Origin of the sequence: Streptomyces longisporoflavus, from assembly GCF_014649775.1 — a bacterium.
Taxonomy (GTDB): Bacteria; Actinomycetota; Actinomycetes; order Streptomycetales; family Streptomycetaceae; genus Streptomyces; species Streptomyces longisporoflavus.
This window is the reverse complement of sequence record NZ_BMTR01000001.1, coordinates 728,099-782,116: the sequence shown is the minus strand read 5'-3', so window position 1 is coordinate 782,116 and position 54,018 is coordinate 728,099. Positions and strand designations below refer to the sequence as shown.

The following is a 54,018-nucleotide window of genomic DNA, read 5'->3' as shown; positions in this document are numbered from 1 at the left end:
TCCTCTCCCCCGGGCTGACGACACAGATCCAGCCCAGCGCCCCGTACACCGGGTGCGGCAACACGCGGTCGGCGGCTGCGTAGTCGCCGACGTGACTGACGCTGCGCTGGTCCTGTCCGGTGAGTTCCCCGAACGTCGCGCGGTCGACGTGGACGTTCACGCGCCAGCGGCCCGCGGCGTCGAGATCGGAAGCGGTGTCGTCGGGGTAGTTCTTCGTGACGATCGTCCCGTAGGGCTGGACGTTCCGGGGCATCTGGCCGTCGGGGGCGTAGTAGAAGAACGCGTCTCCCCACACGAGCTCGGGGAGGTCGCTTTCCGGTCCGGGGAGGACCACGAGGGCTCCGTCGAGGCTGCGCACGGTCGCGATGATCTGTTCCATACTCATGGTTCAAGCATCACCTTCAAGTGCTTCTGTGGGGTTGGTCCGATGGACGAGACGAGGGGCGGTCCGCAGCGGCTACGGCTGAGAACCGTTGATGTCGCCAGGGAGTCGGGGTATTCGGTGCAGCAGGTGCGCGACCTGGAGCGGCTGGGAGTCCTTCCGCCGGCTGCTCGGTCGAGCAACGGCTACCGCTCGTACACCTCAGTTCATGTGCATGCCCTTCGCGCCTATCGCGGCCTCGCCGGTGCCATCGGGCCTGTCGCAGCCCGGCAGCTGCTCACGCGGCTGCGGACGGAGTCTCTCGAGGCGGCGGCCTCGGCGATCAGCACGGTGCACGTCGGGCTCGCGCGGGAGCGGGACGAGGCTCTGCGCGCCCGGGAAGCGTTGCGTGCGATCCGGCAGGAGACGAGCGGGCCCGGGTTCGAGCAGGAGGGCGACGCCATGACGATCACGCAGCTGGGCGCGGCGCTCGGTGTACGTCCCTCGACCCTGCGCTTCTGGGAGCAGGAGGGGCTCGTGGGCCCCGAGAGGGTGACGTCCCTGCGCGCACGCCGATACGGTCTTCCCGCGATCCGAGCGGCCCGCATCGTCGCGGCCCTGCGCAGCAGCGGCTACGGCATTCCCACGGTACGCGACATCATGACCTCTCTGCACCGGCTCGACGGTCTGGAAGAGGCTCAACACGTCCTGCGCCGGCGTCTCGACCAGATCGCCGCGCGGACGGTGGCACTGCTGCGAGCGGGCACGGACCTGGCAGCCGTCATCACATCCGCCCAGGACCCGCCGCACACCTGAACTCCCCGGGTCGCTGTGCCCGCCGAGCAGCGGGTTCCGTCGGCGACCGTGCGTCAGGTGTCCGGAGAGGCCGCTTCGGGCAGCTGAAGCGGGACAGGCTGTCGGCCTCAGGCGAACTCGCCCTGCTCCTGAGCTTCGTACCGTCCCTGCCCCGGGCCGCCGTGGCCGATCGCCGATTTCTCGCGCGGGCCGTGAAGTTCCTCGCCGGCGAGGCGGGCATCCGGCAGTTCCTGGACACCGGCACCGGACTTCCCACGGTCGACCACGCCCACGAGGCCGCCCAGCGGATCAATCCGACCTGCCGGATCGTGTACGTGGACGACGACCCCATCGTGCTCAGGCACGCCCACGCCCTGCTCACCAGTACCCCCGAGGGGGCCACGGACTACATCGACGCCGACCTGCACGCACCCGACACAATCTTGGAACGTGCCGCCCGGACACTGGACTTCAGCCGGCCTGTCGCCATGACGATGCTCAGCGTCGTCATGACGGAAGCCGTGCGCTACTGGAACAGCCAGGGCTCGGCGCCGATGACGCTGCGCACGCGAGCAGAGCTGCTATGACTCTTCGAAGGCGTGGACCTCCTCGGCCCCGGTGTCGTCTCTTGCTCCCACTGGCGACCAGAACGTCGACTCCACCGTCTGCCGGGCTCACCAGCACGCCGCCGGTGCGAGGAAAAAAGGAGCTTCAGAAGGAGCCGCCCGGCGGCATGGCCACCGAGTCGGCCGACCAACGGGTTCGGGCGTTCGCGCGGCGGTCTGACCACCAAGTTGCATCTGGCCGTCGAGCAGGGGCAAAAGGGCATGTCCATCGTGATTACCGCCGGACAGCGCGGGGACTCACCGCAGTTCGAAGCCGTCCTCGGCCGCATCCGGGTTCCCCGGCTGGGGCCGGGCAGGTCGCGCACCCGGCCCGGGCGGGTGCGCGCCGACAAGGCGTATGCGTACGCTCCTGGGAGGACCGTGCCTACCGCGCCGCCGCGGGTTCCGATGCACCATCCCGGACAAGGTCGAACAGGCCACCCGCAGCCGCAAGAAACGCGGCTCGCGCGGTGGCCGGCCACCGAAGTTCGGCCCGCAGGATTACCAGGCGCGGCACGCTGTCGAGTGCGGCACCAATCGCCTCAAGAGGCACCGGGCCGTGGCCACGAGGTACGACAAACTCTCGGTCCGTTACGAGGCGACCGTTCTCGTCGCGGCCATCAACGAGTGGCTGTGAACAGCATCCTCGCAATGGGACCGGTGGTCTTTCACCGGTTCTCCGCCTCGAATGCCCGGGCGACGGCCAGGCTGTCCTCGTAGACATGGTGCCGCGTGACAAGACCGTCTTCGACGGTGAGATGCAGAGCGAACCGCGCCTGATAGGCACGTCCGGTGGGCCGGGCGGTCTGACGGATCTCGCCCAGCACGATCGCGTCGCTTCCGTCGACAAGGATGCGCTCGACCTTCGTCGCTACATACTCCGGCACGTGGTACTCGGCGAGCTCGCGATAGTGGGCGGCCGCGTCGGCCCGGGTAGACCGGTGACGGATCCACGGCGTGGCAGTACGGCCGTGCTCGGCCTCCGGCCAGTCGAGCTTCCAATCGCACTGCTCGGCATACAGCTCGGCGATGCGGTCGGCGTCACCCTCGCCAATTCTGCGCAGCAACTCCTCAACCACGGTGCGCGAGTTCGGAAGTGCGGCTTTGGACATGGCTGACCTCTCCGTCCTGGTCCGCGTCCTCCGACGCGGAGACATCACCAAGCCTGCCAGCGTGGGCACGCCGAGACGATTACCTCTGAAGTAAGGCAAGGCCATCACCAAGATCTACTTTCGATGCACGCCCTAATTGTTCTGTTCGGGCACGTTGATGACGCGAGTGCGGTCTTGCATGGGTGAGGGCCTTCTGGTTTCGGTGGTGACTGCGACATCTACCGCCGAGTGCAGGAGGCCCTCATATGCCACCGTAACGCGCCGCTGACTCCCACCGGCAGGATGCGGCTGGCCTGGTGCATCGTGGAGGACGGCTGGCCGCTGCGGCGGGCCGCCGAACGGTTCCAAGTGCCCCCGGCGCGCCCGGGAGTGTGGGACGACGCGGCCGGGGCAAGAACACCCCGCCTGAGCCCTGAGCCCTGAGCCCTGAGCCCTGAGCAGGAAACACCACCGAGCGAACCGGAGGCCCGGACAAGCCATGGACGCCGATGCCGACGCCGACCGTTTGCCCCTCTTCTGCGACACCGAACTCGCCAGGCGCATCGAGCGAGTCGAGGCGCAGCTCATCTCCCGGGGCAGCGAGGCCGCCCGCCACCGCAACGCGGACGCCGAGGGCTTCGCGCTCCCGTTCGCCGGCGGCGTGGCGAGTTACGCCGAAGAGGGCTCGCCGCTCAACAAGATCGCGGGGATCGGCTTCGACGGCGTGCCGGACGCACCCGCTCTCGACGAGGTCGAACGGGCCTTCGCAGCCTGCCACTCCCCCGTACAGATCGAACTCGCCCACCTCGCCGACCCCGCGATCGCCGCCCTGCTGACCGAACGGGGCTACCGGCTCGCCTCGTTCGAGAACGTGCTCGGCCTCACCCTCAAGGGCGAGCGCGAGCGCGTCACGCCGGCCGGCATCGAGGTGCGGCCCAGCGGCGACGACGAGTTCGACTCCTGGCTCGACGTCGTGGCAGAAGGCTTCGCCCACCCCGACGTTCAAGGGGTGCCCTCACACGAAGAGTTTCCGCGCGACGTCATCGCCAGGGCCATGCGCGATCTCACCGCGGCGGCCGGCGTCACGCGCTGCGTCGCGCTGCGCGAGGGAGTCATCGTCGGCGGCGCCGGTTTCCGCATGGCGGAGGGAGTCGCGCAGCTCACCGGGGCGGCGACCGCGCCCGCACATCGCCGCCGCGGCGTCCAGACCGCGCTGCTGTCCTACCGGCTCGCCCACGCCGCGGCCTCCGGCTGCGACGTCGCCGTCATCACCACCCAGCCGGGATCCAAGTCCCAGCAGAACGCGCAGCGTCAGGGCTTCGACCTGCTCTACACCCGCGCCATCCTGGTGAAGCAGCCCTGAGCCCACCGCGGTCCAGCCCCGCCGGTACCCCCGGCGGCCCGGGAACCGCTACTCCACGTTCCGCGCCAGAATTCCGAGGGTCGCGCGGAGCCCTGCTTCGGGGATGACCGGGAAGATGCCCGCGTCCCGGTATCGCTCCTCGATCTCGCTCCAGTCGTAGTACGAGGTAACCAGGGTGCCGCCCTCGCTGGGCGCGAGCCGGTATCCGTAGAGGTGGCGGATGGGAGGCTGCACCTGGCCGGAGATGGTCCATTCGATCAGGGCGTCCTGCTCGAACTTCGTGATGATCACAGTGACGTCGTACTTGCCCATCGGGTAGTCGTTCAACGCCTCGCGATCCATGTGCACGAGGAACTCGTCACCGGCCCGACGCACGGGGTCGCCCTCGGCGGACTGCAGCATTCCTGAGCTGTCGATCGCCACATGCCCGGAGGGGTCGCACAGCAACGCGAAGATCTTCTCCGGGGACGCGGCCACCTGGCGCTGCACTTCGAATCTCTCTGTCGTCATACGGGCAGCCTTACACGATCACTCGACCCGCGACCAGCAACAGCGTTCACACCGAGCGGACCTGCGTCTCATCGTCCGCCGTCAGCGGCTCGACCGGGGGGGGTCGTCCGCCCCAGACCTCGGCGGATCGCGATTTCCACGGGTGAGTACGCGCCGTCGACCCGTTCCAGTTCGTACGGTGCGGCCGGCATCAGCGGCGGCTGGGCCATGAAGCGCGGCCTGCTGCCGTGGTGCGGCTGCGCAGCGTGCACCAGGAACGGATGGCACAGGAAGACATCGCCGGGAGAACCGGTGGCGAGGGCGAGTGGCCGGTGGTCGGAGGCTGCCACCAGGTCGGGTGCGAGGGTGAGTCCGCTGGCTCCGTCCTCCTCGTACGTTTCCAGCACCTTCGGCACGTCGAGGTGCGAGCCGACCCGGATACGGGTCGGGGCGTCCTCCTCGCCGACCTCGCTGAACAGGAACAGCATCAGCAACGCCCGGCCGCGGGAGCGCAGGTTGGTGAAGTACCAGCTCTCGCCCTCCGGCAGATAGCTTCCTTCGATGTGCCAGCCGGCGTCGTCCGGTTCCTCCGCGTGCGGAAAGCGCAGCGGGAAGGTACCCAGCGAGTAGCGCGGCTCCCAGCGTCCCGCGCCGACGAGCAGGTCGTAGGCGCGGTGCAGTTCCGGCGAGTTGGGGGCGGCGGCGAACGGGCCTTGCCCCATGCCGGGCACCCAGTGCACGGGCTGTGTCCATGTCGTCGCGTCGTTCGGGTCGCAGCCCGTCTCGCGCCACAGCAGCCGCGCGCAGTCCGCTGCGACGCGCGGCGCGACGGCACCCTCCAGCTTCACGAAGCCGTCGCTGAGGAAGCGGGATACCAAGGTCGTGTCATCCATGCCCCTAGCGTGCGGCGATACCGGCCCCCGCCACCCCACACTTTCCGCACCGACAATGTCGGGCACGCTGGCGGCTGCCGCCGGGCAGGGACGGGTCGGGTCGGGTCGGGTCGGGTCGGGTCGGGTCGGGTCGGGTCGGGTCGGGTCGGGTCGGGGAGACCGTGTCACCCACTGGGGTCAAGAGACGCCGGGTTACGGGTCTGTTCCAGCGGGCGGCGGCTGCGCATTCGTGCGCGACCGTGGCGGGAACCGCCGTGGCGACGCGTTGGGGGCGCGGCAGGGGTGCGGGAGGGGCGGGCGGTGCGCGGGGTGGTGGACGTCGCGCGCCTGGCAGGTGTGTAACAGGGATGTACTAGCGAGTAGTCGGGCGGAACGGTTCGCCGGGCCGGGCGGGTCCTGATGATCAGAAATGCTCGCTCCTACCGAGCAGCCGGCACCCCAACCGATGCTGAGGAAACACACGATGCGCGTTCACAAGCTCACCTTCGCCGCCCTGGCCGTTGCCGCGAGCCTCTCGCTCACGGCCTGCAACGACGAGGACGCCGCCGGGGGTGACCCGGCGCCCGCATCCAGCTCGTCCTCCGCGGACGGCGGTTCGGGCGCCGACGGCTCAGGCGGCTCGGAGCAGGGCGGCGACAAGGACTCCGCCGGGAAGAGCTCCGGCGGGCAGGGCGCGGATGCCGGGGCCGGTTCCGGGGAGGACGGCAAGCTGGCCAAGTGCCACACCGACGAACTGGAATTCTCGGCGCAGGACAGCACGATCGACGGCGACACCGAGGGCACCGTCGCGGTGACGCTGCAGAACGGGGGCGGCCGGGACTGTGCGATATCCGGGTTCGCGGGTGTCGACCTGAAGACCAGCGCGGGGGCGCTGTCCGCCAAGCGCACGGGTGAGCCGGCCGACCCCGGTGTCCTCAAGGACGGGGAGTCGGTGTCGTTCGCTGTCACCTACCCGATGAACGACTCGGGCGGTTCCGGTGTCAGTGTCACGGGATTGGTGGTGACCCCGCCGGGAGAGACGAAGTCCTCCTCCCTCGCATGGCCGGGCGCGAAGACGCTGCCGGTCACGGACGGTTCCGGCTCCCCGGTGAAGGTCGGTGCGATCGGCAGCGCCGGTCAGGGCGGAGCGAGCTGACCCGCCATCCGCCGCGGGGGGCCCGCCCGGATTGAGACCGACATCCGACCCCGCGGCAACCCGCACCCTTGCGCGGGTCGCTGCCCGTGTAGTGCGCTGAGCCGCATGGGGAAGAAGAGCATTGCCGCAATGACCGCCGCCCTTGTCGCGGGGTCCCTTCTGACGGGCCTGCCCAGTGCCGGTGCGCAAGCCGCCCCTGCCGAGCACGGCACCGACACTTCGACGCGGTCGGCGGGGTCATCTCTGCCGTCCGGGATCGACCTGGACACGGTCACGATTCCGGAGTTGCAGGCGCGGATGAGGGACGGTTCGCTGACGGCGTCGGCGCTGACCAGGACGTATCTGCGGCGGATCGAGAAGGTCGATCCCAAGATCCACTCGGTGCTGCGTACCAGCCCGACGGCCCTGCGTCAGGCGGCCGCGAGCGACGCCAGGCACCGGCACGGCAAAACCCTCGGGCCGCTGGACGGCATTCCCGTCCTGCTCAAGGACAACGTGGACACCCGCGACATGCCGACGACGGCCGGATCGCTCGCGCTTGCCGGAAGCCCGCCGGACACCGATGCCAAGCTGGTGACCCGGCTACGCAAGGCGGGCGCGGTGATCCTGGGCAAGACCAACCTGTCGGAATGGGCCAACTTCCGTGCCGCCAAGCCGACATCGGGGTGGTCGGCGGTGGGCGGACAGACCAACAACCCCTTCGTCCTTGACCGGAATCCGTGCGGTTCCTCCGCAGGCTCGGCCGCCGCGCTCGCCGCGTCGTTGTCGCAGGTGGCGATCGGCACCGAGACGGACGGCTCCATCGTCTGCCCGGCCGGGATGAACGGCGTCGTCGGCCACAAGCCCAGCCTCGGCCTGGTCAGCCAGTCGGGCGTGGTGCCGATCTCTGCCGAGCAGGACACGGCCGGGCCCATGGCGCGCAATGTGATCGACACCGCGCTCACCCTTTCGGTGCTGAGCGAGGACGAGAACTCACGTGATCGTGCCGCCCGGGCCCGCTCCGGCGGCCTGCACGGCCTGTCGGGCACCCAGAGCCGCCCGGACCCGTCCGGCCCGGCCGCCCTCGGGGATGCGGGGGCCGACCGCGCCACCGGCCTCCGCGGCAAGCGGATCGGCCTGTGGCGCCTGCCCTCGCTGGGCTCCGATGTGGACGCGGTGATGACCCGTACGGCGCAGAAGCTGCGCAAGGCCGGAGCCGTGGTCGTCGAGGTGACACCCCCCTACCAGGCGCGGCTCGCCGAACTCGAATTCCCGGCGCTGCTCAGCGAGTTCCACCGGGACATCGACGCCTACCTCGGCACGCGCGAGGGCCCCCGCGATCTCGCCGAGCTGATCGAGTTCAACCGCAGCCATGCAGAGGAACGGACCTGTTTCGCCGGCCAGGAGCTGTTCGAGCAGGCACTGGCCGCGCCGCCCACCACCGACCCCGGGTACCGGGCCATGCGCGCCGAGTTGAAGGACCTCTCGCAGCGGTCTCTCGACGAAACCCTCGCCGCTCATCGCCTGGACGCCATCGCCGCACCCACGAACCCGCCTGCCTGGACGACCGACTGCGCGCGCGGCGACAACGACGTCATCCCCTCCTCCACACCGGCGGCCGTCGCCGGATACCCCTCCCTCTCGGTGCCGGCCGGGTCCGTGAAGGAACTGCCGGTGGGCCTGCTCCTGATGGCCGGTGACCACAAGGACGCCGAACTTCTGTCGCTGGGAGCTGCCGTGGAGCACCGGCTGAAGGCATGGCGGGCACCGCGCTACCTGCCGACGGCCGGGTCCGACGCACCGTGATGCTGCCACTCCGCGTGCTGCCGCCGGCAGCCTGGTGTCGCTGAGGGGCGGGTCAGGGACGCCAGCGGCGGTGGGGAGTGTGCTGCTCGTACGGTTGCGGGTCGGGGTAGGTGATCAGCTCGAGTGTGCTGCCCCACGGGGTGCGGGTGTAGGTCATCCGGTTCCGGGGTCCGGCCTCGACGCCCGGCAACGGTCGGGGGCTGCTCAGCCTGGTCCCGCCGGCTTGCTCGACGCGGAGGACCGCGGCCTCGAGGTCCTCCACGTACACGGCCAGATGCTGCCAGCCCAGGTCGGAGGGCACGACCGGCTCCCTCTGCCGAGGGGCGCGGAACTCGAACAGTTCGAGACCGGGTCCGTGGTGCAGCCGCAGCATGCGGATGGCCGCTTCTTCGGTGCCCTCGGGAACGCCGAGTCCTTGTTCCATGGACGGCCCGGTGGTGGGCACGTCCTCACGGCGCAGGGTGTCGTAGAGGACTTCCGCGCCCAGGGCGTGCCGGAAGAACGCGGTCGCGGCGTCGATATCCGGGACGGTGATCCCCACGTGGTCGATTCCGCGTACGCCCGGGCTCTCCTGTGACGCTGTCCGCGGGGACCGCCCGCTGCCCGGAGCCCGGTGCTCCCCGACGCCGGCGCGTGGCACCTCAGGCACCGGCAGGACCGGCTTCGCCGTCCCGGGAACGGGACCACACCTCGGGGCCGCCGCCCCGCCAGTCGATGAACATCGACGTCTCGACCATGTACGTGTCGGCCTCGTCCATGCCGGCCCGGCGCAGGAACTCCACGACGTCGCTCACGCCGTATGCCAGGCCGAGGATCTGGCCGTCCACGCGGACGCGGCGGCCCCCGGTCGGGGAGGGCGGGGATACGACGACGGGGAGCGGCTCGGTCATATCGCCAGCGTCACGCCTTGGCGCGGGCGCCGCATCCGCAGGGCCGCCCGGCCGGGTGAAGCCCGGCCCGGGCCCCCGGACAGGAAGATTTACTGCGGAGTAACTGCCACGCTGTCCATTTTGCGATAAATGCGTGCTATGACTGTTACATTTCCTACCGGTGGCTTTGATGTGAGGTGCGTAACTTCGTAGATGTCGCCACGACGACGCGGAAACATCCCCCCACCAGCTGAAACCGACCCGAGAGGGCCCCTTTCACCATGCGTACCGCTCGTACTCTCCGCACCACCGCCATTGCCGCCGTCGCCACCGCGGGCATCAGCCTCGGCGCCGCGTCCGGCGCCTTGGCCGCCACCGCCCCGCAGACGGCCGCCCCCGCGTCCGTCACGGTCGAATCGGCCGCACACGCCAAGGCCAAGGGCGCCAAGACGGTGAAGCTGCGCGACGGCTCCACCGCCAAGGTCTACAAGCTCGGCAAGCACAAGGCCAAGGCCGTCGTCGCGGGCCCCAAGGGCGGCACGCTGATCGCCAACGGCAAGAACGCCTACGCCAACCACAACGGCCTGCACATCAAACTCACCCCGAGCGGCACCCTCACCTCCTGGACGGACAAGGCCAAGCCGAAGCCGAAGCCGCAGCCCGAGAAGCGCCGGCACGTGCGTAACGACACCCTGGCCGACGGCTCCATGGCCCGCGTCTACAAGCTCTCGCCCACCCACTGGCAGGCAGTCACCTCCGCCGGGTCCCTGGATGCCAACGGCCGCACCGCCCTCGGCAACCACAATGGCCTGCACATCAAACTCACCCCGAGCGGCGGCCTGACCTCCTGGATGGACAAGGCAGGCGACGAGGCACCGCAGCCCGCCCCCGACGATGACGTGCAGCCCGACCCGCAGCCCACCCCCGACGACGAGGTACGGCCCGACCCCCAGCCCACCCCGGACGAGCACGTGACCCCCGACGAGCACAAGCCGGCGCCGGACGAGCACAAGCCCGCGCCGGACACCGACCAGACGGCGCCCGGCGGCGTCGTGGCCCCGATCCCGGCTGCCGCCCCGGCCGGCTGAGCAACCACGGCTCCCGGCAGGGCGGGCACCATCCGGAGTGAGGGACTCGCTCACCCGACGCCACGCCCTGCCGGCCCCGGCCCAGCCCCATCCCAGCCCAACCCAGCCCTAGCAACCGGAAAGGTCTACTCCGGCCGTGTCCGCGCGAGTCCGAGCTCTCCTGATCGTCATCGCCGCCCTCGCCGCGAGCGCCCTGCCCACCGTCACAGCGTTCGCCGACCCGCCCCGCCTGCCGGCAACCGTGCCGCACAGCACACCCCGCGAAGAGATCCAGCCCGCCGCCAACATCACCGGGCAGCTCGCCCGCCGCACAGCCGAACGCTCGGCCGGGAAGCCGCTCGGCCTGATCCCCGACCAGGGCACCCACCCGGTCGCCCTCAAATCACCGCTGACCTGATCGACAGGCCGCTAGCAGTACCCGGCCGCCGTACGGGTCTTCCCCGTCCGGCACACAGGGCCTATCGGGCCTATCGGGGCTACCGATTTCCGGCGCCGTGCTGCCGTGCCAGATACGCTTCACGGCTGCGCTGTTGCTCGCGCCGGCCTTCGGCCCGCAGGCGCTCGTTGCGCAGGACGATGCCGTCCGCCTCCTTCATGCGCCCCCTCGCCTGCCGGAACCTGGCCTTCATCCAGCCCATGTGCCATCACCCTTCTCGCCTCTGCAGACCGCCGGTCGGCCTTCGAGGCCTCCCGGGTTTCCATATCGCGGCCCGCAATGCAGGGTCTTTGGTCCTTCGGGGACGGCTGCCTGTCAGGCGCCTCCCGGCGTGTGCTGCGGCAGGGGGTGAGGGCGGGGGCCGTGAGTGGTCAGTCAGCGGCGGTCGATGTCGGGACGGAGTAGCGGCGCTTGAGGCCGACCGTGTCGACGTAGCGTCCTACTGGGATCGGTCAGCCCGGGCATGTCCTCATGCTGCCCGCCCCTCCGCCCGGGACCACAGAAGCCGGTCGCTAACGGCGGAGTTCGGTCGCCGGTCCCATCACGATGACCGGCCGGCGGCGCGGATCGAGCTGGCGCAGCAGTTGGCTCAACTGCGGGCGCGGAAGAGCGATGCAGCCCTTGGTGGGGCCGCCGTGATCCACGTGCACCCACACTCCCCCGCCCTTCTCCAGGCCGAGCGGGCGCACCTTGTCCAGGGGAGAGAATCCCGAGCGCCGGTTGTAGTCGATCGCCACGACGTGGTCGAAGGAGCCTGCCAGTGGTTCGCCGTAGTAGCCGACCCCCGGCTCGTCGAATTCCTCGTCCTGGTCGTAGGGGAGCCGGGTGCCCGGGTTGGGCAGCAGTCCTCCCGCGTCGCCGATCCTGAACACACCGATCGGAGTGCGCAGATCCCCCACGCGGTGAGCACCGGTCCAGCCGCGCACGGCGTTGCGGGCCCGCCACGGTCCTGCCGTGCGGTGCCACCCGGCTGGCTGCTCCCTCGTGTAGAGCTCGGCGGTAGCGGTGTTGGCCCCTGACTCGCCGGTCACCACCAGGGCCTGTTGTGTCTCGGGCCCGATCTGGGCCTGCGTGGCCGGTCCGAGGCCGGGAATGCGCAGGGCGGCACCGCCGTCCCGGGGGTGGAGCGGGCGCCCGTCGGACGGTACTCGCGAGGTAGCGGCGGAGGGCCCGGGCGCCGGAGCGCTGTGAGTGTCCCCGCACCCGAGCAGGAGGAGGCAACCGGCGTAGGCAAACGTACGCCAGTAGCGGCTATGGGCTGAGGGGCGCATGATCTGTGTCCTTTGCGGGCCACCGTGCTCTCGTCGTCCCCTTTGCTCTTCCCCGCACGGTCCGCGCCGTGGCGCGATTTCGCGAATTTGCTGCGATTGGCTGCACCCCGGCGCTCTGATGGGCCGTCACCGGGGCCCGTCAGCCGTTGATGATGTCGGCGAACCGCCGGGTGTTGATGTTTCCTCCGGAGGCGATGATGCCGATGCGCCGTGGGCGGTCGTCGAGACGTCCGGCAAGGAGTGCGGCCAGAGCGGTTGCGCCGCTGGGTTCCAGGACGATTTTGAGGCGTTCGAAGGCGTAGCGCATGGCGTCTCGGATCTCGTCGTCGTCGACAAGGACAACGCCGTCCACCAGCCGACGGTTGATGGCGAAGGTGATGTCGCCGGGGGTGGAGATGGCCTGCCCGTCGGCGATGGTCCGCGGCACGGGGATGGTGACGCGCTCTCCCGTCTCCAGGGAGCGTTTGGTGTCGTCGCCGTCGGCGGGTTCGACACCGACCACGTTCATGCCGGGGTGCAGGGTCTTCGCGGCGATGGCGCTGCCCGCGATGAGGCCTCCTCCTCCGACGGGTGTCATCAGGGTGTCCAGTTCCCCGGTCTCCTCCAGGAGTTCGAGGGCCGCGGTGCCCTGGCCCGCGATGACGTGCGGGTGATCGTAGGGAGGGATGAGCGCGAGACCGCGTTCGGCGGCGAGTGCCTCGGCAAGCGCGGCGCGGTCCTGGGTGTAGCGGTCGTAGGTGACGATCTCAGCGCCGTACCCGGCGGTGGCCTCCCTCTTCGACTGGGGAGCGTCCTCGGGCATCAGGATGACGGCGCTGGTGCCCAGCTCACGGGCGGCCAGCGCGGTGGCCTGGGCGTGATTGCCCGAGGAGTAGGCGGCGATGCCCTTGGCCAGCTGTTCCGCGGGCAGCTGCGCGGCGGCGTTGTAAGCACCTCGGATTTTGAAGGCGCCGACTCGCTGGAAGTTCTCGCACTTGATGAACACCTCGGCGCCGACGCGGGCGTTGAGGGTGCGGGAGGTCAGGACGGGGGTGCGGTGGGCGATGCCCGATAGGCGTGCGGCGGCCGCACGGATGTCGTCGAAGGTCACGGGCAGGGTGGCAGTCATGCGGTGTCCTTACGTGGGTCGGGGCTGAAGGGGTGACGGTCGGGAGGGTGCGGAGTGGCGGTGACGGCTTGTCACCAGCCGTTGATGCGTGGCCACTTGGCCTGGACGGCGGGCGCGCCGCCCACAGGCTGACTGCTGTCGATGACGTGGTAGCCGCGGTGCTGGGCCGCGGTGGCGCAGGCGTGGTTGGGCAGAATGCGCAGCCGGGTGCCGACGGGCAGCTCGGGCAGGGTGGCGCCGTCGCGGGCGGTGAGGGTGCCGTGCTCCTGGCTGGCCGCGCTCATGACCAGGTCTGGGATCGGGTTGCCGGCGAGGTCGAGGACGAGGCCGTAGCCCTGGTCGCGGGGCTGGGCGGCGGTGCCGCGGTCGCGGGACATGGCCATCCAGCCGCCGTCGGTGAGGATCCAGCCGTACTCGGGACGATGGCCGATGACGGTGACGACGACCGACAGGGCGAGGTCTTCGAGTCGGCAGACACCCAGGCCGGCCATGACCAGGTCGAAGAAGACGTAGTTGCCGGCGCGCAGTTCCGTGACGCCGGTGAGGTCCTCGGCCGCGTGGGCGGTCGGAGTGGAGCCGACACTGACCGTGCCGACAGGCAGCCCGGCGGCGCGCAGCCGCCGCGCCGCGGCCACCGCACTGTCGCGTTCGTTCTCGGCCGCCAGGCGCTGGTCGTATGGAGTATGGGCGAAGTAGGACTCGCCCGCGTGGGTCAGTACGCCGTCGAGGCAGCCGGCTTCGTGCAGGATGCGGCCGATGTCGGTGAGTTCGGGGGCGCCGGGTTTGAGCCCGCCGCGGTGGCCGTCACAGTCGATCTCGATCTGCGCGGGGATGGCAAGGCCCGCTTCGCGGGCGGCGGCGGTGACGGAGACGGCCTGTTCGCGGCTGTCGAGCAGGACGCGCAGGGTGACGCCGCGGCGCAGCAGGGCGATGACGCGGGGCAGCTTGTGCGGGTCGATGCCGACCGCGTACGTGATGTCGGTGTAGCCGGCGTCCGCGAAGGCCTCGGCCTCGGCCAGCGTGGAGGTGGTGACGGGCATGGAGGTGCCACCGTGCATCAGGGCGGCGACGGCGAGGCTCTTGGCCGTCTTGACGTGAGGGCGCAGGGTGACCCCGAGCCGGTCGGCCCGGCTCGCCAGCCGTTCGATGTTGCGCAGCGACTTGTGCACGTCGACGACGGCGAACGGGGTGTCGGGATCGGCCAGTGTCGTCGCGCGGGCAGAGGGCGGGGTGGTGATCACGGGCAACATCCCTTTTCGAGCAGGGTTCAGCGGAGTTTCAGCCGGACGGGCCGCGGGCGCGTACGGGCTGTTCAGTCGAGGGCGGCGATGGCGTGGACTTCCACCGCGGCCCCGTAGTGCAGCTCCTGGACACCGGCGACGGCTCGCGCCGGCCTGTGCGCGCCGAGCCAGTCCGCGTACAGCCGGTCGAAGGCCGGCCAGTCGCCGATGCCGGTCACGTGGACGGTGACCGAAAGGAGCCGCTCGCGGCTGGTGCCGGCCGTGGCCAGGCAGGCGTCGAGGTTGCTGAGGACCTGTCGCGCCTGGACCTCGAAGGGCTCTTCGGCCAGCCGGGACCCGTCGGGCGACACGGGGAGCTGGCCGGAGATGTAGGCGACGCCTCGGTGGGTGGTGATGTGCGAGTAGTGGCCTGCGGGCGAGGTCAGTCGGGCGCTGTCGAGCGTGGTGATCGCGGTCCGGTCGGCTGTGCGGGGGCGGCGGTTGCCCGTGGTGTTCTGAACTGCGGCGTTCTCAACGGCGGTGTTCTCAGCCGCCGCGTTGTCGACCGCCGCGTTCTCAACCGCGGTCATCGTCGCGCCTTGCGTAGGTGTAGACGCTGGCTCGGGAGATGCCCAGGAGGTCGCCGATGGTCTGGGCGGCGTTGCGCGTGTCGAAGTAGCCGTCCTCGTGCAGGCGGCGTACGAGGTCCTTCTTCGCCTCGCGGGGCAGGGCCCGCGGGGTGGTGGAGCGCTCGGCGGCCGTGGTCTCGATGACTTCGCGCAGTTCCCGGCGGCTGCGGTCGCCCAGCCTTTCGAGCGGGGCGTCCCGGGTTTCGGGATCGGTGGCGATGAGGTTCGACAGGGTCAGCGTGATGGGCGAGAGCGTGGAGATGTCCAGGTTCAGACAGAGGGCGGCAATGTACTGCCCGGCGGCGTTCTTGATCCCGATCGAGGTGCTCTTGGCGGGGCGTCCGTCGGGGAACTGGTTGGCGTAGTTCTGGATGACGCTGGGGTAGTGCGGGTCCCTGATGCGGGCCAGGCCCAACTCTGTTGCGGACTCCCCCACCTGACGCCCCGACAGGTTGTTCTCGATGCAGCGGATGGCATGGTCCGGGTCGCGCAGATCGTGCAGCACGACCTCGCAGATGCCGGGGAACATACGGCCCAGCGCCTGCGCGATCTTCTCGGCTTCGGCCAGGAGATGCGCGTCTTCCGGCGACTCGGCCGCCGCAGGATCGAACGGTTTCGCGCCCGCGCCCGCATCCACGTCCTCCACCACGTCCATCTTCGCGTCCGGGCCCTTCCCGCCCGCCGGGTCCTTTCCGTCCGGCGTCATCGCCCGCCCCCGCTCAATGTGCTGCTCACTTCGGGTTCACTCCTTGCCTCCGGCTGCCGCCACACAGACGCGCCATCTACTTCTGGACAGATAATCTAGCCACATCTAGATTATCTGTCCAGACCCAGTCGGCAGCCCGGCCTTCAAGGACACCCCGCCCTATGCACGGGCAACCGCACCCAGCGGCGCGGCGCGCCGTGGTCCACCGCGTTCTGGGCGTCGTCCACGCGCAGACCGGCCGCCGCGCAGGCGTAGGCGAGGATGTGGGAATCGTGGGGAAAGCTGTGCTCCCGTTGCCAGAAGCGGAAGTGCCAATAGGCGGCCGGAGCCGGCTCGTCCGGCGTCAGACCGATCTCCTCGTGCACAGCGACTTCGCCGTCGCGGGCCAGCGTGCCGAACGTGCCGCCCTTGGGGTTGAAGTAGATGCCGTACGCGGCGGTGCCTGCCGACAGCGTCCGCAACACCGCGTCGTCGCTCGGCATGTACCCATCTTGTGTGATGACGCAGCCACCGGGCGCGCCGGAGACACCGACGACCCCCACATGGCGAAGGCATGCGTCGAAGTCCGACAGATCGAAGGGAGCGTGCTCGGCATCTGCCGTCGGGCACAGCGCCGGGTCGGCGCCCAGGCGCCGGATCACCTCTTCCTCGCTCAGCCCCCGTACGAAGCAGAGGCCGAGCCCTTCGGTATACACCTCGCGCTCGCCCATCGCCGCGGTGAGCGCGTCCGCCTCCCGGAAGGCAGCGACTTCCCCGGCGGGCAGTTCCACCGCGCCCGGCAGCTGCGCGACGAGCGGCGCCAGCGATGTGGTCAGCAGCAGCCGGCCCGGCGACCAGGGACCCGTCTGCGGTGTCCACACATCGGCGCCGGCGGCGATCAGCGCACGGACGCTGCCCTCGTCCACGTTGCAAGCGGCGTACCACAGCGGTGTGTGATCGTCGCCGTCGAAGGGGTCCGCCTCGGCGCCATGGGCCAGAAGCACCTGGACCGCTTCCGCCACCCCGCGCTCCGCCGCCCGGTGCAGCGCGGTCGGCCCCTGTGCCTCGACGCGGGCATCGGCGGGCGCCCCCGCTTCGAGCCTGGCCCGCAGCACCTCCGGGTTCCCCCAATCCCAGTAAGACACCCCCTTCCAGTCGGCCCGCGGTGCGTAGCGCAGCCGTTCCTCCTCCTGTATGCGCAGCATCTTGCGCTGGTGCCCCGTCAGTGGCGGAGCCAGGAAGTTCGGCGTTCCGCCGACTTCGAACGTCGCGAAGGATTCCGGCTGCTCCGCCGGGTCCGGTGGTTCGAGCCCCGGCCAGACCTCGAGCACCCGCGCCGACGCGGCGTGCAACGCGGCGAAGTCGACCGGCGTGCGAGTCTCCTGAATCCCCTCGTCCGGCCACTCCACGACCAGCTGCGCTTCGCCCGGCGGCAGGAGCTCCGCCAGATACAGATCGACATCGACCTTGAAGAGGGAGCGGCGGGGTTTATGCAGGCCGGGGTCAAGTGGGATCAGCCCGGAGGCCTGGTCCCGCATGACCGTGGTCTCTTCTCCGTCCGGCATGGTCCGACGCACCGCTCGTTGCGCGGTGGGGTCCAGTGTCGTCACCCGCCGGCCGTCGCAGGACAGCAGGCCGACCCTGAGCCCGGACTGCCGCCTTGCCTCCGCACTCGACCAGCGGGCCCTGCGGAAGACCGACAGATGCAAGGTCGCCGCGTTCGGCCACAGCGACCATCCGGTCATCACCACCCGGGCGTGCGCGCCGGCACCGGCCACCGCCAACTGCGGGTGCAGCACGGGTGCGAACCAGTCGACGGGCGGCTCGCTGCCCCCGGCGTCCGCTCCCGGCGGACTCAGCCACACCAACGCGGTCCGCTCGGCGGCCTGTTCCTCCGGCAACACCAGATCATCGAAGAATCCCATGCGCCGAGCGTGGCAGACGGGTCTGACATCGATGCCCCTCCGCGAACCGCGACGGTCACGACAGCCACGGCCCAAGGGGCGAAGTCCGTCCCCCCTACCGCGGCGGGTAGAGCTTGCGGAAGTATGTCCAGCTCGTTTCGTTCGGCTCGCTCCACTTCTCCGGGGCCCGGGCGAACTCCGGGTGATGGTCGGCGATGTAGGCGCGCGTGCGCTCGGGGACCTCGGCGTACGAGGCGAGTTTGCGGCCCCGGCAGTGAAAGGTGAGGCCGCCGGGCCGTTGGCCGCGTGCCATCCACGGGAGCCACGGGGACATCCGGGTCCACGACATGGTGGCGGGCACGCTGGGCGCCGGGCCGTCCAGATCGGCGCGGTCGGCGAAGAACTGGAAGAGTTCGAGGGCCTTGTACGTGTCTCCGGCGGAGTGCACGGGATAGTCGGCCACCGGCAGCGGCGAGGGGTAGGCCAACGGAATCTCCAGGCTGAAGCAGACCTGGCCGCCGAGGTCGGTCGTCGGGACCGGGAAGGGGCGCCACTTTTGGTTCGCCGGGTCGTTCCAGACGTGCACGACCGGCAGGTCCTTCCAGGTCTCCAGGATCTCGCGCGTCACGGGATCCAGATAGAAGGCGGCCTCGCGGGTGAGCAGTTGGTAGGCATCCGGGCCGGCCTCGGCATCCGGGACCAGGCGGGCGACGTTCACTCCTTCGAAGCCGAAGAGCCGCTGGTACGGCTCATCGGGGGCCCGGGAGTACACGTCGCCGGACCACCAGTACGTGACCTCCTCGCCGTCGAGCGAGGCGCGGGTGCGGGCCAGGGAGCGGAGCAGATCCGCGGGTGTCGGTGTCGTCATCGTCATGGGGAGTACTCTGCGCCACTCTTGCCCCGGCCGGGCGGGAGACGACTCGGCCTGGCGCAGAAGCGAGGGCCCCGGGGGTGGGAGCTCGCAGCCCCCAATTGACTTGCGCCTCCGGGGCCCGCACACGCAAACTAGGACCCCTAGGAAAAACCTAGGGCCCCTAGGCAGGCGGGAACGGCGTATGGCACGGGCTGGGTTGACCACGGAGCGGGTGACGATCGCGGGCGCGGATCTTGCGGACGAAGTCGGTCTGGAGCAGGTGACCATGTCACAGGTGGCGCGGCGGCTCGGAGTGAAGGACGCGAGCCTCTACACACACGTACGCGGCCTGGAAGACCTGCGGGGACGGATCGCGCTGCTGGCGGCGGGCGAGAAGACCCTGCGCATCGCGGAGGCGACCGTCGGACTGGCGGGCAAGGACGCGCTGGTCGCGTTCGCCACCGCGTGGAGGGAGTACGCCCACCAGCACCCGGGCCGCTACACGGCGACGCAGACCCCGATCGACATCGACCCCGAACTGGCCGCACACGCGCCGGGTCCACGGCGCGCGGTCGAGCTGACCTACGGGATGCTGCGCGGCTACGGACTCGCCGAGCCCGACCTGACCGACGCGGTGCGGCTGCTGCGCAGCACCTTCCACGGATTCGTCGCCCTGGAGGCCGCGGGCGGGTTCGCACACGCTCGTACGCCGCAACGCTCCTGGACCCGCGCCCTCGACGCCCTGCACACCCTCTTGGAGCACTGGCCCCCGCTCGACGAAGGAGAACCCTCATGACCACCCCGACCACCCCGACCACCCCGACCACCCCGACCACCCCGACCACCGGCAGCCTGCGTGTGCCCGGCGCGACCCTGCACTACCAAGTGCGCGGCGACGGCCCGCTCCTGCTCCTGATCCCCGGCGGGGCAGGCGGAGCAGCCGCGTTCGACAACGTCGCCGACGCTCTGGCCGCCGAGTACACCGTCGCCGCCTACGATCCCCGCGGCATCTCCCGCAGCATCCTGGACGATCCGGAGGCCGATCAGCAGGTGGCCGAGCACGCCGACGACGCCTTCCGACTCCTGCAACTGCTGTCGCCCGGCGAGCCCGCCAGGGTGTTCGGCACCAGCTCGGGCGCGATCACGGCCCTGCATCTGCTGACCGTCCACCCCGAAAGCGTCGAGCGCCTCGTGGCACACGAGCCGCCTGTGGTAGAGGTTTTGCCGGATGCGGCAGAGCACCGTGCGTTCCTCGCAACCGTGCGGGAGACGTTCCGTACGCAGGGGCTCATGCCGGCGATGGCAGCGTTCGCCGCGGGCCTGCAAAAGGCCGGCACTGCCGCGAACGGCGATGCCACCCCGCCCCGGCCCGCAGCCGAGATCGAACTGCCGCCCCAAGCAGCGGCACGGGCCGAGCAGACCATGGCCAACCTGCCGTACTTCCTCGGCCGCATCGTGCCCAGCTTCATGGGCTACGCCCCGGACATCCGCCGCCTGGAAGAGCTCGCGAACCAGCTCGTACTCGCCGGCGGCCAGGACTCGCACGGGGAACTCCCCTACCGCCCGGCCGCCTATCTGGCCAGGCAACTCGGGGCCGAACTCGTCCACTTCCCCGGCGGCCACACCGGCCTGACCACTCACCCCGGCCCGTTCGCGGAGCTCCTGCGCAAGACACTCCGCACCTGATCTCAGCGGGGGCGGCGGATACGGATCGGACCACGGGCTTTGGCCGGGTCGACGCGGCGGCCCGACTGGGTGACTTCCACCTTGCCGGCGGAGACCAGCCGCCCGGCCGCGCGCCGGGCCGGGTCCATCAGCTCACGCCAGCCGTCGTCGTCCCCGTCGTACGCCTCCCGCGCGGCGTCGGACGGGCAGATCGACGAGGCCGGGTCACGACGTTCGAGCAGATCCAGAATGGCTCGTTCCAAGCGCCGTTCCGTCTGCCGTTCGGTGTCCGTCACTTCTCCAGTGTCGCACCGGCGATCAAGGTAAGCAGGACAGGACATCAGCCTGCGCGGGTTGCGACGGGCCGGCTGTCAGCTGTCACAAGCAATGGAGGGGGACTTCGCATGAGCATGAGCATGGGTGGGGGCATGGGCACGAGCGAGACCGCGGCCTGCGTCATTCTCGACATCGGCGGCGTACTGGAGATGACGCCGCAGACGGGATGGGTACAACGGTGGGAAGCGCGGCTGGGGCTGCCACCGGGCACCGTCCATGAGCGGATGCGCGACGTGTGGCAGGCCGGGTGTGTCGGAAGCATCAGCGAGCGGGAGGTGCGCGATCAGGTGGCGGCCCGTTTGGACCTCGGCACCCCGCAGGTCGAAGCCTTCATGGCCGATCTCTGGGCGGAGTACCTGGGGACGCCGAACGAGGAGCTCATCGCTTATGTGCGAGGACTGCGCGGACGCTGCCGGCTGGGCATTCTGAGCAACAGCTTCGTCGGCGCCCGGGAGCGGGAGACGGCGCTGTATCAGTTCGACGAGCTCGTGGAGCAGATCGTCTACTCGCATGAGATCGGCATCGAGAAGCCCGACCCGCGTGCCTTCGAGAGCACATGCGCCCGCCTGTCCGTGCGCCCGCAGGACTGCCTGTTCGTCGATGATGTCGCGGTCAACGTCGAGGGGGCCAGGGCCGCGGGCATGCAGTCGCATCTGTTCGAGGACAACGCCGGGACCATCACGCGCGTCACAGCCCATCTCGCCGCCTGCGCCGTGGCCCCGGGACGGCCCCCGCTCGGATGATCTCGGCCCGCTCTACAAGCGGGCCCCGCGACGCCAGCGCTCGGGGTCGATCCGGCCCGCGTACAGGGGGAGTTCGAGCGGTGCCTGGTCGTCCGCGAACGGGTCCCATACCCGGGTCAGGCCAGCGGTCCCCTGCGCGCGCACCCGGCGCGCCTCCGCGAGGTCCAGCACGTCCGTCAGCACCTCTTCCGGCCCCGGCCCCGCCTCGACGCGCACATGCCCCTCGGGGTCCACGACGACACTGCGCCCGACGCCGTCCGGCGCCGCCGCGTTGAGGCTGGCCATGTACACCTGGTTGACGATCGCGTTGGCCTGCGCGAGCACGACTTCCTGGGCGCGGTCGACAGTGGGCGTGCGCACCAGGTTCAGTACGAGGTCGGCGCCCTGCCACGCCAGGTGTCGGGTGGTCTCGGGGAACCAGGCGTCGTAACAGATCGTCAGCCCCACCCGTCCGTAGTCCTCCATGTCGAAGACGACGAAGCTGCTGCCGGACGCGGTGGTCTCGAAGGGCCGCCACGGGAAGATCTTGCGGTACGCCGCGACCCGTTCGCCCGAGGGCGAGTAGACGGGGGCCGTGTTGTAGATCCGGCCGTCCGCACCCTCCTCGTAGACCGTGCCGGGCACCAGCCAGAGGCCCAGCTCGCGCGCGAGGGACGCCAGACGGGCGCCGCGGGGCCCGTCCAACGGCTCGGCCGCCGCAGTCATGACCGTCACCGGATCCTCGCCGGGCTGGTGACCGCACAAGTGCAGTTCCGGATACGCGAGGAGCCGAACATCGGGATGCGCCTCGCTGACGCGTCGTACGTCCGCGGCGAACGCGTCCAGGCCGTCGGCGGCGGCATGATGTCGCGCGGCCGTCTGGACCAGGCCGATCGGCAACGGGATCGTCGTCATGGCAGGGGGCAGCCTTCCGCGCAGGGTGGTGTCCGGGGGGCGTGGGCGTGAACGAGCCAATCAGTGTGTCCCCCGCGGGACAAGATGCCCTCCCCCAGTGGCAACCACAGGAAAACCCAGGAGCGAGTCACAGGTCCAGTACGAGGCGCGGGCCCGCCGCGCGCGAGACGCAGATGAACATCGTGTCGTTGCAGGCCTGCTCGGCAGGGGTGAGGAGGGAGTCCCGGTGGTCCACGCGGCCGTCGAGGACCGCGGTCTCGCACGTGCCGCAGGTGCCCTCCTGGCATGAGGACAGGACTGATACGCCGGCCTCTTCGAGGCTTTGGAGGACGGTTTTGTCCGGCGGGACGGTCACCGTGATGCCGGCACGGGAGAGCTCCACCTCGAAGCCGGCCGAGGGGGCGTCGTCCGCTCTCTCCTTCGGCCTGAAGCGCTCGATGTGCAGCGTGCCCTGCGGCCAGGAGGCGCACCGCTGCTCCACCGCGTCGAGCAGAGGCCCGGGACCGCAGCAGTAGACGAGGGTGTCGGCGGCAGGTCCGGCGAGCAGCTCGTCCAGGTCGAGGAGGCCGGTCTCGTCCTGGGGGCGCAGGTCCACCCGGCGCGGATGGTCCCTGGTCAGCTGCTCGGCGAAGGCCATGCCGGCGCGGCTGCGCGCGCCGTACACCAGCCGCCAGTCGGCGCCCTGCCGGTCGGCGGCGGCGATCATCGGCAGGATCGGCGTGATGCCGATGCCGCCCGCGATGAACAGATAGCGCGGGGAGGCAGCCAGCCGGAAGTGGTTGCGGGGGCTGCTCACCCGGACCGTGTCGCCCTCGGCCAGCGTGTGGTGCGCGTGCCGGGAGCCGCCCCTGCTCTCCGGCTCGCGCAGCACGGCCACCTGGAAGCGGGAGGTGTCGGCCGGGTCCCCGCACAGGGAGTACTGGCGTACCAGGCCGGGGCCCAGCATGAGGTCGATGTGGGCGCCCGGGCTCCACGCGGGCAGGCGCTCGCCGCGCGGGTGGGCCAGGGTGAGCCGGACGACGCCCTCGGCGAGGGGCTCCTTGTGGACCAGGGTCAGGTCGAGTTCGTCCCCGGTAGGGGGTGGGCTGGTGAGGTTCAAGGTGTGACGCTCTCTTTCCGGGCCGGGGCGGGGCGGTGGTCGTCGGGGTGGCCGAGGAGCCAGTCCCACAGCTCCACCGGGTCCTCGAACTCTTGTTGCGCACCGCAGTGGCAGACGGCCAGCAACCGGTCGGTGCCGAGCACCCAGTGGATGCGGTAGACGTCCTCGCCGGAGAGGACGGGCGGGTGCAGTGGGTTCACCGGGGCACCGCCGGGTCGTCCTGCGGAGCGGTGCTCTGCCGGGCCATGCGGACGAGAATGCGGCGGGCGGCGAGTCCGCCCGTGTCGATGTTGATGCTCAGTTCCTGGTAACCGTCCTGTTCGGTGTCCAGGGACTTCTGCAGCACGTTGAGGGCCACCACGTCCTGCATGACCACCGTGTGATTGTTGTCGTGCAGGAAGTCGGTGACGTCCTGGTCGTCGAGGGCGAAGTCGCGGGCCACGGCCCAGAAGTCGTACGTGGTCTTCTGCGTCGACGGGGTGATGCCGTAGACGACCTCGACGTGGAAGGCGTGCGGGTCGCTGCCGTCCGGGTTCGGCCCGGGCGCCCCGGCGGGGGCGATGCGCGAGTGGAGCAGGTAGAGACACGGTGCGTGGTACTCGATGTCCTGCCAGCGGCTGATGCGGCCCTCGATGCCCGTGGACTTGGCGTAGAACGGCGGGCATTCCGCGTCGTCCATGTGGCGGCTGACGTGGACGATGCCGGCCGTGTCGTCGACCTCGGTGGTGATGGGCGTCGCGGCCACCTCCGGTGTGCCGATGTAGCCGCCGTGCAGGTACGTCTCGTGCGACAGGTCCAGGAGGTTGTCGACGAGCAGGCCGTAGTCGCCGTCGATCGGCTCCATGCCCGAGACCACGGTGTACCGGGGCGAGTCCATCCACGGGGCACGGGGCGGCAGGGTGTCGCCGGGCTCGCGGTCGCCGATCCATACCCACACGAAGGAGTCCTGCTCGATCACCGGGTACGTTTTCAGGCGCGCCGTGCGCGGGATGCGTTGTTGGCCGGGTACGAAGACGCAGCTGCCGTCGGTGTCGTAGGTGAAACCGTGGTAGCCGCACACCACGCGGTCTCCGTCCAGCCGGGTCGGCGGTTGCGACAGCGGGAAGCGCCGGTGCACGCAGCGCTCGGCCATCGCCACCGCCCTGCCGTCCTGCGTGCGGTACAGCAGGATCGGCTCGCCGAGGACGGTGCGTCCAAGGAGCTCGCGCCCGACCTCGCGGCCGTAGGCGGCGACGTACCACTGATCGCGTACGAAAGCAGTCATGACTCTTCCCTTCGGAGTGGGACGGTACGGCGGGGTACGGCGGACCATGGTGGGCTCGGCGCCCCCGGGTCGCCAGGGGGCTTTCCGGATGCCGGGAAACATCCGCGTGCCGGGAGACATCCACGTGATACCGCGGCGTGGCACGGCGCGGCCCACAACTACGGCGTGGACATGGCGCGTCGCGCACCTACGGCGTCGTCATGGCGCGTGAGATGGCCCTGGCGCTCGTGCAGACGAGCCGGGCGAGGCCGTGTGCGGAGGCGGTGCCATGGCGGACCACCAGGGACACCGAGGCGATCACCGTGGCATCGCGGAAGACCGGCGCGGCGACCGACAGAGCATCCGTCGTGACCTGGCGGTCGCTGACCGCATAGCCGTTGGTCCGCACGTCGGCCAGCATGCGCCGCAGGGCACGCGGGTCGGTCACCGTGTCGGGCGTGAACCGCTCCAGGGGGCCCGCGAGGGCCTGGTTCTGCACTTCGGCAGGGGCGTGCGCGAGCAGTACGAGGCCCACGCCGGTGGCCGTGAGGGCGAACCGCCCGCCCACGCGGGTGAGTACGGGCACGGCGCCGGACCCCGCGATGCGCTCCACGAAGACAACCTCCGTGCCCTCGCGTACCGCGAGCTGCACGTTTTCTCGGGTGACCTGCGAGAGGTCCTCCAGGAACGGCAGCGCCCGCTCGCGCAGGCCCTGTCCGCGCGGAGCCAGAGAAGCGACTTCCCACAGGCGCAGGCCGACGCGGTAGCACCCCTTGTCGTCGCGCTCCAGCGCTCCCCAGGCGATGAGTTCGCCGAGCATCCGGTGCACGGTCGACACCGGCAGGCCGGACCGCCGCGACAGCTCGCTCAACGTCATTTCAGGGCACTTCGCGCTGAACGCACCAAGGATCTGCAGGGCACGGCCCAGTACGGGCCCGGTACCCGCCGCGGAGCCGCTGCGGCGCTCCTTCGGGGCGCCTTTCCCGTCGGCCGCCGCTGTCGGCGTCCCGCCGGTCTGCTGCGGCCCATGTGCGAGCGGATCCTCCAAGGCGCCCTCACCCGATTCCCGACTTGTGACGGTCAGTGTGCAAGACGGCCGCGGTTACGTCGAGATGCCGGCACCCATCCTGCGGGGCTCAACCTCGGGGCTTCTTGCGAAGCTCGCGCAGGCGTTGAGCGGTGCCCGGCAGGGCGAGTGACCAGAGCTGGTCCCGCGTTTCCTCTTCCACCACTTGGTCGTGGCTCCGTCCGTCGCCCGCGCTCCGCAGTGTCTGTTTGGTGCGGCGCAGCAGTTCTGGTTCGACGGCGCCGGCTGCGGAGGCGAGGGCGCGGGCCGCGGGGAGCAGCTCCGTGTCGGGGACGCACCGGTGGGCCAGGCCGGCGGTGACGGCCGCCGCGCCGTCCAGGCGTTCGCCGAAGAGGACCATGGCGGCGGCTGTCTGCGGGCCGACCAGGCGGTGCAGCATCCAGGTGTGGCCGCCGCCGGGGTGCAGGCCGAGCTTGAGGAAACGCGTGTCGAACCACGCCGATTCCGCGGCCAGGCGTACGTCGCAGGCCAGCGCGAGGTTGAGGCCGGCGCCGACCGCCGGGCCGTTGACGGCGGCGATGGTGGGCAGGGGTGTGCGTGCTACGCGCAGGAACGACTCGTAGACGGTCTCTACGCCCGAGGTGTCACCCTCGGATGCCGCCGTGAGGTCCGTGAGGTCGGCCCCGGCGCAGAAGGCGGTGCCCGCCCCGGTCAGGACGACCGAGGTGACGGCGGCGTCGGCTTCCAACTCGTCGAACGCGGAGAGGAGTTCGCCGACGAGCGGGCCGGACAGGATGTTGCGGCGCTCCGGATCGTCGAGCGTGAGCACGGCCGTGCCCTGCTCCCGTTCGACCCTCAGCAGGCGGCTCATGCGGTGCCGCCCCGGGCCGCGGAGGACGCGTCGTCGGCGCACCGGGCGACCATGCCTCTCGGGGAGGTGTTGCCCACATGGGGCGGGGCAAGGCTCGGCATGATCTCCAGCCTCTCGGAGCATTCGAAGTCGGCTGTCCCGCGCCGGGTGCGGAGAGGGCTCCCCCGTACCTGCGCCGGACACATGATGGGCTACAGCCTTCATGCCACCACGACAAAGATCAACGGTTGTGCCGCAGGACTTCACCGTTCGCGACGAGCGGCGCGGAGGCGGCCGGTGCCGAAGGGGGGAGGTGGTGATCGTGTCGGCTAGCGCGCCACGCGGTAGCGCAGGTAGACGAATTGGGAGTTGAAGGTGCGGGTCTCGGTGAGTTCGAGATCCACCCGGCGCTCGCTCCGGGGGAAGAACGGAATGCCGCCGCCCACCAGCACGGGGTAGACCATGACCTGGTACTCGTCGATCAGCCCCGCCGCGGCCGCCCCCGCGGCGAGCGTCGCGCCGCCGATCGCGATGTCGCCCTCCTCCGGCTCGGCGCGCAACCGCTCGATCTCCTCCGCCAGGCCGCCGGAGACCAGACGGGCGTTGCCCCGCACCTCCGACAGCGTGGTGGAGAAGACCACCTTGGGCAGCGGATTCCACAGCCCGGCCCACTCACGCGCGGCGTCGTCGAGGGAAGGATCCTGATCGGCGGTCTCCCAGTACAGCATCGTCTCGTAGAGCCGTCGTCCCAGCAGATGCACGCCCACCTCCCGGATCTCGTCGATCCAGAAGCGGAAGACCTCCGCGTCGGGCTCCGTCCACTCGAAGCCGCCGTCCGGTCCGACGATGTAGCCGTCCAGCGAGACGCTCATCGAATAGGTCACTTTGCGCATCCGGAGTCCTCCTCGGTCACGGGATTCGACAGTACGACCGCCGAGCGCATCGGTCGGTCGGTTAGCCGGACAGTCAGTCGGACACTCAGTTGAATCTCTTCTTCACCGCGTCCTTGACGACGTAGGCCGTGCCGATCACGGAGCCCCTGGTCTGGTGCAGGACAGTTCGCAGAGAGCGGCTCGATCCATGACGGCTCGTCAGTTGCGCGCAGGTGTCGGCGAAACGGTCTGCGATGACCGCCGGCTCGTAGCGCGCCGAGGACTTTCGCGCCGATTCAGCCATACGCCCGCGGAGCTCGTCCCTGTTGATGAGATCCAGCAGCTTGCGGGCGAGGGCCTCCTCGTCACCCATGGGCACGAGGAAGCCGTCGACCCCATCGGAGATGATCTCCCTCGGTCCCAGTGGGCAGTCGGTGGAGACGACGGGCACACCGCATCGCATCGCTTCGACGATGGTCATGCCGAACGACTCGTGATCGGAGGCGCTGGCGGCAAGCCCCGCTTTGAGCCACTCGGGTTCCAGGGGAGAGACCGCGCCCATGAGGAAAGCATGGTCTTCCATGCCCAAATCCTCGATGAGCCCCCGGAGTTTCATCCCGTGACCGCTCGCGACGCCCGGGCCGAAGATACGCAGGTCCCAGTCGGGACGCACGGCGCGGACGGCGGCGAACGCCCGGATGAGGAGGTCGTAGCGTTTGGTCGGGACGAGCCGTCCCGCGGCGACCACCACTTTCTCCCTGCCGCCCGGCAGTGCGTCCAGCGGTGCCGGAACGGGATTGGGGAAGGCCTCGACGCGCACCCCCGGCAACCTCATACGCCTGCGATAGGTGTCCGCGTCCGCCGAGGTCGTCGTCGTCAGCATGTCCAGCCGCGGATACAGCCGGCGCAGCGTGAGCCGCAAGGGCCGCGAGTGGTTGTGGAACGTCAGGTGTTCCTGCCCGACGCGCAGCGGGCCCCGCCTGGCCTGCAGACAGATGTGCGCGTTCAAGCCCGGTCTCGTACCCACGACGACGTCACAGGTCAGGTCGCTCAGGTGCTGCGCGATCCGCAGGTCGGTCAGCCTGCTGTAGTACGGATACTGCGTCTCGTGCCGGGGGAAGACACGAGCGGGTCTTCGGGCTTCGGGCAGGTCTCCCTCGTATCCCGGTGTGTCCTTCCTGAGGTCCACCAGGTGGCGCAGCCGGATGAGCGGGTTGACGGGGAACACCGGCGTATCCCTGTGCCGGTAGACCGACATGATCTCCACGTCATGTTGCTCGGCGAGGGCGTTGGCGAGGTTGATGGTGGTGCGGATCGTGCCGCCGAAGCCGAAGGAATTGTGGATCAGGAATGAGATGTGCAAGGTGCCGTAGCTCCAGTAGCCGGAGTCGATGCGGGTTCGCCGGGCCGGGCCCCGATTCAGCAGCAGAACAAATCGGGACTATCCGTCACTTCAACGACAGAGGCTATTGAAGGTTGCGAGCCGGGGGTACGGGCTCACTCCGCCCGATCGGCACGCGGTCACGCGCGTGGGAGGCCCTGGGCCATCCGCTGTTCGAGTGCGGCCCGGCAGTCCGGCCATTCCGCCGCGGTGATCGAGAAGATCGCGGAGTCGCGGAGCAGACCGTCCTCGCCCGCTGCCCGCGAGCGGGACCAGTTCCGCAGGACGCCTTCGAAGCGGGCCCCCACACCTTCGATCGCGGCCCGGCAACGGCTGTTGCGCGCGTCCGTCTTCAGGTCGAGGCGCGCCACACCCCAGTTCTCGAACGCGTGCCTGAACAGCAAGTACTTGGCTTCGGTGTTCGTCCCTGTGCCCTGGGCCGACGCGGCAAGCCAGGTATAGCCGACTTCGATCGCACAGAGGGCGTCTCCGGTCGGCCACAGTCGCGGGTCACAGTAGGAGGTCGCGCCGACCACCCGCCCTGACATGCGGTCCACCTGCGCGTACGGAGCCAGCAACCCGGCTGCGGCGCGCCCGAGTTGGGTCTCGATGTACCCCTCGACCTCGGCCGCCGTGGGCACCCAGGTGAATCCGTAGGAGCTGCGGTCCTCCTCGGCCGCGGCGGCCAGGCCCTGCGCATGGTGGTGAGCCAGTGGTTCCAGGCGCACGCGCGTGCCCTCCAGAACCGGCCCCTCGAGCATGAAAGCCATTGATCGCCACTCCGTTGTCAGTACCGAATTGCTCACGCGCCATTACGGGCCCGCGAGGCGGGCCCGCATCGCAGGGTTCCAAAGCCGTCGCCCGATGTCGCTCGAATTACGTGCCGTCACGGCAGCCGACGTCGTATCACGTCAACTGCGCGGCCTCCAGGTGCCCGGCGGCCTCGGCCTCAGCTGCGGTGTAGGAGGAGGTGAAAGTGAAGGCGCGCGGGGACGGCCCGTGGCTCTGCAGGTCGGCGAGCCGCTCCAGGGCCTCGCCGACCGTCGGGAGGTGGCCGGCGGGGACCCACCAGAGCACCATGTGCGCCTTGACGTGCCGCTCGAACCACTCGCGGCGCCGGCGCATGACTTCCAGGTGCCCGCTGCGGTAGGTGAAGTCCCACAGGGCCTCCTGTGTCTCCCATACCGACAGGTTGACGATGACGTCCTCGCCCGCCGGGCGCAGGGCGGTGGCGTCGTCCGCTCCCTCCTCCACGAGCCGCCACACGAAGCCGGGTGCGCCGTCGGCGGAGGCGTTGACCGGGTCGAGCAGTTCGACGAACGGGGCGATGCGCGGGTCGTCGAGGGGGTGGAGGAGCGTGGCGATGTTGAGCTCGGCCAGGTGGGCGCCATGCGCGGATGCGGTCATGGCCTCATCCCAGCACGGGCCGGTTTTCTATGTCAATGGTCATTGTTTTTAGAAGTCTCGAGCACCACGCAGCACTCCCCCGGCCGGGCGTCCATGCGGGCACGGACCGGACCGTCCGCTCCGAGCAGCCCCTCCAGCAGCGCCAGGTTCATGCCGCACACCAGCGGCGGGAAACGCTCGGCCACGGCGTGGAAGGGGCAGTTGCGCATGCGGACCACGGGGGCCGCCGCTCCGGCCGTCTGCTCTGCGTCGGCCTGTACGTCCGCGCCTGCGCCTGCTGCATGGTCTTCGGCGCGCGCGACCCCGGCGTCCTCGGCCCGCGGAGCCCCGCCGTCACCGGCGCCCTCCAGATGCGGTTCATAACCGCGCCCGGCCAGCACCTCCATGGCCTCTTCGAGGCTGCCGCAGGGCGCCGTCGCCCCGCGCAGCGCCTCGCCCCTGCGGCGCGCTGCCGCACAGAGCCCGGCGTCGAGACCGGCCTGTTCGGCGGCCTCGGCGAGGAGTTCGGCGGCGGTGCGGTAGTCGCGGGCTGGCAGGGACACCGACCGCTCGACCTGCGCCCGGGTGTACACCTTGGCGGGGCGGCCCGCCCCCGGCCCCGAGCGACCCGTCAGGCGGCGGCTGCCGCTCTCGAGCAGCCCGGCTTCCGTCAGCTTGTCCAGATGGTGTGCGGCGAGATTGCGCGCCACCCCGGACGCCTCGGCGGCTTCGTTGCGGCCGACTTCGCGGCCATGGGCCGCCACGTACTCGTACAGGCGGCGGCGCACCGGATCTTGCAGCACCGCGATCGCGTCGATGTCCTTCACCCGGTCATTCTAGGAACAACACGGGTTGGAGATAGAAGACCGGGGTCAGGAATCCCGCTGGTTATAGGCGTCGGCGGCCTGCTCGTTCAGGGCGCTGCCCCACGACTGGAAGCGGCCGCTCACCGCTCCCTCGGGCGGATCGACTTCGGCGCCGCGGCGCCGGCTCGGGCGTCCTGCGGGCGCCTGCGGGAGCAAGCGCGCCACCACGCCGTTCAGGCGTGTCGTCACCGCGGGCGCCACGCCGTGCGCCAGATCGGCCGCCCGCGCCAGCGGTGTCAGGACCAGCCGGGCACGGCGCCCGGCCACGGCCTTGACGATGCGTTCCGCGGCGCGCTGGGCGTTCATCGAGATCAGGGGCGCGCCCGCCGCCGCGGAGAACCAGCCGAACTCCTTGCCGCGCGCGCCGCCGAACTCGGCCTGCAGATGCGACCCAGTGCGCATCAGGCCGGGATAGACCGCGGTGACGCTGACTCCGCTCGCGGCGGCTTCGGCGTGCAGCCCCTCCGCCAGGACGCCCGCCGCCGCCTTGGCTCCGGCGTAGGGCAGCAGATGAGGCACGCCCATGAGGCCGCCCACCGAGGAGATCACGCCGAGGCGGCCTCCCGGCTCGCTGTCCTTGAGGTACGGAAGTGCCTCGAGGCAGGTGTGCACGGCACCCATGTACATGGTCTCCATCGCATCCCTGAACTCCCTCGCGCCGATGGCCTCCACCGGTGCGACCTGGATGATGCCGGCGTTGGCGATGACGATGTCGGGGCCGCCGCAGGTGTCGTGGGCGGTCCGGAACATGGCATGCACCGCCTCCTGGTCGCGTACGTCGCAGACGCAGGTGTGGACGGCGGTGCCGGGGTGTCGGTGCAGCAGCTTCTTCTGGGCCGAGGCGAGTTCATCGGCGTCCCTGGCCGCGATGGTCACCGTGCAGCCGCGGGCGGCGAGTCGGTCGGCCAGGAGCAGGCCGAGGCCCCTCGATCCTCCGGTGACGAGCGCGCTCTGCCCGGCCAGGGACTTGTCTGTGGTCTGTGCCATGAGCGTCTGGCGCTCCTTCCTCGCATACCGCGACGCCCTGCCTGCGGCGGCGCCACGCGATTCGGTCGGCGGGCTCAGGGCCTGAGCAGCGTCTTGATCATGCCGTCTTCCTTGTCCTGGAACATCTGGTAGGCCTTGGGCCCGTCTTCCAGCGGCATGTGATGGGTGGCGAAGGCGTCGACGCCCAGCGGGTCCTCGTCGGTCAGGAGCGGCAGGATGTCGTCCACCCAGCGCCGGACGTTGGCCTGTCCCATGCGCAGTTGGATCTGCTTGTCGAACATGGTCAGGAGCGGCATCGGGTCGACCGCGCCGCCGTACACGCCGGAGATGGAGATCGTGCCCCCGCGCCGGACGATGTCGATGGCCGCGTAGAGGGCGTCGAGGCGGTCGACGCCGAAACGCCCCATCACCTTCTCGGCCACGGCGTCGGGCAGCAGCCCCACGCCCCACTGGGCGGCCTTGGCCAGCGGCGCGCCGTGCGCCTCCATGCCCACCGCGTCGATGACCGCGTCGGTGCCGCGCCCGTCGGTCAGGTCACGGATCGCGTCGCCGATGTCCTTGCCGTAACGGCGCAGGTCGAAGGCCTTGACGCCGTCGGCGTGGGCGCGGCTGAGACGTTCCGGTACGAGGTCCACTCCCACCACGAGGCTCGCGCCGCGGTGGCGGGCGATGCGGGCGGACATGGCACCGATCGGGCCGAGGCCCAGGACGGTCACTGTGCCGCCGGGCGGGATGTCGGCGTACTCCACCGCCTGCCAGGCCGTGGGCAGCACGTCGGAGAGGAAGACGAACCGGTCGTCGGGCGGGCCGTCGGGCACCTTGATGGGCAGCGTGTTGCCGAAGGGGACACGCAGCAGTTCGGCCTGGCCGCCGGGGACCTGGCCGTAGAGCTTGGTGTAGCCGAACAGCGAGGCGCCCGTACCGCGCTCCTTGACCTGGGTGGTCTCACACTGCGAGTGCAGACCCCGGTCGCACATGTAGCAGTTTCCGCAGGACACGTTGAACGGCACGACCACCCGGTCACCGGCCGACAGCGCGGTGACCTCGGAGCCGACCTCCTCGACGATTCCCATCGGCTCGTGCCCCAGGATGTCGCCGGGATCGAGGTAGGGCCCGAGCACTTCGTACAGATGCAGGTCGGAGCCGCAGACGCCGGTGGACGTCACGCGCACGATGACATCGGTCGGCGCTTTGATCACCGGGTCGGGAACGGTCTCTACGCGGACGTCACGCTTGCCTTGCCAGGTCAGTGCTCGCATGTGGGTGCCTCCTGCTCGGGTGCTGCTCCGCCGCGCCCGCCTCCGCGAGGGCCACGGCGTACGTACGGTCGGCGGCCGGGATCATTCGTCGTCGTGGATGGACTCCTGCGCGCCCTCGTTCGGGGTGAGGGCGTCGCCCGCTTCCCCGTCGGAGTCGTCGTCCTCGGGCTCGTCCAGCACGTCGGTCTCGGCGTTCTCGATCTCCTTGAACGTCTCGCCGAGCGCGGTGTCGGGGGTGTGCCCCTGCCGGCCCGGGTCCTTGGGTCCTTCCGATGCCATGGCCGTTGCTCCCTCGTCTCTTGCTCGTACTGCTTTCGCTTGTGCCGTCGGGCGCCGGGTGCCCGGCCGGGACGAATTGACTCCTCCCGACCGGGATCTACTCCTCCGTTTGCGTGCCTGCGGGGCGTGCGGCGCTTGCGGTCCCTGAGGCCTCCTGTTTCACGGGGCGACCCCCGGGAACCCGCGCTGAAGTCCGTCGTGGACACGGCAGAAACGGCGTGGTCGCGGCAGAGGAACGGCGCCGCGGGACACTCTCGCGGCGCGGACAAGATCCACCGAGGCAAGGAGGCGTCATGGAGTTGTGGTGGCGGCGAGCCGCCTGTGCTGATGAAGATCCCGAGCTGTTCTTTCCGGTCGGCACGTCGGGCCCCGCGGAGGAGGACCTGATGGCCGCGAAGCGGGTGTGCCATAGCTGCCCGGTCATCGAACAGTGCCGGAACTGGGCCCTTGAGACCGGACAGGCCGCCGGCGTGTGGGGCGGAATGGGCGAGGACGAGCGGTCGCGGCGGCGGCGCAAGATCAAGCGCGCCGAGGCCCGCAGGAGCCTGGCCAGAAGCTGACCCCGGGTCGCGTGCAGCAAGCAGGTCGAGATGCGGCGTGCGGCGAGCAGGTCGAGTTGCCGCCCCTTCCCAGGGTGGGACTCGGCGGCGGGGCGCCGGGCGGAACACGCCACACGACCCAGCAGCGCGCCGCCCCCACGCAAGAAGGGCGGGCCGGTCCGTGTACGTGACAGATCCGCACCCGGCGTCCGTACCTCACGTCGGCACCTGACGGGGCGGGCCTCCGCGGCGAGCGGTCAGCCGGAACGGCGCTTCAGGGACTCGCGGGACTGTCCGGCGCGGTCGCGCGCGTCGCCCATGCCCTTCTTGGCCTCGCCCATGGCCTTCTTGGCCTCACCCTTGGCCTGCTCCGCCTTGCCTTCGGCTTGCTTGCCACGGTCGCCCATGGCCTTGCCGCCCATCTCCTTGGCCTTGCCCTTCATCTTGTCCATGCCGCCCTTGTCAGCCATGCCCACTCCTTCGTACGGCGATCCGGCGGGCCCCGAGTGCCGGCTTCGGCCTGCTACGGGCCCCGGGATTTCAACGTAGGCGGGTCGTGCGGACGTCGCCTGTTCAGCGGTGACACACGGTCACCGCCGAGCAGGCGAAGCGGCGTGCGCCGGGCGGGGTCAGTCCTCGCCGCGCACCACGTTCCCCTCGGAGCCCGTCTCGCCCTCGCCGGGCCCGTACTCGCCCGGACGGCTGCGCGCGGGAATACAGGTCCGGATGGTGCATGCCGTGGTCCGGCCCGACGTCGTGGCCCATCGGCTGCCGCGCGCCTGACCCCGCTCTCTCGTTCCGGTGCGTCCCACCATGACTGTTCCAGCCTCCTTCGTTCTCGGCTCGTACGTGCGTCTGTCGTGCGTCCTTCGCATGCCTGTCGCACGTCTGTCTGTCGCACGTCGCTTTCTCCCGCGAGTTCCACGATGTGCGGATATCAACCCTCGCCGGGGCCGTAAGGCCGCACGGCTGCCGCCGGGCCAACTCCGCGACAGTTTTTCCTCGTTGAGGACAAAGTATGGACGGCGTGAGGCCGGCTTCGTACGCTAGGCGTCGCTCTCGTACGGAAGTCTGCGCAACGCGCGGCCAAAAGCCGCGGCCCGCACCACCGGTATGTGCACGAACTCCACTCCGCGGACACGGGCCGAGGCGGCCCGGGCCGCCTCGCAGCGCCCAGCAGGAGACAGAGTGACGCCACACGAGCACCCCACGCCCCCACCACACCTCCGCCGCCGCACGCGCCTGAGACCGCGCAGAGCCCGCAGAACCACCGGAATCCTCCTCGGACTTCTGCTCGCCGCCGGGCTCACGGCGCCGGCCGCAGGCGCCGCCGACAAGCCGTTCGCCGACCTGCCGCCGCAGGAACCCGGCGTCACCCTGCGGGTGTTCGACGTCCAGACCCCGCTGAGCAAACTCTGCGACCTCAAGCCCGCCCAGACCCCCAACGTCGACAAGCTCATCCCCACCATCGACTGGACCTCCACCGACGGCTTCGGGTTCAGCGACAACTTCGTCTCGCAGATCATCGGCAACATCAACGTCCCCTCGAACGGCGCGTACACCTTCCGGCTGATCAGCGACGACGGCTCCCGTCTCCGCATCGGCGACAAGCAGGTCATCGACCACGACGGCCTGCACGGCGCCGAACCCAAGGACGGCGAGATCACGCTCGACCCGGGCTACCACCCGCTGCGCATCGACCACTTCGACCGCGGCAACGACCAGCAGGTCACCCTGCAGTGGAAGCCGCCGGGCGCCGACGCCTTCACCCTCGTGCCCAACTCCGTGCTCAGCACGGACGCCGATGTCGTACGGGTCACCGCTCCGGGCCGCAAGGAGTGCGAGGGCACCCACGACACCCCCGGCGACGGCCTCCCGCTGACCTCGGTCAACCCCGGCTACGACCTGACCGACCTGCGGCCCAAGGGGTTCGAACCGCAGGTGTCCGCGATGGACTGGCTGCCCGACGGCAAGCTCGCGGTGACCACGTGGGGCGGCAGCGAGGAGACCAAGGGCGCGGTGTACGTCCTGGACAACGTCACCGGCGACACCGGCCCTGACAAGGTCACGTACGAGAAGATCGCCGACGGGCTCAAGGAGCCGATGGGCATCAAGTACGTGGACGGGAAGCTGTACGTCTCGGAGAAGCACCAGCTGACCGAGTTCGCCGACCTCAAGGGCACCAACGACGCGGGCGAGACCAAGAAGATCGCCGAGTGGCCGTACGGCGGGAACTTCCACGAGTTCGCGTTCGGGCTGCTCTACGAGAAGGGCGACTTCTATCTGAACCTGTCCGTCGCCATCAACTACGGCGGCGCGACCACGAATCCGCAACCCGCCGCCAACCGCGGCACCACGATCAAGGTGAACAAGGCGAGCGGGAAGGTCAGTTACCTGGCCGGCGGCCTGCGCACCCCCAACGGCATCGGCCGCGGACCGGACAACGAACTGTTCGTCACCGACAACCAGGGCGGCTGGCTGCCCGCGTCGAAACTGGTGCACGTCAAGCAGGACCGGTTCTTCAACCACTACACGAACCCCGAAGGCCCCTTCGACGACAACAGCGTCACCAAGCCGGTGCTGTGGCTGCCGCAGAACGAGATAGCCAACTCCCCCAGCACCCCCATGACCGTGAAGAAGGGCACCTTCGCCGGGCAGCTGATGTTCGGTGACGTCACCTACGGCGGGCTCCAGCGCGCCGACCTGGAGAAGGTCAACGGCGAATACCAGGGCGCGGTGTTCCGCCATACCCAGGGCCTGGAGGCCGGCGTCAGCCGCATCTCCACCGGACCCGACGGAGCGATCTACACCGGCGGTCTTGGCGCGGACGGCAACTGGGGCCAGGAAGGCAAGCTCCGCTTCGGCCTGCAAAAACTCACGCCGAACGGCAAGACCGCCTTCGACATCAAGACCATGCGCGCCACCTCCGACGGCTTCAAGCTGACCTACACCAAGCCGCTGTCGGACAAGACCATCGAGAAGCTGACCAGCGGCGCCTACTCCGTCGAACAGTGGCGTTACGCCCCCACCCCGGCCTACGGCGGCCCCAAGATCGACGAGGAGGCCCTGCCGGTCAGCGGCGCCCGTATCTCCAAGGACCGCCGCACCGTCCAGCTGACCGTCCCCGGCCTCAAGGCCGACCGGGTGGTGCACGTACGCTCGCCGCGCCCGTTCTCCTCGGCCGACGACGAGCAGCTGTGGTCCACCGAGGCCTGGTACACCCTCAACGCGCGCCCGGGCCACGACGAGCCGGTCACGACGTACGACGCCGAGTCGGCGCGGCTGTCCGGCGGCGCCGACACCGACACCGAGCACGCCGGCTTCACCGGCGCCGGCTTCGTGGACGGCTTCAGCGAACCGGGCGCCACGGCGACCTTCGACGTCCGGGCTCCGGCCAAGGGCACCTACGCGGTGGGCCTGCGCTATTCCAACGGGCCCAACCCGTCCGCCGGGACCAAGACCCTCGGCGTCAGCGTGAACGGCGGGGAAGCGCGCAAGACCAGCCTCCCCTCGACGGAGACATGGAAGCGCTGGTCGACCAAGACCGAGAAACTAGACCTGCGCAAGGGCCGCAACACCATCACCTACTCCTACCGGGCCGGCGACACCGGTCACGTCAACCTCGACATGATCGAGGTGCGCCGCCCGGCCGCCCGCATCGACCTGTTCTCCGGGGGCAGCGCCTCCACCGCCTGGCAGCACCCCGACGGCCGCAGCGTCGAGTGGCCGCACACGGCCGACAAGTCGATCGAGGTGTGCTGCGGGGACATCCGCACCAAGCAGGCCTTCGGCGACTTCAAGCTGCACGCGGAGTTCCGCGTGCCCAAGCTGCCGGACGATGTCACCGGCCAGGATCGCGGCAACAGCGGGATCTATCTCCAGGAGCGCTACGAAGTGCAGATCCTGGACTCCTTCGGCGTGGAAAAGCTGGCCGACAACGAGGCGGGAGCGATCTACACCAAGAAGGCCGCGGACGTGAACGCCTCGACCGCGCCGGAGACCTGGCAGAAGTACGACATCGTCTTCCGCGCCGCCCGCTTCGACGCGGACGGCAAGAAGACCGCGGACGCCAGGATCACCGTGGTGTGGAACGGCAAGAAGGTCCACGACAACGTGGCCGTCGACGGCCCGACCGGAGCGGGCGATCCCGAATCCGCGGCGGCCGGCGCCATCCGGTTGCAGGACCACGGCAACAAGGTCCGCTTCCGCAATGTCTGGATCGAGCCGGTGGACTGAACCGGCCGCGATAGCTGACCTCGTCTGCCGCGCTCCGGGCCGTCGAACGGCGGCCCGGAGCGCGTGCGCGTGCCTCCGCTCAGGAGCGGGGCGCCTCCTGCGGCCAGGTGGCCGGCTGCCAGAGGCCCGAGCGGCGCAGGGACTGGGAGCAGTGGAGGTAGATCTCGTCGATGTCGACGACGAGCGCGAGGCGCGGGCGCTGGTCCTTGACGGTCATCAGGTCGAAGAACGGCGCGTCCGTCAGGATGCGCGCCCGGCCGTTGATGCGCAGGATCTCGCCGCTGCCCGGCACCAGGTGCAGCAGTCCCACGTGCGGGTTCCTGAGGACGTTGCGGAAGCTGTCGCCGCGCCGGTTGCCGGGGCGGTCGGGAAGCGCGACGGTGCGGGCGTCGAGCACGTGGATGAAACCCGGCGCTCCGCCGCGCGGTGAGGTGTCGCAGTTGCCCTCGGCGTCCGAGGTGGAGACGGCGCAGAACGGGGAGCGGGCCAGGATGGCCAGGTCCTGCTCGGTCAGTTCGGCGTGGACCTTGTCGATGACGATCGGGTGGGGCTCGCCGAGCAGTTCGGACAGCTCGTCTTCCGAGCCGAGCTCCTGCCAGGTATGCGGGGCCGTGGCGCTGCCGCCGAGGGACGGGGCGGTTGCGGGTATCGCGGCGTCGGGCACGAGGGTCCTCACAGATCGGCAAGCAGACGAACAGACTGGCGATTATGTAATGTTAGGCTCACCTTACTGGAGCGGAAAACGGCAGGTGAGTGCGCCCCTGCCTGAACAGGGAGCGGTTGATTCATGGCTGGGAGCAGCCGCACTGCACGTGTGCCCCGAGGGCGACGGCCATGACGACAGCCTCTACTGCCGGCTCCCCCGGCAGCCATGCCGCCGCGGACAAGGCCGTCTCCGCGACACCCCGCGGCGGCGGGCGCGGAGCCGCTGCCCTCGGCGCCGGTCTCGTGCTGCTGGTCGCGGTCCTTGTGCTCCTGATGTGGGCGAGCCTGTTGGTCGGCGCCGGTGATGTCGGTGCCGACGATCTGCTGCCCGGCATCCTCGACCCGGACCTCTCCGACAAGGGGCAGCTGATCTTGCAGGAGGTGCGGCTGCCGCGGACGGCGGCCGGCCTTCTTGCCGGGGTCGCACTCGGCCTGGCCGGCACGGTCATGCAGGGCGTGGCCCGCAACCCCCTCGCCGATCCGGGCGTCCTTGGCGTCAACTCCGGGGCCTCCGCCGCCGTCGTCTTCGCGATCAGCATCCTGGGCATGTCGGACCCCGGCCACTACATCTGGTTCGGCTTCCTGGGCGCCCTGGTCGCCTCGCTCGTCGTGTTCGGCATCGGCTCCATGGGCCGCGAGGGGGCCACCCCGGTCAAACTGGCGCTCGCCGGAGCGGCGACCGGCGCGGCGCTGCTGTCCCTGACCACGTCGATGCTGCTCACCGACTCCAAGTCCTACGACCAGTACCGCTTCTGGCAGGTCGGTTCGCTCACCGGGCGCGAGGCTGCGGTGCTGTGGCAGGCCCTGCCGTTCATCGCGGCCGGAATCGTCCTCGCGCTGATGCTGGGTCCGCGGCTGAACGCCCTGTCCCTGGGCGACGACCTGGCGCGCGGCCTGGGCCAGCGCATCGGCCTGGCGCGCGCCGCCTGCGCGGTGGCCGTGGTGCTGCTGTGCGGCGCCGCGACGGTCGTCGCCGGGCCGATCGCCTTCCTGGGGCTCGTCGTTCCGCACGCCGCCCGGCTGTTCACCGGTCCCGACTACCGGTGGGTCCTGCCGTACAGCGCGCTGATCGCGCCGTCGCTGCTGCTGACCGCGGACATCGTGGGACGGGTGATCGCCCCGCCCGGAGAGGTGCAGGCGGGCATCGTGACCGCCGCGATCGGTGCCATTCCGTTCGTGCTGCTCGTGCGCCGCCGGAAGCTGTCCGAGCTGTGAGCGCGGGGCGGAAGTCGTGAGCGAGCGCATGGAGAAGGCGGATCAGGCGGGTATGGGCGCAACAGGGCCTCTTGGCACGAGTGACATCGGCGGCAGGCGTGAACCGGCCGCCGTGCGCGGCGCCGCCGGCACCGTGACGCGGGCCGAGGCGGTGCGCCGCATCCACGGCGTGCGGCGGGCCCGCCGGGCGCGCGGGGTGCTGGTGCAGGCGGTTCTGCTGGCCGCGGTCGTGGCGGTGTTCTGCGCCGCGCTGAGCTACGGCGACATGTCCGTGCCACTGGGCGACGTGATCGGCGCGCTGACCGGCGGCGGGAATGCCGGCGCGCATTTCGTGGTGGTGGAGCTGAGGCTGCCGCGTGTACTCCTCGGTCTGCTGGTCGGCGTCGCCTTCGGTCTCAGCGGGGCGCTGTTCCAGGCACTGCTGCGCAATCCCCTCGCCAGCCCCGACGTGATCGGCATCAGCCAGGGTGCGAGCGCCGCGGCCGTGCTCGCCTCGCTGGGCTTCGCCGTCAGCGGCATCGCCCTGTCGGCCGCCGCGCTGTGCGGCGCGCTCCTGAGCGCGGCGGTCATCTACGCCTTCGCCTGGCGCCGCAACGTCTCCGGCCAGCGCTTCGTCCTGGTGGGCATCGGCATCGGCGCGGGGCTCTCCAGCGTCACCTCGTACTTGCTGACCAACTCCGAGGTGACCGAGGCGCAGAACGCCCTGGTGTGGCTCACCGGCAGCCTCAACGGCAGCACCCTGGAGCAGGTGTGGCCGCTGCTCGGCGCGCTCGCGCTGCTTGTGCCGCTGACCGCTGCCGCCGCACGCGACCTGGGGCCGCTGCAGCTCGGCGACGACACCGCGGCCGGTCTCGGCACCCGCGTGGGCCGCGGCCGGCTCGCGCTGCTCGGCTGTGCGGTGGCCCTGGCCGGGGTCGCCACGGCGGCGGCGGGGCCGGTCGCGTTCGTCGCGTTCGTCTCCGCACCCGTGGCCCGGCGGCTGGTACCGGGCGCGGGCGCCGCACTGGTGCCCGCGGCTCTGACCGGCGCGCTCCTGGTGACCGCCGCCGACTTCGCCGCCCAGCACCTGCTGTGGTCCAGCCAGTTCCCGGTCGGCGTGGTCACCAGCCTGATCGGGGCCCCCTACCTGCTGTGGTTGCTGGCCCGCGCCAATCGCACGGGAAGGGCCGGATGACGGTGGCAGACGAACTGAAGGACGGGAACAAGAGCATGGGCGCGGTCGGACCCACCCTGGGCACACAGGACATCCACCTCGGCTACGACGGCCGCGAGGTGGTGCACGGCCTGAGCCTGGACATCCCGCCCGGCCGCATCACCATGATCGTCGGACCCAACGCGTGCGGGAAGTCGACCCTGTTGCGTGCCATGGCGCGCTTGCTCACCCCGACCTCCGGCTCCGCCCTGCTGGACGGGCGCAGCATTCATACGATGCCGACCCGCGAGGTCGCCGCACGCCTGGGCATCCTGCCGCAGACGCCCGTGGCGCCCGACGGCATCACGGTGAGCGACCTGGTGGGCCGCGGGAGGTATCCGCACCAGGGCTGGTTCCGGCGGTGGACCGCCGAGGACGATGCGGCCGTGGCCGACGCGCTGCTCGCCACCGATGTCCTCGATCTGGCGGGGCGGCCGGTCGACGAGCTCTCGGGCGGCCAGCGGCAGCGGGTGTGGATCGCCATGGCGCTGGCCCAGCGCACGGACATCCTCCTGCTCGACGAGCCGACCACCTATCTGGACGTGAGCCATCAGCTGGACGTCCTCGATCTGCTGGTCGACCTCAACCAGGAACACGGCACCACCATCGTGGTGGTCCTGCACGACCTGAACCTGGCCTGCCGCTATGCCGATCACCTGGTCGCGATGCGCGACGGCCATGTCATCGCCGAGGGTGCTCCGGGCGATGTCGTCACCGAGGAACTGGTCAACGAGGCGTTCGGGATGCGCTCTTCGCTGGTGGCCGACCCGGTGTCGGGCACGCCGCTCATCGTTCCCATCGGCCGTCACCGGGTGGGCTGATCGTACGCGGCGGCCGGGGGCAGGCGGCCAGAAAACCGGAACCCGACGCTCCAATCGACACTTAGGTTAGGGTAACCTAAGCACATGCCCCTTAGAGTCAAGTCGCCGTTCACGCGGGCCTCGCGTGCGGCCGTCTCCCCCCGCCCCGCGCGGCGCCGCTCCGTCACCGCACTCCTCGCGGCCCTCGCCCTCACCGGCACCCTGGCCGCGTGCTCGTCATCCGACGACGAGGGAGGCGACTCGGCCGCCTCCTCGGCCGGCTTCCCGGCGAAGGTCGCCACCAAGTTCGGCGAGATCTCCGTGAAGAAGAAGCCGCAGCGCGTGGTGGCGCTCGGCTGGGGCGACGCGGAGACCGCGCTGGCCCTGGGCGTGCAGCCCGTGGGCGCAAGCGACTGGCTCGCCTTCGGCGGCGACGGGGTCGGCCCGTGGGCCAAGGGCCTGTACAAGAAGAGCCCGACCAAGATCGGCACGCTGGAGCCGGAGTACGAGAAGATCGCCTCCCTCAACCCCGACCTGATCCTGGACACCAAGTCCAGCGGCGACCAGAAGCGTTACGACACCCTCAGCAAGATCGCCACCACCGTCGGCGTGCCCAAGGGCGGCGATCAGTACCTGACCAACTGGGAGACGCAGACCACGATGGTCGCCGACGCCCTCGGTCTGCACGACAAGGGCCAGAAGCTGATCGCCGAGACGGAGAAGAAGTTCGAGTCCGCCACCGCGCGGCACCCGGAGTTCAAGGGCAAGACCGCCACGACCGGCTCGCGCACCAGCGTGGGATACGGCGCCTACGTGAAGGGCAGTGGACGCGTCAACTTCCTGGAGCGGCTCGGCTTCAAGAACAACCCCGAGGTCGACGCCAAGGCCGGCAAGTCCTTCTCCGTCACGGTCTCCCGCGAGAGCCTGGACATGCTCGACGCCGACCTGCTGGTCATGGCACCGATCGGCCTGACCGCGTCGAAGATCGAGAACGACCCCCTCTACAAGGACATCCCCGCCGTCAAGGCCGGGCACGACGTCGTCTTCGACCCCAAGTCGACACTCAGCTCCGCGTTCGCCACCGACTCGGTCCTGTCCGTCTCCTACGCCCTGGACAAGGTCGTCCCCGAGTTCGCCAAGGCGCTGCGCTGACCGCGCCGCACCAGCCGGACTGACCCCGGATACGTCAAAAGTAGGCAGGAACCTTCGTGGACCTGCCTACTTTTGACGTATGGAGAATGTGTCGCGTGACCTCACCGCGCCGGACGGCGCCAACCCGCTGCGCCAACTCTCGCTGGAACAACTGCGGCGCCGTACGAGCATGAAGTGGCGGACCTATCCGCCGGACGTGCTGCCGCTGTGGGTGGCCGAGATGGACGTCCCCCTGGCCCCGCCGATCGCCGACGCCCTCACCGGCGCCGTGGCACTGGGGGACACCGGCTATCCCGCCGGGACGGCCTATGCCGAGGCACTGGCCGAGTTCGCCCACAAGCGGTGGGCCTGGGACGACCTCGCCGTCGAGCGCACCGCGATCGTGCCCGACGTGATGCTCGGCATCGTCGAGATGCTCAAACTGCTCTCCGCGCCCGGCGACCCCGTCATCGTCAACTGTCCCGTCTACCCGCCCTTCTACCAGTTCGTCGGCAACCTGGACCGGCCCGTCGTCGAGGCGCCCCTGGGACCCGACATGCGCATCGACTTCACCGTCCTCGATGATGTGTTCCGGCGCGCAGCCCGCGGGGCGAGCCGGCCGGTGTATCTGCTGTGCAGCCCGCACAACCCCACCGGGACCGTGCACACCGCCGCCGAACTGACGCGGGTGGCGCGGCTGGCTCGCGAGCACGGCGTGCGCGTCGTGGTGGACGAGATCCACGCCCCGATCGTGGCGGCAGGCGCGACGTTCGTGCCCTTCCTGAGCGTGCCCGGAGGAGAGAACGGGCTGTCCTTGATGTCGGCGTCCAAGGCCTGGAACCTGGCCGGCCTCAAGGCAGCCCTCGCCATCGCGGGCCCCGAGGCCGCCGACGACCTCGCCCGCCTCCCCGAAGAGGTCAGCCACGGACCCAGCCACCTCGGCATCATCGCCCACACGGCGGCCCTGCGCGACGGAGGCGACTGGCTGGACGCACTGCTGCGCGGGCTCGACGACAACCGCCGGCTGCTGGCCGCCCTGCTGACGCAGCACCTGCCCGCCGTCGGCTACACCCCCGCACAGGGCACCTTCCTGGCCTGGCTGGACTGCCGGGAACTGGGTTCGGGCGACGACCCGGCCGAGGTGTTTCTGCGGCGCGGCCGCGTCGCCCTGAACTCCGGAAGGCCCTTCGGGACCGGCGGGGAGGGTTTCGTACGACTCAATCTGGCCGCCTCGCCCGAGGTCATCACCGAGGCCGTGGAGCGCATGGCAGCCGCCCTCCGCTGACCTCAAGTGCCGCACACCGACGGGGACATGAGAGCGGACATGTGTGCGAACAGAAAGCGGGAATTGGTGCGGACCTGGGTGCAACGTTTGTGCTCAGGATGCCCGGGACTTCACCCAATGCCCCCACGGGCGAACACAAACACGTAACCTTCGCTACCGACACATGAGTTACTGCTGTTGCAGGTTGGGCAGTCAGCATTCAAGGGTGCAAACATGCGCCCACACCAGGAGTGCTCAGTGGTGAGCACACCCCGCTACCCGCACGACCGCGTGCGCCCACGAAAAGGTCACCGACATGTCAGACGCCAAGCAGGAATCCGCCGGAGTCCAGGCCCAGTACGCCGTTCGCGTAGCCGAGGACCTCGAGAACAACCGCAAGGAACAAGAGCGCATCGGGAACGAGGTGGCAACGCTCCAGGAGCAGTTGCAGGAACTGGAGGCCGACCACGCGGTTCTGCTGAGCATGCAGCAGGCCCTCGGCTCCCCCGCCGCCGATGCCACCGCCAAGAAGGCGGCACCCCGCAAGGCCGTTCCCGCCCCGCGTACGGGAAAGAACAACTCCACTGCCGCCCGGGCCAAGAAGCCCGCCGCCGCCAAGCCCGCCGCCGCCAAGGCCAAGGACAAGCCCGCGGCCAAGGACAAGGACAAGGCGGCCAAGAGCACGCCCAAGGCCGCCGCGAAGAAGCCGGCCGCGCCGGCGGCGGGCCCGACGCTCGTCGAACTGATCGACAACCACCTCGGCCAGCAGAAGGAACCGCGTTCCGCCGCCGAGATCACCACCGCGCTCGCAAAGGCCCGCCCCGACCGCGCCCTGAAGACCACCGTCGTGCGCACCACGGTGGAAGGCCTGGTCGCCAAGGGCCGGGCCGTACGCACCAAGCAGGGTTCCTCGGTCTTCTACACCGCGGCCGCCCCGGCGGACTCCTCCGCGGCGCCTAAGGCGGAGGCCGCCGCCGGCTGAACGGCCCGCTGAACGCCGGCCCACGGGCGGCAGGACGTTCCCTCGTGATGTGCGACGCATGGTGTGCGACGTACGCAGCGAGCGGAACGTCCTGCGCGCGGCCACCAAAGCGGCGCGCGGGCCGCTGCGTACGTGTCACTGCGTACGAGTCACTGCGCGCGTACGGGCCTCTGCGTGCGTGCGGGTCTCTGCGTACGTCTCAGGCGGCGGGCAGGCTCTTTGCCATGACCCGCTCCCTGCGCACACCGTCGGACAGCAGATCACCGAGCTCCCCGGTGTCCGCGAAGCCGTGCCGCTCATAGAGCGCGGTGGCCCTGTGGTTGTCCGGCATCACCGACAAGCGCAGTGTCCCCGCGCCGCGCTCCGCACCCCAGCGCTCCACCGCCTGGATCAGGCAGTCACCCACGCCCTGGCCCCGCGCCGCCGCACCGACCCACATCGAGATCAGCTCGACGCTGTCTCCCGCCCCCGGAACACCGCTGACCATGCCCACCGGACGGCCGTTCAGCAGCGCGACGAGATCGCGGCCGCCGGGAATCGACAGCCGGGCACGCCAGCGTTCCTCCTGATCGCCGGGCCCCTGCCACTGTGCCAGGGTCGCTCCGAATGCGGAGGGCGCTTCGGCAAGCGCCGCCAGCCGCAACTCCCGCCACAGCGGCCAGTCGTCGGCCTGCAACGTACGCAGTTCAATCATGATCCGGACCTTGCCTGCTCGCCGGAACACGGACAACTCAATTCCGGGCCCCGGCAGTCTGCCGTGCGCGCCCCACCAGATCGGCTGCCGCGTCCGGCCAGGCCGGGTGCTCGAAGTCGAAGCCCGCGTCGAGCAGTCGGCCGGGCACCACGCGGCGGCTCTTGAGTAGCAGCTCGGTGTCCGTGCGAAGCGCGAAAGCGCCGATCTCCGCCATCCACTTGGTGGCCGGGAGCCCCACCTTCACGCCCGCCGCTGCCCGCAGTTCCCGCATGAACGCGCGGTGCGGGAGCGGGCCGGGGGCGGCCAGGTTGACCGGGCCCTCGATGTCGTCACGGGCGATCAGGAAGTCCACCGCGCGGACGAAGTCACGGTCGTGGATCCAGGAGAGATACTGGGCGCCGCCCGCCACCGGCCCGCCGAGGCCGAGCCGGACCATCTTCAGCAGCACGTCGAAGACACCGCCCCGGTCGGGGCTCATCACCATGGCCGCGCGCAGAGCCACCTTGCGGGTGTGCGGGGTGGCGGCCTCCTGCTGGGCCTGCTCCCAGTTCCTGGCGATCCGCACGCTGTACTCCCAGTAGTCCGGGACCCCGGTCTCGCTGCCGCCGATGACACCGGTGGCCTCGTCGTGGGGTGCGTCGTAGCGGTGGGCGTAGATCGTGGCGGTGCTCATCTGCAGCCACAACGCCGGTGGTTTCGCCGCGGCGGCAATCGCCGCTCCGACAGCCTCGGCGGACTGGACCCGCGAGTCCATCATGTCCCGCAGATTGGCCTCGGTGTAGCGGCAGCTCACGCTGCGTCCCGCCAGGTTGACCACCACGTCGCTGCCGTCGATCTCGGCCGTCCAGGGGCCCGGTGTCCGTCCGTCCCAGGCGACTTGGCGCGCCCTCACGGGGTTGCGGGTCAGGACGACGACATCGTGTCCCGCGGCGGTCATGGCACGCTCCAGGACGGCTCCGACCTGCCCGGTGCCTCCTGCCAGCACTACCTTCATCGGCCTGTCCCCTCACTCGGTGAGCACTCCGCGTGTGTGAGCCTAGACCTGCCCCACCAGCGCGTTTGTCCGGGGATCCGCCAAGGGCATACGGCCGGTCTCATGGCTCGCGGGGATCTGCTGTCGGCAGAAGTCCGCGGAGCGGGGACGCGGGGCCTGCCAGCATGAGCCGATGGTGAACAAGGCAGAAGTCCGACGGCTCGATCTGGGCTACATCGTCCGGCCTGCATCGGAAGCCGGCACCCCGCGGCCCCGCGCGGAACCCGTGTTCGGCTACCTGGTCCGGCGCCCGGAAGGAATCGTCCTGTTCGACACCGGCATCGGCGCGGTCGACCCCGGAACCGAGAGCCACTACCGTCCCCGGCGCAGGCCGCTGGAGGACGCCCTCGCAGCCGCGGGTATCGCCCTCGCCGACATCTCCGTGGTGGTCAACTGCCATCTGCATTTCGATCACTGCGGCGGCAATCCCCTGCTGAGCGGCAAGCCCGTCCTCGTACAGGCGACGGAACTGGCCACGGCCCGCAGAGGCGGCTACACCATCGACGGTCTCGTCGACTTTCCCGGCGTCGACTACAAAGAGATCACCGGCGAAACCGAACTCTGGCCCGGAGTGCGGATCATTCCCACCCCGGGTCACACCGAGGGGCACCAGTCCCTGGTGATCGAGCAGGATGACGGCACGGTCGTTCTGGCCGGGCAGGCACACGATTTCGCGTCGTACTTCGCCGCGGACCAGATGGCTCACCGGGCCGTCCGCGACGGCCTCGAAGCACCGCTTCCCGCACACCGGCCCTGGATGGAGCGGCTGCTCGCATTCGACCCGCGCAGAGTGCTCTTCGCCCACGATTCCTCGGTCTGGGAACCACCGGGGGCGACCTGACGGCGAACCCGCGGGGCGTTCCGCGTTCTGCGTTCCGCGCTTCAGTGCTTCAGTGCTTCAGTGCTGGATCAGTCCGCCGACGGGGACAGGATCGACGTGCCCGGTCGCCGGACGGTTCCGGTACAGGGCCAGCCCGATGTCGACCAGCGACGAACGGCGCAGGTCCGCGACATCAGCCATCGGAGTCCAGAGCGACTCGGCGATCGCGCCGTTCGGCTCGGGTCGGAGCTCCCCGCCGGTGATGCGGACCTCGTAGAAGATGCCGACGTTCTGGTGCTCCGGCCCGCCGGGAACGGCACGTTCGGCCGCGGGAATCACCCTCGAATCCACGCCCAGCAGACATCGCACCACCGCGGAACAGCCGGTCTCCTCGGCGACCTCCCGGATCACCGCCTCGAACGGGTCCTCCCCGTGCTCGACCCTGCCGCCCGGCAGAGTCCAGTTCGACTCACCGAGAGGTGACACGTGGCGGGCGAGCAGAACCCGCCCTTCCTCGACGCACACGGCGTACGCCGCCAGCCGGAAACTCATCCCCGCACCCTTTCACGGCCCCCGTGCCGGACTCCAAGACTCACTCTGCGGGAGCCCGACCGGCATCCGGTGGCCTCGCCGACACTCAGCCGCATCGGCCGTATTGACTCACGCGGGAGCGGCAGCCGGGCTAGGGTCTCAGCGTGGACAGCAGGCACGCACACGATCCCGACGACCGCTGCGCGACCGTGATGGTGGCGTCCTCCGCCGGGGGGATCCAGGGCCTGAAGACGTTGCTGGGCGGTCTGGACGCCGGGCTCCGGGCGGCCCTGCTGGTAGCCCAGCACCTGCGCCGCTCCCGCCAGACGCGCATTGTCGACGTCCTGTCTCCCTGCACCAGCCTCAGCGTCAAACTGGCCGAGGAGGGCGAGATCCCGACAGCGGGAAGTGTCTACATCGCACCGCCCGACCACCACCTGTGTGTGCGGGCGGGCGGCGTACTCTCCCTGTCGAAGGAAGACCCGGTCAACTACGCGCGTCCGGCCGCCGACCCCCTCTTCGCATCGGCCTCCCAGGCCTACGGACCGCTGCTCATCGGCTGCGTGCTCACCGGGTCCGACGGCGACGGCGCCCGGGGAGTGGAAGCGGTCAAGGGGCGCGGGGGCCTCGTCATCGTGGAGGACCCCGCGACGGCGGCTTTTCACGGGATGCCGAAAGCGGCCATCGAGACCGGCCAGGTCGATTTCGTGTGCCCCGCCGAGGACATCACTCCCCTCATCCGGCAACTCGTGGAGCGGGCCTGCGGCTCCTGAGCCCCTTGCCCGTCACCGCGACCGGCGGGCGTTGAGCCGGGCGGCCTGGCGCGTCAGGTGGTCGCGCTCGGGGAGGTTGGGTGCCTCGCGGGCCGCCTCGGCGTACAGCCGTGCCGCCTTCTCCAGATCGCCGTCGCGCTCGTGCAGGTACGCCGCCACCGCGGTGTGGCGCGGCACCGAGCCGTCCACCGCCGCGAGCGCGGCCAGGCCGGCACGCGGTCCGTCCGCCTCGCCCACGGCCACCGCACGGTTCAGGCGGACGACCGGGCTGTCGGTCAGGCCCACGAGCTCGTCGTACCACTCGACGATCTGCACCCAGTCGGTCTCCTCGGCGGTGGGCGCGTCGGCGTGCAGCGCCGCGACGGCGGCCTGCGCCTGGAACTCACCGAGGCGGTCGCGGGCAAGGGCACCTTGCAGGATCTGGATGCCCTCGGCGATCGCCTCCGTGTCCCACCGGCCGCGGTCCTGCTCGGCGAGCGGCACCAGGCTCCCGTCGGGCGCAGTCCGGGCGGCGCGCCGTGCGTGATGGATCAGCATGAGGGCGAGCAGCCCGCCCACCTCGGGATGGTCGATCGCTGCCGCGAGCTGCCGGGTGAGCCGGATCGCCTCGGCGGCGAGGTCGACGTCGCCCGAGTAGCCCTCGTTGAAGACCAGGTAGAGGACGCGCAGCACGGTGGCGACGTCGCCGGGGTGGTCGAACCGTACGCCGGAGACGGTGCGCTTGGCCCGGCTGATGCGCTGCGCCATGGTCGCCTCGGGCACCAGGTAGGCCCGGGCGATCTGGCGCGTGGAGAGCCCGCCGACGGCGCGCAACGTGAGCGCGACAGCGGATGACGGGGTGAGCGAGGGGTGGGCACACAGGAAGTAGAGCTGGAGCGTGTCGTCCACCGAAGGCGCGGGGCCGGGCGCCGGCTCCTCGTCGAGGCGGTCCTCGCGCCGGCGGCGGGCGGCCTCCGAACGGGTGGCATCGAGGAATTTGCGCCAGGCCACGGTCACCAGCCAGCCCTTCGCATCGCGTGGCGGGTCGTCCGGCCAGACGCGGACCGCTTCGAGGAGGGCGTCCTGCACGGCGTCCTCGGCCGCCGCGAAGTCGGCTCCGCGGCGGACGAGGACACCGAGCACGCCCGGTGTGAGGCTGCGCAGCAGGCTCTCGTTCACCGGTGCGAAGGACAGTCCGTGTCGGCGGAGTGGCCGCCCAGGAGCGGGCGCACCTCCAGCCACTCGTGGATCGGCTTGCCGCCGGCACCGGGGGCGGCCGACAGCTCCCCGGCCAGTTCGACGGCGCGCTCGTAGGTGTCGACGTCGATGATCATCCAGCCGGCGATGAGGTCCTTGGTCTCGGCGAACGGGCCGTCGGTGACCGGCGGGCGTCCCTCTCCGTCGTACCGCACGAACGTCCCCTGAGGCGCCAGCGCCTTGCTGTCGACGAACTCGCCGGTCTTCTCGAGACGGTCCGCGAAGTCGTTCATGTACTGCACGTGGGCCGAGATCTCCTCCGGCGTCCACTGCTCCATGGGGGCGTCGTTGACCGATGCCGGGGCGCCGCGGTAGTGCTTCAGGAGCAGGTACTTGGCCATGATGTTTCTCCTCGGTGCTGGTGCGGCCCATTGTGGCCGTGTTCACTGCGGGGACGGAGCCGGTTTCGGGTTCTCGACATCGTCGGGCGGGATTCTCGGACGGATTTTGTTCTGCGCTACGACGATGAGTTCCTGCCGCGCCGTGAGTCTTTCCCGGGTAGACACTGGAGCCGAGCAGAGGAACTGCTGTGAACGAGGATGTCTGGGCACTGGTACACGCCGAGCGTGCGGCGCTGATCGAGGATCTGGCGCGTCTCGATGACCCACAGTGGGAGCGGCCCTCCCTGTGCGAGGGGTGGACCGTGCACGACGTCGCCGCCCACCTGGTCGACACGGCTCGCACGACGCGTCTGGGCTTCGTCGGCTCCATGGTCCGCGCTCGTTTCGACTTCGACCGGCAAAACGCACGCGGTGTGGCACGAGAACGCGGCACCTCGCCCAAGGAGACATTGGAGCGCCTGCGTCAGGTCGCCGCGCGCAAGACGGGCCCTCCGGCGCCTCTGGACACCCGGCTCGTCGAGGAGATCGTCCACGGGGAGGACATCCGGCGGCCCGTGGGGCTCAGCCGCTCCTACCCGACGCAAGCCGTCGTCAGGGCTCTGCGTCTGCAGGCTCGTACCTCGGCGTCCTTCGGCGGAGCCAAGGAGCGGGTGGCGGGCATCCAACTGGCGCCGACGGACGCCGCATTGCCGATCGGAGAAGGCCCGGAAGTGCGCGGCCCCGCGCTCTCCCTGCTGCTGGCCCTCTCCGGTCGGCACGAAGCACTGGACGAGCTTGAGGGGCCGGGACTCGCCGCGTTGCGGACGAGGGACTGACTGCCGGGCCGACGCCGCTTCTTGTGCTCGTGTGCCCTACGGCCCGGGCACATAAATGGCGTGACGCCCGCCTGAGTCCCACGACAATGTGCGGTCATGACCTTTCCCGGCCGCGACGTACTGGACGCCTTCCGACTCGCCGGAAGCGCCGTTCGCCTGCCCGGCGGGGAAGGCGTCAGCGTCCGCGTGGGCGACGTGGTGCTCAAGCCCGCCGGGCCGGACAGCGAGTTCGCCGAGTGGCTGGGCGACATCATGGCCTCGATCCGGGAAGACGGCTTCCGTGTCGCGCGCCCTCTGCGGGCCGCCACCGGCGCCTGGAGCCACGGCGGCTGGACCGCCTCGCATGTCGTCACGGGGACCGAACCCGACCACTCCGCCGCGCCGCGCTGGCTCGAGGTCGTCGCTGCGGGGCAGGCCTTTCACCGGGCACTGGCCGGCGTGCCCCGCCCGTGCTTCCTGGACCGGCGACGCGACGAGTGGGCCACCGGCGACCGTGTGGCCTGGCAGGAGGAGAAGGCCGACCTGCTGCCCGCTCTGCGCGGCCCGTACGACGCGTTGACCGCGCTGCTCGGCCCGAAGCCCCGGGTCCGGCCCCAGCTCGTCCACGGCGACCTGACGGGCAACGTCCTGTTCGCTCCGGGGCTGGCCCCCGCGGTCATCGACTTCTCGCCCTACTGGCGGCCACCCGCCTTCGGCGAGGCGGTGGTCGTGGGTGACGCCCTGATCTGGCACGGCGCCGGCCCGCGGCTCCTCCGCGAGGCTACTTGCGCGAACGGTCCCGGCTTCGGCCAGTACATCGCCCGCGCCGTCATCTTCCGTCTCGTCACCACCAGCGAACATGTCCGTACCCTGCAGAGCGACGCCATCCGTGGCAGCGACTCCGCCATCCGCACGGAGGTATGCCGCTACGAACGCGCGGCACAGATTCTCACCGATGTCGTCGCCGCGCCCCACCGTCCTGCGCCCCACCGGCTCGCGCCCTGAAGCACGGCACTCACAGGACCGGCGGCCCCTGCTCCACGCGCCGCAGCACCGGTGTGAGCCGGTCGAGTCCCTCGTCCGTCTGGATCTGCCGCTCGTCCCACCACGTGGCGCCCGCCTCGGCCAGTGGTCCGATCAGGTCCTTGGTCGCGGCGGCGTCGTCGCCCGGCGTGGCGCCGCCGAGGACGATCTCGAAGGGCGTGCCGGGCGATCGGTCCTCGCGTTGCCCGCGCAGGTAGGCCACCAGGTCGCGGACCTGGTCGAGGGGCGGCACATGGCCGTGCCTGGCGTCGGTGAACAGCGGGACCGCGCCGTCGAAGCGGGCCGCCCGGCGCATCGGCGGGCGGTTGGGCCAGAATCCGGCGATCCAGATGGGCGGCCGGGGGCTCTGCACGGTGGCGGGCAGCAACGTCGCGTCCCGCGCCTGGTAGTGCCGCCCCGCGTGATTCACCGGCTCGCCCGACCAGAAGCGCGCCAGCAGGTCCAGGCCCTCGTCGAGCCGCTCGGCAAGGACCTTCGGGTCCGTGGTGTCGCCGAAACTGCCGTACTCGTCCTCGACGGGACCGCCGAGACCCGCGCCGAACGTGACCCGGCCGCCGCTGAGCAGATCCAGGGTCGCCACCTGGCGGGCGAGTTGCTGCGGACGACGCCGGGCCACCGGCGTGACCAGCGTGCCGAGCCTGATCCGGGAGGTCGCGAGGGCGGCGGCCGTCAGCAGCATCCAGGGGTCCCCGAAGGGCCTGTCCCCGTGCTTGCGGTGCAGCACGTGATCCCAGACGAACAAGCCGTCCCAGCCCGCCTGTTCCGCCGCCATGGCGACCTTCGCCACGGTACGGGGGTCGGCGAAGTCACCGAAGTTCGGAATGTTCACCGAGAAGCGCATCCCCGCATCCTGCTGCACGGCTCCGCACCCGGCAACCGACAATCCCGCCCGTCACCCCGGCTCAGCTGCCGATCGCCGCCGCATGGCGTACCGCGGCCTGTGCGAGGCCCGTGATCAGCGGGTGGGGGCGGGTGCCGTCGCCGTGCAGTTCGGGCTGGAACAGGGTGGCCAGGAAGTAGGGGTGGCCGGGCAGTTCGGCGATACGGATGTCGCCGCTCTCGTCTGTGCCGGTGAAGCTCAGCCCGTGGGCTCGCAGTGTCTCCACGTGGGCGGGGTTGGGGCCGTAGTGGCAGTGATAGCGCTCCACGGTCCGCCGGGCCCCGATGAGCCGGGCCGCGCGTGAGTCCGCCGTGAGGTTCACGGTGCCTTCGTGCCCGGCC

Annotated in this window: 60 protein-coding genes and 3 pseudogenes (2 of these 63 only partly in view); 25 read left to right on the top strand and 38 right to left on the bottom strand. The window is 70.5% G+C overall.

The features are described from left to right. Positions 1-379, bottom strand: partial view of a DUF6194 family protein gene (locus IE226_RS03655; protein WP_190079584.1) — the 5' portion only. 101 nt of this gene lie to the left of the window's left edge; only the first 379 of its 480 coding nucleotides appear in the window; the start codon lies at positions 377-379; the stop codon falls past the left edge of the window. A gap of 48 nt (positions 380-427) precedes the next feature. Between IE226_RS03655 and IE226_RS03650 the strand changes: the two genes are divergently transcribed. The 4 genes and pseudogenes from IE226_RS03650 to IE226_RS43940 all read left to right on the top strand — a co-directional run bounded on the left by IE226_RS03650 (position 428) and on the right by IE226_RS43940 (position 2,398). Beyond that, a complete protein-coding gene (locus IE226_RS03650; protein ID WP_190079441.1) occupies positions 428-1,177 on the top strand; it encodes a MerR family transcriptional regulator in 750 nt (249 codons plus the stop codon). 125 nt (positions 1,178-1,302) lie between these two features. Further along, positions 1,303-1,803 (top strand): annotated as a pseudogene (locus tag IE226_RS03645) (SAM-dependent methyltransferase); the annotation flags it as partial. Between the two features lie 4 nt (positions 1,804-1,807). Continuing rightward, positions 1,808-2,043 (top strand): annotated as a pseudogene (locus IE226_RS45435) (IS5 family transposase); the annotation flags it as partial. Positions 2,044-2,119: 76 nt separating this feature from the next. Further along, a complete protein-coding gene (locus tag IE226_RS43940; RefSeq protein ID WP_229870455.1) occupies positions 2,120-2,398 on the top strand; it encodes a hypothetical protein in 279 nt (92 codons plus the stop codon). A gap of 31 nt (positions 2,399-2,429) precedes the next feature. Here IE226_RS43940 and IE226_RS03635 read toward each other — a convergent pair whose 3' ends face one another. Next, entirely contained in the window at positions 2,430-2,873 is a 444-nt protein-coding gene (locus IE226_RS03635; protein ID WP_190079440.1) for a nuclear transport factor 2 family protein, read from the bottom strand. Positions 2,874-3,116: 243 nt separating this feature from the next. On the opposite strand from IE226_RS03635, the pseudogene IE226_RS03630 reads away from it, so the two are divergent. Both IE226_RS03630 and IE226_RS03625 read left to right on the top strand, forming a co-directional pair. Next, positions 3,117-3,248 (top strand): annotated as a pseudogene (locus IE226_RS03630) (IS481 family transposase); the annotation flags it as partial. A gap of 103 nt (positions 3,249-3,351) precedes the next feature. Beyond that, the gene (locus IE226_RS03625) at positions 3,352-4,215 is read left to right on the top strand and encodes a GNAT family N-acetyltransferase (RefSeq protein WP_190079439.1); all 864 of its coding nucleotides are present in this window, start codon (positions 3,352-3,354) and stop codon (positions 4,213-4,215) included. 48 nt (positions 4,216-4,263) lie between these two features. On the opposite strand, the gene IE226_RS03620 is transcribed toward IE226_RS03625, so the two are convergent. Together IE226_RS03620 and IE226_RS03615 are read right to left on the bottom strand one after the other, a co-directional pair. Beyond that, the gene (locus IE226_RS03620) at positions 4,264-4,725 is read right to left on the bottom strand and encodes an SRPBCC family protein (protein WP_190079438.1); all 462 of its coding nucleotides are present in this window, start codon (positions 4,723-4,725) and stop codon (positions 4,264-4,266) included. Positions 4,726-4,793: 68 nt separating this feature from the next. Next, a complete protein-coding gene (locus IE226_RS03615; protein WP_190079437.1) occupies positions 4,794-5,597 on the bottom strand; it encodes a phytanoyl-CoA dioxygenase family protein in 804 nt (267 codons plus the stop codon). A gap of 463 nt (positions 5,598-6,060) precedes the next feature. Between IE226_RS03615 and IE226_RS03610 the strand changes: the two genes are divergently transcribed. Together IE226_RS03610 and IE226_RS03605 are read left to right on the top strand one after the other, a co-directional pair. Continuing rightward, positions 6,061-6,732, top strand: coding sequence for a DUF4232 domain-containing protein (locus IE226_RS03610; RefSeq protein WP_190079436.1), 672 nt, complete (start codon positions 6,061-6,063; stop codon positions 6,730-6,732). A 105-nt stretch (positions 6,733-6,837) separates the two neighbouring features. Next, positions 6,838-8,517 (top strand): amidase family protein, encoded by a 1,680-nt coding sequence (locus IE226_RS03605; RefSeq protein WP_190079435.1) that lies wholly within the window; start codon positions 6,838-6,840, stop codon positions 8,515-8,517. A 52-nt stretch (positions 8,518-8,569) separates the two neighbouring features. Here IE226_RS03605 and IE226_RS03600 read toward each other — a convergent pair whose 3' ends face one another. Then, the gene (locus tag IE226_RS03600) at positions 8,570-9,058 is read right to left on the bottom strand and encodes a VOC family protein (protein ID WP_229870383.1); all 489 of its coding nucleotides are present in this window, start codon (positions 9,056-9,058) and stop codon (positions 8,570-8,572) included. Positions 9,059-9,158: 100 nt separating this feature from the next. Beyond that, positions 9,159-9,407 carry a hypothetical protein gene (locus IE226_RS03595; protein WP_190079434.1) on the bottom strand — a complete coding sequence of 83 codons (249 nt, stop codon included), beginning with the start codon at positions 9,405-9,407 and terminating at the stop codon, positions 9,159-9,161. 260 nt (positions 9,408-9,667) lie between these two features. On the opposite strand from IE226_RS03595, the gene IE226_RS03590 reads away from it, so the two are divergent. Both IE226_RS03590 and IE226_RS03585 read left to right on the top strand, forming a co-directional pair. Continuing rightward, positions 9,668-10,474 (top strand): hypothetical protein, encoded by an 807-nt coding sequence (locus IE226_RS03590; RefSeq protein ID WP_190079433.1) that lies wholly within the window; start codon positions 9,668-9,670, stop codon positions 10,472-10,474. 136 nt (positions 10,475-10,610) lie between these two features. Further along, on the top strand, positions 10,611-10,871 hold the full coding sequence (locus IE226_RS03585; protein WP_190079432.1) for a hypothetical protein: 261 nt from the start codon (positions 10,611-10,613) through the stop codon (positions 10,869-10,871). 79 nt (positions 10,872-10,950) lie between these two features. Here IE226_RS03585 and IE226_RS03580 read toward each other — a convergent pair whose 3' ends face one another. The 8 genes from IE226_RS03580 to IE226_RS03545 all read right to left on the bottom strand — a co-directional run bounded on the left by IE226_RS03580 (position 10,951) and on the right by IE226_RS03545 (position 18,601). Then, positions 10,951-11,112: a hypothetical protein gene (locus IE226_RS03580; protein ID WP_190079431.1), complete on the bottom strand. Its 162-nt coding sequence runs from the start codon at positions 11,110-11,112 to the stop codon at positions 10,951-10,953. Positions 11,113-11,422: 310 nt separating this feature from the next. Then, positions 11,423-12,181, bottom strand: a complete 759-nt coding sequence (locus tag IE226_RS03575; protein WP_190079430.1) for a L,D-transpeptidase family protein — start codon at positions 12,179-12,181, stop codon at positions 11,423-11,425. Between the two features lie 139 nt (positions 12,182-12,320). Beyond that, complete coding sequence (locus IE226_RS03570; protein ID WP_190079429.1) at positions 12,321-13,289, bottom strand: threo-3-hydroxy-L-aspartate ammonia-lyase; 969 nt, start codon at positions 13,287-13,289, stop codon at positions 12,321-12,323. A 71-nt stretch (positions 13,290-13,360) separates the two neighbouring features. Beyond that, positions 13,361-14,527, bottom strand: a complete 1,167-nt coding sequence (locus tag IE226_RS03565; RefSeq protein WP_373306868.1) for a DSD1 family PLP-dependent enzyme — start codon at positions 14,525-14,527, stop codon at positions 13,361-13,363. A 74-nt stretch (positions 14,528-14,601) separates the two neighbouring features. Then, positions 14,602-15,099 (bottom strand): RidA family protein, encoded by a 498-nt coding sequence (locus IE226_RS03560; RefSeq protein ID WP_190079427.1) that lies wholly within the window; start codon positions 15,097-15,099, stop codon positions 14,602-14,604. Beyond that, on the bottom strand, positions 15,086-15,844 hold the full coding sequence (locus IE226_RS03555) for a helix-turn-helix transcriptional regulator (protein ID WP_229870379.1): 759 nt from the start codon (positions 15,842-15,844) through the stop codon (positions 15,086-15,088). The genes IE226_RS03560 and IE226_RS03555 overlap by 14 nt, the downstream gene beginning before the upstream one ends. 143 nt (positions 15,845-15,987) lie before the next feature. After that, positions 15,988-17,748, bottom strand: a complete 1,761-nt coding sequence (locus IE226_RS03550; RefSeq protein ID WP_190079426.1) for an ankyrin repeat domain-containing protein — start codon at positions 17,746-17,748, stop codon at positions 15,988-15,990. Positions 17,749-17,842: 94 nt separating this feature from the next. Beyond that, positions 17,843-18,601 (bottom strand): DUF1838 family protein, encoded by a 759-nt coding sequence (locus IE226_RS03545; RefSeq protein ID WP_229870378.1) that lies wholly within the window; start codon positions 18,599-18,601, stop codon positions 17,843-17,845. Positions 18,602-18,782: 181 nt separating this feature from the next. On the opposite strand from IE226_RS03545, the gene IE226_RS03540 reads away from it, so the two are divergent. Together IE226_RS03540 and IE226_RS03535 are read left to right on the top strand one after the other, a co-directional pair. Next, positions 18,783-19,376 (top strand): TetR/AcrR family transcriptional regulator, encoded by a 594-nt coding sequence (locus IE226_RS03540; protein ID WP_190079425.1) that lies wholly within the window; start codon positions 18,783-18,785, stop codon positions 19,374-19,376. Further along, on the top strand, positions 19,373-20,266 hold the full coding sequence (locus IE226_RS03535; protein WP_190079424.1) for an alpha/beta fold hydrolase: 894 nt from the start codon (positions 19,373-19,375) through the stop codon (positions 20,264-20,266). Before IE226_RS03540 ends, IE226_RS03535 begins: the two co-directional genes overlap by 4 nt. A 2-nt stretch (positions 20,267-20,268) precedes the next feature. On the opposite strand, the gene IE226_RS03530 is transcribed toward IE226_RS03535, so the two are convergent. Then, positions 20,269-20,541, bottom strand: coding sequence for a DUF3253 domain-containing protein (locus tag IE226_RS03530; protein ID WP_190079423.1), 273 nt, complete (start codon positions 20,539-20,541; stop codon positions 20,269-20,271). 108 nt (positions 20,542-20,649) lie between these two features. On the opposite strand from IE226_RS03530, the gene IE226_RS03525 reads away from it, so the two are divergent. Further along, positions 20,650-21,324: an HAD family hydrolase gene (locus IE226_RS03525; protein WP_229870376.1), complete on the top strand. Its 675-nt coding sequence runs from the start codon at positions 20,650-20,652 to the stop codon at positions 21,322-21,324. Positions 21,325-21,336: 12 nt separating this feature from the next. Here IE226_RS03525 and IE226_RS03520 read toward each other — a convergent pair whose 3' ends face one another. From IE226_RS03520 to IE226_RS03455, 14 genes are all read right to left on the bottom strand, one after another. Beyond that, positions 21,337-22,218, bottom strand: a complete 882-nt coding sequence (locus tag IE226_RS03520) for a carbon-nitrogen hydrolase family protein (protein WP_190079422.1) — start codon at positions 22,216-22,218, stop codon at positions 21,337-21,339. Positions 22,219-22,345: 127 nt separating this feature from the next. Then, on the bottom strand, positions 22,346-23,317 hold the full coding sequence (locus IE226_RS03515) for a PDR/VanB family oxidoreductase (protein ID WP_190079421.1): 972 nt from the start codon (positions 23,315-23,317) through the stop codon (positions 22,346-22,348). Further along, the gene (locus IE226_RS03510) at positions 23,314-23,517 is read right to left on the bottom strand and encodes a hypothetical protein (protein WP_229870375.1); all 204 of its coding nucleotides are present in this window, start codon (positions 23,515-23,517) and stop codon (positions 23,314-23,316) included. The genes IE226_RS03515 and IE226_RS03510 overlap by 4 nt, the downstream gene beginning before the upstream one ends. After that, the gene (locus tag IE226_RS03505; protein WP_190079420.1) at positions 23,514-24,581 is read right to left on the bottom strand and encodes a Rieske 2Fe-2S domain-containing protein; all 1,068 of its coding nucleotides are present in this window, start codon (positions 24,579-24,581) and stop codon (positions 23,514-23,516) included. The genes IE226_RS03510 and IE226_RS03505 overlap by 4 nt, the downstream gene beginning before the upstream one ends. A 187-nt stretch (positions 24,582-24,768) precedes the next feature. Beyond that, positions 24,769-25,608 carry an IclR family transcriptional regulator gene (locus tag IE226_RS03500; protein WP_190079419.1) on the bottom strand — a complete coding sequence of 280 codons (840 nt, stop codon included), beginning with the start codon at positions 25,606-25,608 and terminating at the stop codon, positions 24,769-24,771. An 88-nt stretch (positions 25,609-25,696) separates the two neighbouring features. Next, positions 25,697-26,458 carry an enoyl-CoA hydratase gene (locus IE226_RS03495; RefSeq protein WP_190079418.1) on the bottom strand — a complete coding sequence of 254 codons (762 nt, stop codon included), beginning with the start codon at positions 26,456-26,458 and terminating at the stop codon, positions 25,697-25,699. A 308-nt stretch (positions 26,459-26,766) separates the two neighbouring features. Beyond that, positions 26,767-27,330 carry a dihydrofolate reductase family protein gene (locus IE226_RS03490; protein WP_190079417.1) on the bottom strand — a complete coding sequence of 188 codons (564 nt, stop codon included), beginning with the start codon at positions 27,328-27,330 and terminating at the stop codon, positions 26,767-26,769. A gap of 85 nt (positions 27,331-27,415) precedes the next feature. Beyond that, positions 27,416-28,672 carry a glycosyltransferase gene (locus tag IE226_RS03485; RefSeq protein WP_190079416.1) on the bottom strand — a complete coding sequence of 419 codons (1,257 nt, stop codon included), beginning with the start codon at positions 28,670-28,672 and terminating at the stop codon, positions 27,416-27,418. A 158-nt stretch (positions 28,673-28,830) separates the two neighbouring features. After that, complete coding sequence (locus IE226_RS03480) at positions 28,831-29,460, bottom strand: GNAT family N-acetyltransferase (RefSeq protein WP_190079415.1); 630 nt, start codon at positions 29,458-29,460, stop codon at positions 28,831-28,833. A gap of 136 nt (positions 29,461-29,596) precedes the next feature. Continuing rightward, the gene (locus tag IE226_RS03475) at positions 29,597-30,097 is read right to left on the bottom strand and encodes a DUF3291 domain-containing protein (RefSeq protein WP_190079414.1); all 501 of its coding nucleotides are present in this window, start codon (positions 30,095-30,097) and stop codon (positions 29,597-29,599) included. A gap of 32 nt (positions 30,098-30,129) precedes the next feature. After that, complete coding sequence (locus tag IE226_RS03470; protein WP_190079413.1) at positions 30,130-30,903, bottom strand: helix-turn-helix transcriptional regulator; 774 nt, start codon at positions 30,901-30,903, stop codon at positions 30,130-30,132. 45 nt (positions 30,904-30,948) lie between these two features. After that, positions 30,949-31,929: an SDR family NAD(P)-dependent oxidoreductase gene (locus tag IE226_RS03465; protein ID WP_190079412.1), complete on the bottom strand. Its 981-nt coding sequence runs from the start codon at positions 31,927-31,929 to the stop codon at positions 30,949-30,951. A 74-nt stretch (positions 31,930-32,003) separates the two neighbouring features. After that, a complete protein-coding gene (locus IE226_RS03460) occupies positions 32,004-33,188 on the bottom strand; it encodes a zinc-dependent alcohol dehydrogenase (RefSeq protein ID WP_190079411.1) in 1,185 nt (394 codons plus the stop codon). A gap of 81 nt (positions 33,189-33,269) precedes the next feature. Further along, positions 33,270-33,467 carry a hypothetical protein gene (locus IE226_RS03455; protein WP_190079410.1) on the bottom strand — a complete coding sequence of 66 codons (198 nt, stop codon included), beginning with the start codon at positions 33,465-33,467 and terminating at the stop codon, positions 33,270-33,272. Between the two features lie 293 nt (positions 33,468-33,760). On the opposite strand from IE226_RS03455, the gene IE226_RS03450 reads away from it, so the two are divergent. After that, a complete protein-coding gene (locus IE226_RS03450; protein WP_190079409.1) occupies positions 33,761-34,027 on the top strand; it encodes a WhiB family transcriptional regulator in 267 nt (88 codons plus the stop codon). A 236-nt stretch (positions 34,028-34,263) separates the two neighbouring features. Here the strand turns inward: IE226_RS03450 and IE226_RS03445 are convergent, their stop codons facing one another. Next, positions 34,264-34,476 (bottom strand): CsbD family protein, encoded by a 213-nt coding sequence (locus IE226_RS03445; RefSeq protein ID WP_190079408.1) that lies wholly within the window; start codon positions 34,474-34,476, stop codon positions 34,264-34,266. A 718-nt stretch (positions 34,477-35,194) separates the two neighbouring features. Between IE226_RS03445 and IE226_RS03440 the strand changes: the two genes are divergently transcribed. After that, positions 35,195-38,242, top strand: coding sequence for a 3-keto-alpha-glucoside-1,2-lyase-like domain-containing protein (locus IE226_RS03440; RefSeq protein ID WP_373306856.1), 3,048 nt, complete (start codon positions 35,195-35,197; stop codon positions 38,240-38,242). Between the two features lie 79 nt (positions 38,243-38,321). Here IE226_RS03440 and IE226_RS03435 read toward each other — a convergent pair whose 3' ends face one another. Then, positions 38,322-38,891, bottom strand: coding sequence for an MSMEG_1061 family FMN-dependent PPOX-type flavoprotein (locus IE226_RS03435; protein WP_190079578.1), 570 nt, complete (start codon positions 38,889-38,891; stop codon positions 38,322-38,324). A gap of 185 nt (positions 38,892-39,076) precedes the next feature. On the opposite strand from IE226_RS03435, the gene IE226_RS03430 reads away from it, so the two are divergent. From IE226_RS03430 to IE226_RS03405, 6 genes are all read left to right on the top strand, one after another. Then, complete coding sequence (locus IE226_RS03430; protein WP_190079406.1) at positions 39,077-40,162, top strand: FecCD family ABC transporter permease; 1,086 nt, start codon at positions 39,077-39,079, stop codon at positions 40,160-40,162. A 16-nt stretch (positions 40,163-40,178) separates the two neighbouring features. Continuing rightward, positions 40,179-41,336, top strand: coding sequence for a FecCD family ABC transporter permease (locus tag IE226_RS03425; protein WP_229870374.1), 1,158 nt, complete (start codon positions 40,179-40,181; stop codon positions 41,334-41,336). Positions 41,337-41,371: 35 nt separating this feature from the next. After that, entirely contained in the window at positions 41,372-42,175 is an 804-nt protein-coding gene (locus tag IE226_RS03420) for an ABC transporter ATP-binding protein (protein WP_229870440.1), read from the top strand. Positions 42,176-42,259: 84 nt separating this feature from the next. Next, positions 42,260-43,306, top strand: coding sequence for an iron-siderophore ABC transporter substrate-binding protein (locus IE226_RS03415; RefSeq protein ID WP_190079404.1), 1,047 nt, complete (start codon positions 42,260-42,262; stop codon positions 43,304-43,306). A 79-nt stretch (positions 43,307-43,385) separates the two neighbouring features. Further along, on the top strand, positions 43,386-44,570 hold the full coding sequence (locus IE226_RS03410) for a MalY/PatB family protein (protein WP_190079403.1): 1,185 nt from the start codon (positions 43,386-43,388) through the stop codon (positions 44,568-44,570). A gap of 295 nt (positions 44,571-44,865) precedes the next feature. Further along, entirely contained in the window at positions 44,866-45,531 is a 666-nt protein-coding gene (locus tag IE226_RS03405; RefSeq protein ID WP_190079402.1) for a hypothetical protein, read from the top strand. A 199-nt stretch (positions 45,532-45,730) separates the two neighbouring features. On the opposite strand, the gene IE226_RS03400 is transcribed toward IE226_RS03405, so the two are convergent. Then, on the bottom strand, positions 45,731-46,225 hold the full coding sequence (locus IE226_RS03400; RefSeq protein WP_190079401.1) for a GNAT family N-acetyltransferase: 495 nt from the start codon (positions 46,223-46,225) through the stop codon (positions 45,731-45,733). 37 nt (positions 46,226-46,262) lie between these two features. Next, the gene (locus tag IE226_RS03395; protein ID WP_190079400.1) at positions 46,263-47,219 is read right to left on the bottom strand and encodes a TIGR01777 family oxidoreductase; all 957 of its coding nucleotides are present in this window, start codon (positions 47,217-47,219) and stop codon (positions 46,263-46,265) included. Between the two features lie 172 nt (positions 47,220-47,391). Between IE226_RS03395 and IE226_RS03390 the strand changes: the two genes are divergently transcribed. Next, positions 47,392-48,099 (top strand): MBL fold metallo-hydrolase, encoded by a 708-nt coding sequence (locus tag IE226_RS03390; RefSeq protein WP_190079399.1) that lies wholly within the window; start codon positions 47,392-47,394, stop codon positions 48,097-48,099. Positions 48,100-48,156: 57 nt separating this feature from the next. On the opposite strand, the gene IE226_RS03385 is transcribed toward IE226_RS03390, so the two are convergent. Then, entirely contained in the window at positions 48,157-48,630 is a 474-nt protein-coding gene (locus IE226_RS03385) for an NUDIX hydrolase (protein ID WP_190079398.1), read from the bottom strand. 143 nt (positions 48,631-48,773) lie between these two features. On the opposite strand from IE226_RS03385, the gene IE226_RS03380 reads away from it, so the two are divergent. Then, a complete protein-coding gene (locus tag IE226_RS03380) occupies positions 48,774-49,382 on the top strand; it encodes a chemotaxis protein CheB (RefSeq protein WP_229870373.1) in 609 nt (202 codons plus the stop codon). Positions 49,383-49,394: 12 nt separating this feature from the next. Here the strand turns inward: IE226_RS03380 and IE226_RS03375 are convergent, their stop codons facing one another. Then, complete coding sequence (locus IE226_RS03375; RefSeq protein WP_190079397.1) at positions 49,395-50,540, bottom strand: RNA polymerase sigma factor; 1,146 nt, start codon at positions 50,538-50,540, stop codon at positions 49,395-49,397. After that, positions 50,537-50,959: a YciI family protein gene (locus IE226_RS03370; protein ID WP_190079396.1), complete on the bottom strand. Its 423-nt coding sequence runs from the start codon at positions 50,957-50,959 to the stop codon at positions 50,537-50,539. Before IE226_RS03370 ends, IE226_RS03375 begins: the two co-directional genes overlap by 4 nt. Positions 50,960-51,147: 188 nt before the next feature. On the opposite strand from IE226_RS03370, the gene IE226_RS03365 reads away from it, so the two are divergent. Beyond that, positions 51,148-51,774 (top strand): maleylpyruvate isomerase family mycothiol-dependent enzyme, encoded by a 627-nt coding sequence (locus tag IE226_RS03365; RefSeq protein WP_190079395.1) that lies wholly within the window; start codon positions 51,148-51,150, stop codon positions 51,772-51,774. Positions 51,775-51,870: 96 nt separating this feature from the next. Continuing rightward, positions 51,871-52,758 (top strand): aminoglycoside phosphotransferase, encoded by an 888-nt coding sequence (locus IE226_RS03360; protein WP_190079394.1) that lies wholly within the window; start codon positions 51,871-51,873, stop codon positions 52,756-52,758. Between the two features lie 10 nt (positions 52,759-52,768). Here IE226_RS03360 and IE226_RS03355 read toward each other — a convergent pair whose 3' ends face one another. Both IE226_RS03355 and IE226_RS03350 read right to left on the bottom strand, forming a co-directional pair. Beyond that, a complete protein-coding gene (locus IE226_RS03355) occupies positions 52,769-53,638 on the bottom strand; it encodes an LLM class flavin-dependent oxidoreductase (RefSeq protein WP_190079575.1) in 870 nt (289 codons plus the stop codon). 61 nt (positions 53,639-53,699) lie between these two features. After that, positions 53,700-54,018 carry the final stretch of a CTP synthase C-terminal region-related (seleno)protein gene (locus IE226_RS03350; protein WP_190079393.1) on the bottom strand. The gene runs 437 nt beyond the window's last position, so the window shows 319 of its 756 coding nt (coding positions 438-756); the start codon falls outside the window, past its right edge; it ends in the stop codon at positions 53,700-53,702.

Bases quoted from the DNA above. Each gene is read 5' to 3' on its own strand.
- IE226_RS03570 (WP_190079429.1), bottom strand. From the start codon at position 13,289: ATGACTGCCACCCTGCCCGTGACCTTCGACGACATCCGTGCGGCCGCC.
- IE226_RS03560 (WP_190079427.1), bottom strand. From the start codon at position 15,099: ATGACCGCGGTTGAGAACGCGGCGGTCGACAACGCGGCGGCTGAGAAC.
- IE226_RS03495 (WP_190079418.1), bottom strand. From the start codon at position 26,458: ATGAGCCGCCTGCTGAGGGTCGAACGGGAGCAGGGCACGGCCGTGCTC.
- IE226_RS43940 (WP_229870455.1), top strand. From the start codon at position 2,120: ATGCGTACGCTCCTGGGAGGACCGTGCCTACCGCGCCGCCGCGGGTTC.
- IE226_RS03605 (WP_190079435.1), top strand. From the start codon at position 6,838: ATGGGGAAGAAGAGCATTGCCGCAATGACCGCCGCCCTTGTCGCGGGG.
- IE226_RS03405 (WP_190079402.1), top strand. From the start codon at position 44,866: ATGTCAGACGCCAAGCAGGAATCCGCCGGAGTCCAGGCCCAGTACGCC.
- IE226_RS03620 (WP_190079438.1), bottom strand. From the start codon at position 4,725: ATGACGACAGAGAGATTCGAAGTGCAGCGCCAGGTGGCCGCGTCCCCG.
- IE226_RS03455 (WP_190079410.1), bottom strand. From the start codon at position 33,467: ATGGCATCGGAAGGACCCAAGGACCCGGGCCGGCAGGGGCACACCCCC.
- IE226_RS03395 (WP_190079400.1), bottom strand. From the start codon at position 47,219: ATGAAGGTAGTGCTGGCAGGAGGCACCGGGCAGGTCGGAGCCGTCCTG.
- IE226_RS03420 (WP_229870440.1), top strand. From the start codon at position 41,372: ATGGGCGCGGTCGGACCCACCCTGGGCACACAGGACATCCACCTCGGC.
- IE226_RS03400 (WP_190079401.1), bottom strand. From the start codon at position 46,225: ATGATTGAACTGCGTACGTTGCAGGCCGACGACTGGCCGCTGTGGCGG.
- IE226_RS03475 (WP_190079414.1), bottom strand. From the start codon at position 30,097: ATGACCGCATCCGCGCATGGCGCCCACCTGGCCGAGCTCAACATCGCC.
- IE226_RS03385 (WP_190079398.1), bottom strand. From the start codon at position 48,630: ATGAGTTTCCGGCTGGCGGCGTACGCCGTGTGCGTCGAGGAAGGGCGG.
- IE226_RS03370 (WP_190079396.1), bottom strand. From the start codon at position 50,959: ATGGCCAAGTACCTGCTCCTGAAGCACTACCGCGGCGCCCCGGCATCG.
- IE226_RS03410 (WP_190079403.1), top strand. From the start codon at position 43,386: ATGGAGAATGTGTCGCGTGACCTCACCGCGCCGGACGGCGCCAACCCG.
- IE226_RS03360 (WP_190079394.1), top strand. From the start codon at position 51,871: ATGACCTTTCCCGGCCGCGACGTACTGGACGCCTTCCGACTCGCCGGA.
- IE226_RS03610 (WP_190079436.1), top strand. From the start codon at position 6,061: ATGCGCGTTCACAAGCTCACCTTCGCCGCCCTGGCCGTTGCCGCGAGC.
- IE226_RS03490 (WP_190079417.1), bottom strand. From the start codon at position 27,330: ATGCGCAAAGTGACCTATTCGATGAGCGTCTCGCTGGACGGCTACATC.
- IE226_RS03635 (WP_190079440.1), bottom strand. From the start codon at position 2,873: ATGTCCAAAGCCGCACTTCCGAACTCGCGCACCGTGGTTGAGGAGTTG.
- IE226_RS03650 (WP_190079441.1), top strand. From the start codon at position 428: ATGGACGAGACGAGGGGCGGTCCGCAGCGGCTACGGCTGAGAACCGTT.
- IE226_RS03480 (WP_190079415.1), bottom strand. From the start codon at position 29,460: ATGGCTTTCATGCTCGAGGGGCCGGTTCTGGAGGGCACGCGCGTGCGC.
- IE226_RS03545 (WP_229870378.1), bottom strand. From the start codon at position 18,601: ATGACGATGACGACACCGACACCCGCGGATCTGCTCCGCTCCCTGGCC.
- IE226_RS03555 (WP_229870379.1), bottom strand. From the start codon at position 15,844: ATGACGCCGGACGGAAAGGACCCGGCGGGCGGGAAGGGCCCGGACGCG.
- IE226_RS03590 (WP_190079433.1), top strand. From the start codon at position 9,668: ATGCGTACCGCTCGTACTCTCCGCACCACCGCCATTGCCGCCGTCGCC.
- IE226_RS03415 (WP_190079404.1), top strand. From the start codon at position 42,260: ATGCCCCTTAGAGTCAAGTCGCCGTTCACGCGGGCCTCGCGTGCGGCC.
- IE226_RS03615 (WP_190079437.1), bottom strand. From the start codon at position 5,597: ATGGATGACACGACCTTGGTATCCCGCTTCCTCAGCGACGGCTTCGTG.
- IE226_RS03540 (WP_190079425.1), top strand. From the start codon at position 18,783: ATGGCACGGGCTGGGTTGACCACGGAGCGGGTGACGATCGCGGGCGCG.
- IE226_RS03595 (WP_190079434.1), bottom strand. From the start codon at position 9,407: ATGACCGAGCCGCTCCCCGTCGTCGTATCCCCGCCCTCCCCGACCGGG.
- IE226_RS03535 (WP_190079424.1), top strand. From the start codon at position 19,373: ATGACCACCCCGACCACCCCGACCACCCCGACCACCCCGACCACCCCG.
- IE226_RS03525 (WP_229870376.1), top strand. From the start codon at position 20,650: ATGAGCATGAGCATGGGTGGGGGCATGGGCACGAGCGAGACCGCGGCC.
- IE226_RS03460 (WP_190079411.1), bottom strand. From the start codon at position 33,188: ATGCGAGCACTGACCTGGCAAGGCAAGCGTGACGTCCGCGTAGAGACC.
- IE226_RS03580 (WP_190079431.1), bottom strand. From the start codon at position 11,112: ATGGGCTGGATGAAGGCCAGGTTCCGGCAGGCGAGGGGGCGCATGAAG.
- IE226_RS03465 (WP_190079412.1), bottom strand. From the start codon at position 31,929: ATGGCACAGACCACAGACAAGTCCCTGGCCGGGCAGAGCGCGCTCGTC.
- IE226_RS03505 (WP_190079420.1), bottom strand. From the start codon at position 24,581: ATGACTGCTTTCGTACGCGATCAGTGGTACGTCGCCGCCTACGGCCGC.
- IE226_RS03355 (WP_190079575.1), bottom strand. From the start codon at position 53,638: ATGCGCTTCTCGGTGAACATTCCGAACTTCGGTGACTTCGCCGACCCC.
- IE226_RS03625 (WP_190079439.1), top strand. From the start codon at position 3,352: ATGGACGCCGATGCCGACGCCGACCGTTTGCCCCTCTTCTGCGACACC.
- IE226_RS03520 (WP_190079422.1), bottom strand. From the start codon at position 22,218: ATGACGACGATCCCGTTGCCGATCGGCCTGGTCCAGACGGCCGCGCGA.
- IE226_RS03575 (WP_190079430.1), bottom strand. From the start codon at position 12,181: ATGCGCCCCTCAGCCCATAGCCGCTACTGGCGTACGTTTGCCTACGCC.
- IE226_RS03445 (WP_190079408.1), bottom strand. From the start codon at position 34,476: ATGGCTGACAAGGGCGGCATGGACAAGATGAAGGGCAAGGCCAAGGAG.
- IE226_RS03550 (WP_190079426.1), bottom strand. From the start codon at position 17,748: ATGGGATTCTTCGATGATCTGGTGTTGCCGGAGGAACAGGCCGCCGAG.
- IE226_RS03390 (WP_190079399.1), top strand. From the start codon at position 47,392: ATGGTGAACAAGGCAGAAGTCCGACGGCTCGATCTGGGCTACATCGTC.
- IE226_RS03430 (WP_190079406.1), top strand. From the start codon at position 39,077: ATGACGACAGCCTCTACTGCCGGCTCCCCCGGCAGCCATGCCGCCGCG.
- IE226_RS03450 (WP_190079409.1), top strand. From the start codon at position 33,761: ATGGAGTTGTGGTGGCGGCGAGCCGCCTGTGCTGATGAAGATCCCGAG.